Source organism: Amycolatopsis xylanica (assembly GCF_900107045.1).
Lineage (GTDB): Bacteria > Actinomycetota > Actinomycetes > Mycobacteriales > Pseudonocardiaceae > Amycolatopsis > Amycolatopsis xylanica.
Genome location: NZ_FNON01000010.1, coordinates 112839 through 167991, shown reverse-complemented (window position 1 = coordinate 167991; position 55153 = coordinate 112839). Strand labels below are relative to the sequence as shown.

59 protein-coding genes (2 of these 59 only partly in view) are annotated in these 55153 nt (G+C 69.2%); 16 read left to right on the top strand and 43 right to left on the bottom strand.

Going from position 1 to position 55153, the window contains the following annotated elements; genetic code table 11:
* The 12 genes from BLV57_RS35910 to BLV57_RS35855 form a co-directional block, all read right to left on the bottom strand.
* On the bottom strand, positions 1-412 hold the start of the coding sequence (locus BLV57_RS35910) for a TolB-like translocation protein (protein WP_091297233.1). Its footprint begins 551 nt before the window's first position; 412 of the gene's 963 nt are visible here — the first part of the coding sequence; the start codon lies at positions 410-412; its stop codon lies off the left edge, out of view.
* A complete protein-coding gene (locus BLV57_RS35905) occupies positions 409-1623 on the bottom strand; it encodes an MFS transporter (protein WP_091297231.1) in 1215 nt (404 codons plus the stop codon). Before BLV57_RS35905 ends, BLV57_RS35910 begins: the two co-directional genes overlap by 4 nt.
* 2 nt (positions 1624-1625) lie before the next feature.
* Positions 1626-3164 carry a discoidin domain-containing protein gene (locus BLV57_RS35900; protein WP_091297229.1) on the bottom strand — a complete coding sequence of 513 codons (1539 nt, stop codon included), beginning with the start codon at positions 3162-3164 and terminating at the stop codon, positions 1626-1628.
* 271 nt (positions 3165-3435) lie between these two features.
* Positions 3436-4338 carry an SMP-30/gluconolactonase/LRE family protein gene (locus BLV57_RS35895; RefSeq protein ID WP_176968956.1) on the bottom strand — a complete coding sequence of 301 codons (903 nt, stop codon included), beginning with the start codon at positions 4336-4338 and terminating at the stop codon, positions 3436-3438.
* Positions 4339-4460: 122 nt separating this feature from the next.
* Positions 4461-5519 (bottom strand): NAD(P)-binding domain-containing protein, encoded by a 1059-nt coding sequence (locus tag BLV57_RS35890; RefSeq protein WP_091297224.1) that lies wholly within the window; start codon positions 5517-5519, stop codon positions 4461-4463.
* A gap of 51 nt (positions 5520-5570) precedes the next feature.
* Positions 5571-6200, bottom strand: a complete 630-nt coding sequence (locus BLV57_RS35885; protein WP_091297220.1) for an SRPBCC family protein — start codon at positions 6198-6200, stop codon at positions 5571-5573.
* A gap of 19 nt (positions 6201-6219) precedes the next feature.
* Entirely contained in the window at positions 6220-7074 is an 855-nt protein-coding gene (locus BLV57_RS35880) for an FAD binding domain-containing protein (RefSeq protein WP_091297217.1), read from the bottom strand.
* Entirely contained in the window at positions 7071-9509 is a 2439-nt protein-coding gene (locus BLV57_RS35875) for a xanthine dehydrogenase family protein molybdopterin-binding subunit (RefSeq protein WP_091297215.1), read from the bottom strand. The genes BLV57_RS35880 and BLV57_RS35875 overlap by 4 nt, the downstream gene beginning before the upstream one ends.
* The gene (locus tag BLV57_RS35870) at positions 9509-10042 is read right to left on the bottom strand and encodes a (2Fe-2S)-binding protein (protein ID WP_091297212.1); all 534 of its coding nucleotides are present in this window, start codon (positions 10040-10042) and stop codon (positions 9509-9511) included. Before BLV57_RS35870 ends, BLV57_RS35875 begins: the two co-directional genes overlap by 1 nt.
* Positions 10043-10225: 183 nt before the next feature.
* Positions 10226-10858: a TNT domain-containing protein gene (locus tag BLV57_RS35865; RefSeq protein WP_091297210.1), complete on the bottom strand. Its 633-nt coding sequence runs from the start codon at positions 10856-10858 to the stop codon at positions 10226-10228.
* A gap of 108 nt (positions 10859-10966) precedes the next feature.
* Positions 10967-12079: an XdhC family protein gene (locus BLV57_RS35860; RefSeq protein ID WP_091297207.1), complete on the bottom strand. Its 1113-nt coding sequence runs from the start codon at positions 12077-12079 to the stop codon at positions 10967-10969.
* Positions 12072-13169 (bottom strand): vWA domain-containing protein, encoded by a 1098-nt coding sequence (locus BLV57_RS35855; protein ID WP_091297206.1) that lies wholly within the window; start codon positions 13167-13169, stop codon positions 12072-12074. The genes BLV57_RS35860 and BLV57_RS35855 overlap by 8 nt, the downstream gene beginning before the upstream one ends.
* Before the next feature lie 260 nt (positions 13170-13429).
* On the opposite strand from BLV57_RS35855, the gene BLV57_RS35850 reads away from it, so the two are divergent.
* Positions 13430-14500, top strand: coding sequence for a nucleoside hydrolase (locus BLV57_RS35850; protein WP_245757652.1), 1071 nt, complete (start codon positions 13430-13432; stop codon positions 14498-14500).
* Between the two features lie 269 nt (positions 14501-14769).
* Here the strand turns inward: BLV57_RS35850 and BLV57_RS35845 are convergent, their stop codons facing one another.
* The 12 genes from BLV57_RS35845 to BLV57_RS35790 form a co-directional block, all read right to left on the bottom strand.
* Positions 14770-15630: an AAA family ATPase gene (locus tag BLV57_RS35845; protein WP_091297203.1), complete on the bottom strand. Its 861-nt coding sequence runs from the start codon at positions 15628-15630 to the stop codon at positions 14770-14772.
* Complete coding sequence (locus BLV57_RS35840) at positions 15627-16202, bottom strand: nucleotidyltransferase family protein (protein ID WP_091297202.1); 576 nt, start codon at positions 16200-16202, stop codon at positions 15627-15629. The genes BLV57_RS35845 and BLV57_RS35840 overlap by 4 nt, the downstream gene beginning before the upstream one ends.
* Entirely contained in the window at positions 16195-16992 is a 798-nt protein-coding gene (locus BLV57_RS35835) for an IclR family transcriptional regulator domain-containing protein (protein ID WP_091297200.1), read from the bottom strand. The genes BLV57_RS35840 and BLV57_RS35835 overlap by 8 nt, the downstream gene beginning before the upstream one ends.
* A 9-nt stretch (positions 16993-17001) precedes the next feature.
* Complete coding sequence (pcaC, locus tag BLV57_RS35830) at positions 17002-17391, bottom strand: 4-carboxymuconolactone decarboxylase (protein ID WP_091297198.1); 390 nt, start codon at positions 17389-17391, stop codon at positions 17002-17004.
* Positions 17384-18142, bottom strand: coding sequence for a 3-oxoadipate enol-lactonase (pcaD, locus tag BLV57_RS35825; protein WP_091297197.1), 759 nt, complete (start codon positions 18140-18142; stop codon positions 17384-17386). Before pcaD ends, pcaC begins: the two co-directional genes overlap by 8 nt.
* Positions 18139-19467, bottom strand: a complete 1329-nt coding sequence (locus BLV57_RS35820; RefSeq protein ID WP_091297195.1) for a lyase family protein — start codon at positions 19465-19467, stop codon at positions 18139-18141. Before BLV57_RS35820 ends, pcaD begins: the two co-directional genes overlap by 4 nt.
* A complete protein-coding gene (pcaG, locus tag BLV57_RS35815) occupies positions 19460-20002 on the bottom strand; it encodes a protocatechuate 3,4-dioxygenase subunit alpha (protein WP_091297194.1) in 543 nt (180 codons plus the stop codon). The genes BLV57_RS35820 and pcaG overlap by 8 nt, the downstream gene beginning before the upstream one ends.
* Positions 19999-20727, bottom strand: coding sequence for a protocatechuate 3,4-dioxygenase subunit beta (pcaH, locus tag BLV57_RS35810; RefSeq protein WP_091297192.1), 729 nt, complete (start codon positions 20725-20727; stop codon positions 19999-20001). Before pcaH ends, pcaG begins: the two co-directional genes overlap by 4 nt.
* 11 nt (positions 20728-20738) lie before the next feature.
* Entirely contained in the window at positions 20739-21908 is a 1170-nt protein-coding gene (locus BLV57_RS35805; protein ID WP_091297190.1) for a thiolase family protein, read from the bottom strand.
* The gene (locus BLV57_RS35800) at positions 21905-22654 is read right to left on the bottom strand and encodes a CoA-transferase subunit beta (protein WP_245757651.1); all 750 of its coding nucleotides are present in this window, start codon (positions 22652-22654) and stop codon (positions 21905-21907) included. The genes BLV57_RS35805 and BLV57_RS35800 overlap by 4 nt, the downstream gene beginning before the upstream one ends.
* A complete protein-coding gene (locus tag BLV57_RS35795; protein WP_091297185.1) occupies positions 22651-23451 on the bottom strand; it encodes a CoA transferase subunit A in 801 nt (266 codons plus the stop codon). The genes BLV57_RS35800 and BLV57_RS35795 overlap by 4 nt, the downstream gene beginning before the upstream one ends.
* 97 nt (positions 23452-23548) lie before the next feature.
* Positions 23549-24055, bottom strand: coding sequence for a hypothetical protein (locus BLV57_RS35790; RefSeq protein ID WP_091297182.1), 507 nt, complete (start codon positions 24053-24055; stop codon positions 23549-23551).
* 120 nt (positions 24056-24175) lie between these two features.
* Between BLV57_RS35790 and BLV57_RS35785 the strand changes: the two genes are divergently transcribed.
* Together BLV57_RS35785 and BLV57_RS35780 are read left to right on the top strand one after the other, a co-directional pair.
* Positions 24176-25132, top strand: a complete 957-nt coding sequence (locus BLV57_RS35785) for a 2-hydroxyacid dehydrogenase (RefSeq protein ID WP_091297180.1) — start codon at positions 24176-24178, stop codon at positions 25130-25132.
* Positions 25129-26238 (top strand): glycerate kinase, encoded by a 1110-nt coding sequence (locus tag BLV57_RS35780; protein WP_091297177.1) that lies wholly within the window; start codon positions 25129-25131, stop codon positions 26236-26238. Before BLV57_RS35785 ends, BLV57_RS35780 begins: the two co-directional genes overlap by 4 nt.
* A gap of 380 nt (positions 26239-26618) precedes the next feature.
* On the opposite strand, the gene BLV57_RS35775 is transcribed toward BLV57_RS35780, so the two are convergent.
* On the bottom strand, positions 26619-26924 hold the full coding sequence (locus tag BLV57_RS35775) for an iron-sulfur cluster biosynthesis protein (RefSeq protein ID WP_091297174.1): 306 nt from the start codon (positions 26922-26924) through the stop codon (positions 26619-26621).
* Positions 26925-27022: 98 nt separating this feature from the next.
* On the opposite strand from BLV57_RS35775, the gene BLV57_RS44070 reads away from it, so the two are divergent.
* A complete protein-coding gene (locus BLV57_RS44070) occupies positions 27023-27763 on the top strand; it encodes an ANTAR domain-containing protein (RefSeq protein WP_176968955.1) in 741 nt (246 codons plus the stop codon).
* Here BLV57_RS44070 and BLV57_RS35765 read toward each other — a convergent pair.
* On the bottom strand, positions 27755-28126 hold the full coding sequence (locus BLV57_RS35765) for a hypothetical protein (protein ID WP_245757650.1): 372 nt from the start codon (positions 28124-28126) through the stop codon (positions 27755-27757). The two genes, BLV57_RS44070 and BLV57_RS35765, sit on opposite strands and share 9 nt — an antisense overlap.
* Positions 28127-28274: 148 nt before the next feature.
* Here BLV57_RS35765 and BLV57_RS35760 point away from each other — a divergent pair, with 148 nt between their 5' ends.
* The 6 genes from BLV57_RS35760 to BLV57_RS35735 all read left to right on the top strand — a co-directional run bounded on the left by BLV57_RS35760 (position 28275) and on the right by BLV57_RS35735 (position 32070).
* Complete coding sequence (locus BLV57_RS35760) at positions 28275-28703, top strand: GtrA family protein (protein WP_091297168.1); 429 nt, start codon at positions 28275-28277, stop codon at positions 28701-28703.
* A 17-nt stretch (positions 28704-28720) separates the two neighbouring features.
* Positions 28721-29053: a YidH family protein gene (locus tag BLV57_RS35755; protein WP_245757649.1), complete on the top strand. Its 333-nt coding sequence runs from the start codon at positions 28721-28723 to the stop codon at positions 29051-29053.
* Positions 29050-29331, top strand: a complete 282-nt coding sequence (locus tag BLV57_RS35750; protein ID WP_091297165.1) for a DUF202 domain-containing protein — start codon at positions 29050-29052, stop codon at positions 29329-29331. Before BLV57_RS35755 ends, BLV57_RS35750 begins: the two co-directional genes overlap by 4 nt.
* Positions 29331-30536, top strand: a complete 1206-nt coding sequence (locus tag BLV57_RS35745; protein WP_218134948.1) for an amidohydrolase family protein — start codon at positions 29331-29333, stop codon at positions 30534-30536. Before BLV57_RS35750 ends, BLV57_RS35745 begins: the two co-directional genes overlap by 1 nt.
* Positions 30537-30739: 203 nt before the next feature.
* A complete protein-coding gene (gene shbA, locus BLV57_RS35740) occupies positions 30740-31408 on the top strand; it encodes an RNA polymerase sigma factor ShbA (protein ID WP_091297163.1) in 669 nt (222 codons plus the stop codon).
* 182 nt (positions 31409-31590) lie between these two features.
* Positions 31591-32070 carry an ANTAR domain-containing protein gene (locus tag BLV57_RS35735; protein WP_091297160.1) on the top strand — a complete coding sequence of 160 codons (480 nt, stop codon included), beginning with the start codon at positions 31591-31593 and terminating at the stop codon, positions 32068-32070.
* Here BLV57_RS35735 and BLV57_RS35730 read toward each other — a convergent pair.
* The 3 genes from BLV57_RS35730 to BLV57_RS35720 are packed head-to-tail and all read right to left on the bottom strand — an operon-like array spanning position 32052 to position 34170.
* Positions 32052-32885, bottom strand: coding sequence for an amidohydrolase family protein (locus BLV57_RS35730; protein ID WP_091297159.1), 834 nt, complete (start codon positions 32883-32885; stop codon positions 32052-32054). The two genes, BLV57_RS35735 and BLV57_RS35730, sit on opposite strands and share 19 nt — an antisense overlap.
* Positions 32882-33847 carry an aldo/keto reductase gene (locus BLV57_RS35725; protein WP_245757660.1) on the bottom strand — a complete coding sequence of 322 codons (966 nt, stop codon included), beginning with the start codon at positions 33845-33847 and terminating at the stop codon, positions 32882-32884. Before BLV57_RS35725 ends, BLV57_RS35730 begins: the two co-directional genes overlap by 4 nt.
* Positions 33848-33855: 8 nt before the next feature.
* On the bottom strand, positions 33856-34170 hold the full coding sequence (locus tag BLV57_RS35720; protein ID WP_091297156.1) for an L-rhamnose mutarotase: 315 nt from the start codon (positions 34168-34170) through the stop codon (positions 33856-33858).
* An 81-nt stretch (positions 34171-34251) separates the two neighbouring features.
* Between BLV57_RS35720 and BLV57_RS35715 the strand changes: the two genes are divergently transcribed.
* Positions 34252-34950, top strand: coding sequence for a FadR/GntR family transcriptional regulator (locus BLV57_RS35715; protein WP_091297154.1), 699 nt, complete (start codon positions 34252-34254; stop codon positions 34948-34950).
* 18 nt (positions 34951-34968) lie between these two features.
* Here the strand turns inward: BLV57_RS35715 and BLV57_RS35710 are convergent, their stop codons facing one another.
* The 6 genes from BLV57_RS35710 to BLV57_RS35685 are packed head-to-tail and all read right to left on the bottom strand — an operon-like array spanning position 34969 to position 41484.
* Complete coding sequence (locus tag BLV57_RS35710) at positions 34969-35922, bottom strand: ABC transporter permease (RefSeq protein WP_425426070.1); 954 nt, start codon at positions 35920-35922, stop codon at positions 34969-34971.
* A 52-nt stretch (positions 35923-35974) separates the two neighbouring features.
* Positions 35975-37501 carry a sugar ABC transporter ATP-binding protein gene (locus tag BLV57_RS35705; protein WP_091297149.1) on the bottom strand — a complete coding sequence of 509 codons (1527 nt, stop codon included), beginning with the start codon at positions 37499-37501 and terminating at the stop codon, positions 35975-35977.
* Complete coding sequence (locus BLV57_RS35700; protein WP_091297557.1) at positions 37498-38526, bottom strand: sugar ABC transporter substrate-binding protein; 1029 nt, start codon at positions 38524-38526, stop codon at positions 37498-37500. Before BLV57_RS35700 ends, BLV57_RS35705 begins: the two co-directional genes overlap by 4 nt.
* A gap of 44 nt (positions 38527-38570) precedes the next feature.
* Complete coding sequence (locus BLV57_RS35695) at positions 38571-39323, bottom strand: SDR family NAD(P)-dependent oxidoreductase (protein WP_091297146.1); 753 nt, start codon at positions 39321-39323, stop codon at positions 38571-38573.
* A 6-nt stretch (positions 39324-39329) separates the two neighbouring features.
* Positions 39330-40625 (bottom strand): enolase C-terminal domain-like protein, encoded by a 1296-nt coding sequence (locus tag BLV57_RS35690; RefSeq protein ID WP_091297143.1) that lies wholly within the window; start codon positions 40623-40625, stop codon positions 39330-39332.
* A gap of 1 nt (position 40626) precedes the next feature.
* Positions 40627-41484 carry a fumarylacetoacetate hydrolase family protein gene (locus BLV57_RS35685; protein ID WP_091297555.1) on the bottom strand — a complete coding sequence of 286 codons (858 nt, stop codon included), beginning with the start codon at positions 41482-41484 and terminating at the stop codon, positions 40627-40629.
* 210 nt (positions 41485-41694) lie between these two features.
* Between BLV57_RS35685 and BLV57_RS35680 the strand changes: the two genes are divergently transcribed.
* A complete protein-coding gene (locus BLV57_RS35680; protein WP_091297142.1) occupies positions 41695-42939 on the top strand; it encodes a Bcr/CflA family multidrug efflux MFS transporter in 1245 nt (414 codons plus the stop codon).
* 72 nt (positions 42940-43011) lie between these two features.
* Here BLV57_RS35680 and BLV57_RS35675 read toward each other — a convergent pair whose 3' ends face one another.
* The gene (locus BLV57_RS35675) at positions 43012-44235 is read right to left on the bottom strand and encodes an NAD(P)/FAD-dependent oxidoreductase (RefSeq protein ID WP_091297140.1); all 1224 of its coding nucleotides are present in this window, start codon (positions 44233-44235) and stop codon (positions 43012-43014) included.
* Positions 44236-44416: 181 nt separating this feature from the next.
* Here BLV57_RS35675 and BLV57_RS35670 point away from each other — a divergent pair, with 181 nt between their 5' ends.
* Together BLV57_RS35670 and BLV57_RS35665 are read left to right on the top strand one after the other, a co-directional pair.
* On the top strand, positions 44417-44620 hold the full coding sequence (locus BLV57_RS35670; protein ID WP_091297137.1) for a hypothetical protein: 204 nt from the start codon (positions 44417-44419) through the stop codon (positions 44618-44620).
* A 37-nt stretch (positions 44621-44657) separates the two neighbouring features.
* Positions 44658-46616, top strand: a complete 1959-nt coding sequence (locus BLV57_RS35665) for an SDR family oxidoreductase (protein WP_091297135.1) — start codon at positions 44658-44660, stop codon at positions 46614-46616.
* Positions 46617-46683: 67 nt separating this feature from the next.
* Here the strand turns inward: BLV57_RS35665 and BLV57_RS35660 are convergent, their stop codons facing one another.
* From BLV57_RS35660 to BLV57_RS35640, 5 genes are read right to left on the bottom strand one after another with little or no spacing between them, the layout of a single operon-like run.
* Positions 46684-47865: an acyl-CoA dehydrogenase family protein gene (locus tag BLV57_RS35660; protein WP_091297133.1), complete on the bottom strand. Its 1182-nt coding sequence runs from the start codon at positions 47863-47865 to the stop codon at positions 46684-46686.
* Positions 47862-48740: an SDR family oxidoreductase gene (locus BLV57_RS35655; RefSeq protein WP_091297131.1), complete on the bottom strand. Its 879-nt coding sequence runs from the start codon at positions 48738-48740 to the stop codon at positions 47862-47864. Before BLV57_RS35655 ends, BLV57_RS35660 begins: the two co-directional genes overlap by 4 nt.
* Complete coding sequence (locus BLV57_RS35650; RefSeq protein WP_091297129.1) at positions 48741-49583, bottom strand: MaoC/PaaZ C-terminal domain-containing protein; 843 nt, start codon at positions 49581-49583, stop codon at positions 48741-48743.
* Positions 49580-50011: a type II toxin-antitoxin system Rv0910 family toxin gene (locus BLV57_RS35645; RefSeq protein WP_091297126.1), complete on the bottom strand. Its 432-nt coding sequence runs from the start codon at positions 50009-50011 to the stop codon at positions 49580-49582. The genes BLV57_RS35650 and BLV57_RS35645 overlap by 4 nt, the downstream gene beginning before the upstream one ends.
* A 9-nt stretch (positions 50012-50020) precedes the next feature.
* Positions 50021-51214, bottom strand: a complete 1194-nt coding sequence (locus tag BLV57_RS35640; protein WP_091297125.1) for a lipid-transfer protein — start codon at positions 51212-51214, stop codon at positions 50021-50023.
* Positions 51215-51292: 78 nt separating this feature from the next.
* Here BLV57_RS35640 and BLV57_RS35635 point away from each other — a divergent pair, with 78 nt between their 5' ends.
* A complete protein-coding gene (locus BLV57_RS35635) occupies positions 51293-52096 on the top strand; it encodes an ABC transporter ATP-binding protein (protein WP_091297122.1) in 804 nt (267 codons plus the stop codon).
* 1 nt (position 52097) lies between these two features.
* On the opposite strand, the gene BLV57_RS35630 is transcribed toward BLV57_RS35635, so the two are convergent.
* Positions 52098-53324 carry an NAD(P)/FAD-dependent oxidoreductase gene (locus BLV57_RS35630; protein ID WP_091297119.1) on the bottom strand — a complete coding sequence of 409 codons (1227 nt, stop codon included), beginning with the start codon at positions 53322-53324 and terminating at the stop codon, positions 52098-52100.
* Positions 53321-54652, bottom strand: a complete 1332-nt coding sequence (locus BLV57_RS35625; RefSeq protein WP_091297116.1) for an MFS transporter — start codon at positions 54650-54652, stop codon at positions 53321-53323. Before BLV57_RS35625 ends, BLV57_RS35630 begins: the two co-directional genes overlap by 4 nt.
* 92 nt (positions 54653-54744) lie before the next feature.
* Between BLV57_RS35625 and BLV57_RS35620 the strand changes: the two genes are divergently transcribed.
* Positions 54745-55153: the start of a CdaR family transcriptional regulator gene (locus tag BLV57_RS35620; protein ID WP_218134947.1), read on the top strand. The gene runs 689 nt beyond the window's last position; only the first 409 of its 1098 coding nucleotides appear in the window; it begins with the start codon at positions 54745-54747; its stop codon lies beyond the right edge, outside the window.

Genomic DNA, 55153 nt, shown 5'->3' with positions numbered 1-55153 from the left:
CCGGCGACACCCGCGCCCGGCTGGGCGTTCCCGGCAGCGTCTCCTTGTGGTGGACGCGCAGGTGCTCGTCGACGATCAGGACGTCGGTTTCGGGCGGCAGCGTACCGGGCTGGACGGCGAGGCACAGCCCGGTACGTTTCGAGAACGCGAACCGGTCGCAGGTCAGGCCGGACAGCTGCCGGGGACCACCGGCCGCGGTCACCGGAACAGCGCCCACCTTGCCGAAACCGGGGCCTTCCGCGGTGTTGCGGAACAGCAGGTTCTCCTGCCCCAGCATCACCTCGCCCTCGGCGACGGGCACCGTGTTCTCGGTGACGCCGCCACTGCCCGTGCGCGCGTAGGCGACATAGCCGACGGCCACCCCGGCCAGCACGAGCACCGCGGCGAGCAGCACGAACAGCTTCTTCTTCACGCACTGACCTCCAGCGGTTTGACGACGGCGGCGACCGCGACCACCGCCACCAGCGCGGCGACCACCACGAGCAGCGCCACGCGCATGTCCCACATCGTCCACAGCAGGCCGAACAGGACCGAGGACGCCATCCTGGCGATCGCCTGGCCGGTCTGGACGAGCGCGAGCCCGCCAGCCCGGATGTTAGCGGGCAGGAGCGGCCCCGCGGCGGCCATCAGGACCCCGTCGGTGGCCGCGTAGAACATCCCGTGCAGCACCAGCGCGAGCACGCCGAGCCACCAGGCCGTCGGTCCACACAGGACGATCAGCGCCACGGCGAGCGCGACATGCCCGCCGAGGAACACCTTCCACCGCCCTGCCCGGTCGGCGAGCCTGCCGAACGGGATCGCCAGCAGCAGGAACACGCCGGCGGTTCCCAGTGGCAGCAACGGGAAGTACACCGAGCCGACGTCCCAGCGCCGCTGGAGCACCAGGTAGACGAACGAGTCGCCGATGGTCACGAGACCCAGGAGTGCCGCCCAGCCACAGACTCGCCGGACCGAGGCCTGGCGCAGGACCGCGAGTGTCTCACGGAGGGATACCCTTTCTCTCTCGACGGGTTTACGGTCACGCACGAACAAACCCAGCAGCAGCACCCCGATGATCGCGATGCAGAAGCTGGCGAAGAAGACCGACGTGTAACTGCCGAGGCTGATCCACAGGACGCCCATCGCGACGAGCGGGCCGAGGAACGCGCCGACCGTGTCCATCGCCCGGTGCACGCCGAACGCGCGGCCGAGCGACGCCGGTTCGCTGCTGAGCGAGATCAGCGCGTCACGCGGGGCCGTGCGCAGTCCCTTGCCGGTGCGATCGGCGGCCAATACCGCGCCGATCGCGCCGACCGAGGACCCGGCCGCCATCAGCCCGAGCTTGCAGACGGCGGAGAGCCCGTACCCGAAGCCCGCCACCGCCTTGAGCCGGTGCCAGCGGTCCGCCGCGTGCCCGCCCAGCAGGCGGACGATCGCGGTGACGCCCGCGTACATGCCGTCGAGCAGCCCGAACTGCAAGGGGTTCAGCCCGAGCCCGACGACCAGGTACAGCGGGAGCACGGCGGTGACCATCTCCGAGGAGATGTCCGTGACCAGGCTGACCATGCCGAGTGCGAGGACGTTGCCCGCCACCCGCCCGGCCACGGGGGTGTCCGTGGCCGGGCGGTCAGTCGTGATGTACATGATCAGTGGCAGGTGTAGGTCGGGCTGCTGTCGAGCACCTTGTTGTCCAGCCCGATCAGCTGGCTGGTGAAGGTGGTGTCCGTCATGCTCAGCTTGAGCACACCGAACGTGCTGAGCAGCTTGGCCGTCGTGGAGTGCGCGGCGTGCAGCGGGTACAGCTTGGCGCCGCCCATGCCGCCGAGGATCTGCACCGGGCCCGCCGCGTTCGCCTTACCGTCGATGCCCTGCGGGATGAACCGCTCGTAGTGGTGGTCGTGCCCGTTGAGCACCAGGTCGACCTTGGCGTTGACCAGGACGTCCCACAGCGCCGCCGCGCCTTCGTTGTCACCGTGGTCGCCGGAGCTGTACCGCGGGTGGTGGTAGTACGCGGCGATGCAGCCCTTGGTGTTGTTCGCCAGGTCGTTCTTGAGCCAGGCCACCTGGGGCGGGTCGGCGGCCGCGTTCAGGCTCTCGGTGACGAAGTCGTTCGAGTCCAGCGAGATGAAGTGCCAGTTGCCCATGTTCCAGCTGTAGTACCGCTTGCCGTCCGGCTTGCCGAGCGTGCCCCAGTACTTGTCGTACCCGGCGAACGCGGGGCTGTCGTAGGTGTCGTGGTTGCCGACCGAGGGGTGGGTGATGCTCTTGAACTTGCCCCAGGTCTTGTCGTAGTAGCTGGTGTAGTCCGAGTAGTGCGCGTCGTCGTACTGGTTGTCACCCATGGTGATCACGGCGGCGGGGTTCATGCCCTGCACGAGAGCCGCGGTCTTGGGGTGGATACAGGACGAGGAGCTGGCGGTGCACTGCTCGGCGATGTCACCGGCCGCGGCGAGCACGAAGCCGCCGCCGCCACCGCCCGCCGGGGTCGTCACCGCGAGCGCGGAGCTGACTCCCGAGAGGTTGCCCGCGCCGTCACGGGCGCGGACCGTGTACGAGTACGCGGTCTCCGGGGCGACCGTGGTGTCGGTGTACGACGGGGTGGCCGAGCTGCCGATCACCGTGCCGCCGCGCAGGATGTCGTAGCCGTCGACGGCCACGTTGTCGGTGGAGGCCGTCCAGCTCAGCGCCACGCTGGAGGCGGCGACCGTGTCCGCCTTCAGCCCGGTCGGCGTGCTCGGCGGCTGCGTGTCACCGGTGGTGTCGGTGACGCCGTACACCTGGAGCTCCCAGAGGGAGTAGCCATAGCTCGTGCCGCGGGCGGTGCCGACGACGCGGACGTACCGGCCTCGGCCGTTCAGCCCAGTACGATCGTCGATTCCGCCGTCACCCGTGTCGTTCTGGTCCACTGTGGTCCAGGTGGTGCCGTCGGCCGACAGCTCGATGCGGTACTTCTTGGCGTAGGCGACTTCCCAGTTCAGCTTCACCCGGTGCACGGTGGCGGACTGGCCGAGGTCGACCCTGATCCACTGCGGGTCGGAGCCTTCCGCGCTGGCCCAGCGGGTGCTGGTGCTGCCATCCACGGCGTATTTCCCCGCGTACGAGGAACTTTCCTGGCTGGAGGTGGCGGTGATCTTGCCTTGGGACAGCAGGATGTCGGCGGCGGCCGAGGTCGCTGTCATGGTCATGGGCAGTAGCACTGCCGCTGGTATGAGCACGGCTAAGGCTCTTTTGATGGTCACTTCGGGAGCTCCTCTTGGCCGGACGGCTGGCAGGGAGAGAAGTACGGTGTACAACAGGTAAACAGTAAAGAAAGTTTCTTAACTAACAAGTCCCGCGACTGTAGCCCGTCCCTTTTTGGCCTAGCAAGACCATCCCCTGGATGTCGTAACCCAGTAGTTATGCGAAAGCCCCCTCCGCTGCGCGGCACGCAACAGAGGGGGCTTCACTTGCGCCGATCTATGTCAGCGACGCGGGCACGACGTGCACCGTCCCGTGCAACGTATCCGGTACCAGCAAAGAGTTTGCTCGCTCATCGAGCAGGAAATCGGCGGTCGTGCTACGGCCTACGCCCGACAGCAGCACTTGGACGTTCTCGCCGTCGCGATCCATCTTCCAGACCATGCCGTTGTCGAAGCTCGACACATAAATCGAGCCGTCGCGGGCCTGCGCGACACCGTCCGCGCCGCGGAATCCGGTGGCGATGATCTTTTTGCGGTCGTTTTCAAGATCGCTTTCGACAACGTTGCCATAGAACATGTCGACCATGAGCAGCCGTCCCGGCTTCCGGCTCGCCGTGACCCCGTTCAGGACGAGCGTCTTGCGAGAGGGCTTGACCACCTCGGTGATCTTGCCTTCCAACGGGATCCGGTAGATCCGCGCGAACGACGGGATGGCCGCGCCCTCCGGGCTGTCGACCGGCCAGAGGTAGCCGTTCGGATCGCGCATGAAACCGCGGCCGCCCATTTCACTGACGTACACCGCGCCGCCGCCCGCCTCCGCGGACACATCATTGAGGAACTCGATGGCCTTCGGGAAAGACGCGGGAGTGGCGAGCACCTTTTTCACGCCGTTTTTGTCGATCGTCCACACGGTCGTGGTATCGGCGACGACAAGATACTTCCCGGTGAACGCGATACCGCGCGGATTGTCGAGTCCGGTGGCGAAGGGCGCGACGGCTCCGGTCTTCGGATCGAGCGTGCGCACCTCGCCGTCGTTCTTGCCTAGCTCGGGCGCGCCCTGGATGGTCACGAAAACCTTGCCGTCAAAGCCTTTCGTGACGCTCTCGGGCCGGGTCCCGACGGTGAAGGTGACCTCGGACGGCGCGGCGACGGCCGGAGTGGTGACCGTCAGCGCCGCCACGGAGGCGAGCAGGACGGCACGAGAAAACCAGGGATGTGCGGGCATGGCAGCAGGTTCGCACGCCGGATATCCGGCCCGCCAGAAGGAAAGGCGAAGTTCGGCGTTTCAGCCCATAAAATGTGTCAATGACCGAGAAGCTCATTGATTTCGCGCACCGCTGAACGGCCCGCGCGATTCGCGCCGACCGTGCTCGCCGAAGGCCCGTAGCCGACCAAATGCAGCCGGGGCTCGGCGACGACGCGGGTGCCGTCCATCTTGATCCCGCCACCCGGTTCGCGGATCCGCAGCGGCGCGAGGTGGTCGATCGCGGCGCGGAACCCGGTCGCCCACAGGATGATGTCGGCCGCCTGCTCGGTGCCGTCCGGCCAGACGATGCCGCGCGGGGTGATCCGCTCGAACATCGGCTTGCGATCGAGGATGCCGTCGGCCTGCGCCTGGCGGACCTCGGGGGTGAGCGCCAAGTCGGTCACGCTGACCACGCTGGCGGGCGGCTTGCCCGCGCGCACCGCGCGTTCCACCTTCGCGACGGCCTCGCGGCCCCAGTCCTCGGAGAACGGGGTGGACCGGAAGACCGGCGGCCGCCGGGTCACCCAGGTCGTGCCGCGGGCGACGGTCGCGATCTCCATCAGCAGCTGGATCGCCGAGGTCCCGCCGCCGACGACCACCACGCGCTTGCCGCGGAACTCCCCCACGCCGGTGTAGTCGGCGGTGTGCAGCTGCCGCCCGGCGAAGGTCTCCTGCCCCGGATAGTGCGGCCAGAACGGGCGGTCCCAGGTGCCGGTCGCGCTGATCACCGCGCGCGCCGACCAGGACTCGGCGGCACTGGTGACCACGAGCCGGTCGTCCGCGCGGCTCACCGAGAGCACGTCGACCGGCCGTTGCACCGGCAGGTCGTAGGTGTGCTCGAAGCGGTCGAAGTACTCCGAAACGACTTCGGACGCGGGCCTGCTCTGATCCGGCGTGCCCAGCGCCATCCCCGGCAGGTCGTAGAGCCCGTGCACCTTGCCGAGCACGAGCGAGGGCCAGCGGTACTGCCACGCGCCGCCCGCGCGTTTGCCGTGGTCGAGCACGACGAAACCGCTGCCGTTCCGGAACCCGGTCCGGCGCAGGTGATAGGCGGCCGAAAGCCCCGCCTGTCCGGCTCCGATCACGACTACGTCGGTCTCGTGGTCCGCGCTCATATCGGGTTCAACGGGAGCGCCCACCGGATATTTCGCGGTTTTGGTCACACGCTAGCGGCGAAGCAGCTTCCTGATCAGCAGGAAGGCCACGAGCGCCGCGGCCGCGGCGAGCAGCGGACGCGCCCGTTTGGCCATCGAGTCGCCCGCCAGCTCGACGAGGTCGATCGCCTCGGTCTCGGGAATCGGCGGCACGCTGCGCAGCTGCGGGCGTTCGGGCTCGGGCTCCTCCTCGGCTTCCGGCGTGCCCAGCTTCTCGGCCAGCTTCACGGCGAACTGGTCCAGTATCTTGCCGCCGACCTCGCTGATCAGGCCGCGCCCGAACTGCGCGGGCTTGCCGGTGACGGAAAGCTCGGTCGCGACCGCGCCGTGGGTGCCGCCGTCGCGCTCGGTGAGCGTGAGGGTGACCGTGGCCGACGCCGTGCCCGCGCCGCGCGCGTCCTTGCCCGATGCCTTGATGACGACCTTCTTCGCGGCCGCGTCCTTCTCGAGGAATTCGCCGGCGCCCTTGTAGAGCAGGGAGATCGGCCCGAGCTTGACCTTCACCGTGCCGCTGAACGTGTCGCCCTCGACCTTGGTGACCGTGGCGCCAGGCATGCAGGGCGCCACGTACTCGGGGTCGATCACGGCCTTCCAGACATCCTCGATGCCTGCGGGGACGGTGAATTCGTGGTCGAGCCGCACGGGCCGACCTCCCTTCTGCTTACGTGCCGATCGCCGAGGCCAGTGCCCGGCCGGTGAGGACGCGAGCGAGCTGCTGCCGGTATTCGGCGTCGGCGTTGCCGTCGACGGGCGGGCTGGTGCCCTCGGCCGCGTGCGCGGCGGCCGCCGTGATCGCTTCGGCCGTGGCGGGCTGCCCCACCAGGGCCTGTTCGACCCCGGTGGCGCGCACCGGCGTCGAACCCATGTTCGTCAGCGCGACACTGGCCTCGGTGATCGTGGCCCCGTCGGTGCGCACCGCGGCCGCGACGGCGACCATCGACCAGGCCTGCGCGACGCGGTTGAACTTCTCGTAGTGCGCGTACCACCCGGTGTGCTTCGGCACCCGCACCTCGACCAGTATCTCGTTCTCCGCAAGCGCGGTGGTGAACAAGTCCTGGAAGAACTCCGCGGCCGGCACGCTCCGGCGCCCGTCCGGACCGGCGATGACCAGCTCACAGTCCAGTGCGAGCACCGGCGCCGGCAGGTCGCCAGCCGGGTCGGCGTGCGCGAGCGAGCCGCCGAAGGTGCCGCGGTGGCGGACCTGCGGATCGGCCACGGTGTCGGTGGCGCGGGCCAGCAGCGCGGCGTGCTCGGCGATCAGGTGATCGCGTTGCACGTCGTAGTGCGTGGTCATGGCGCCGATGACGAGCGCGTCGCCGTCCTCTCGGACGCCGCGCAGGTCGGCGATCTTGCCGAGGTCGACCAGCACGGTCGGCGTGGCGAGCCGCATGCGGAGCACGGGCAGCAGGCTCTGCCCGCCAGCGATCACCTTGGCGTCCTCGCCCGCCTCGGTGAGCGCGCGGACCGCTTCGTCCACTGTGGAGGGTGCGACGTAGTCGAAACTCGCGGGGATCACTTCGCACCTCCGGATGCGTCGATCGAGCCGAGCCCGCCACCGGCTTCGGAGCCGATGTCACCGGCGTCCTTCGTCCCGTGCTGGATGGCGTGCCACACGCGCATCGGTGTCATCGGCATCTCGATGTCGGTGACACCGAGGTGGCGTACCGCGTCGACGACCGCGTTGACCACGGCGGGTGTGGACGCGATCGTGCCCGCCTCGCCGACTCCCTTGGCGCCCAAGGGGTTCGTGGTCGACGGGGTCTCCGTGCGGTCGGTGGTGAACGAGGGCAGATCGGCCGCGGACGGCAGCAGGTAGTCCGCGAACGTGCCCGTGGTCAGCGTGCCGCTCTCGTCGAACACCGCCTCCTCGAACAGGGCCTGCGCGATGCCCTGCGCGAGCCCGCCGTGCACCTGGCCCTCGACGATCAGCGGGTTGACGGCCACGCCGACGTCGTCGACGCAGACGTAGCTGCGCAAGGTGATCCGGCCCGTCTCGGTGTCCACTTCGGCCGCGCAGAGGTGCGTGCCGTGCGGGAACGAGAAGTTCTCCGGGTCGAAGGTGGCCTCGGAGTCCAAACTGGGCTCGAAGCCGTCGGGCAGGTTGTGCGAGCTGAACACCGCGAACGCGATGTCCTGAATGGACGTCGCCTTGTCGGTGCCCTTGACCCCGAAGCTGCCGCCGCTGAATTCCAGGTCGTCCTCCGCGCACTCCATCAGGTGCGCGGCGACCGTCTTCGCCTTGGCGATCACCTTCTCGGCGGCCTTGATCACGGCGATCCCGCCGACGACCAGCGAGCGCGAGCCGTAGGTGTCCATGCCCTTGTGCGAGGACTGCGTGTCGCCGTGCAGGATCTCGACGTCCTCGAACGGCACGCCCAGCTGGTCGGCGACGATCTGGCTCCACGCCGTCTCGTGCCCCTGGCCGTGCGCGGAGGCGCCGGTGACGACCTCGACCTTGCCGGTCGGCAGTATCCGGATCGCCGCGTGCTCCCAGCCGCCCGCGCCGTAGTCCAGCGAGCCGAGCACGCGGGACGGGGCGAGGCCGCACATCTCGGTGAACGTCGAGATCCCGATGCCGAGCTGGATCGGGTCGCCGCTCGCGCGCCGCTCCGCCTGCTCGCGGCGCAGGCCGTCGTAGTCGAAGAGCTGCTTGGCCTTCTCGGTCGCGGCCTCGTAGTTGCCGGAGTCGTAGGTCAGCCCGCACACCGTGGTGAACGGGAACTCCTCGTGCTTGATCCAGTTCTTCTCGCGCAGTTCCAGCGGGTCCATGCCGAGTTCGGCAGCCAGCTCGTCCATGATCCGCTCGACGGCGAACGTCGCCTCCGGGCGGCCGGCGCCGCGGTAGGCGTCGGTGAGCGTGGTGTTGGTGAACACGTTGGTGCAGGCGAAGTGATACGCCGGGAACTTGTAGATCGCGTTGAACATGAACGCGCCGAGGATCGGCACCCCCGGCCCGACGAGGCCGAGGTAGGCGCCCATGTCGGCCTTGAGGTCGGCCTTCAGCCCGAGCACCGTGCCGTCGCGCTTGGCGGTGATGGTGATGTCCTGGATCTGGTCGCGGCCGTGGTGCGCGGTGAGCAGGCTCTCCGAGCGCGTTTCGTTCCACTTCACCGGTTTGCCGAGCTTCTGCGCGACGACCAGCGCCATCGTCTCCTCGGGCAGGACGGCGATCTTGCCGCCGAACCCGCCGCCGACGTCGGGGGCGATCACCCGGAGCTTGTGCTCGGGGATGCCGAGGGTCAGCGCGGCCATGGTCTTGAGGATGTGCGGGATCTGCGTCGCCGACCACATGGTGATCTGCGTGCCGGTCGGGTCGACCACGCAGGCGCGCGGCTCCATGAACGCGGGCACCAGCCGCTGCTGGCGGAAGCGCCGGGTCACCGTGACTTCGGCGTCGCCCGCGGTCTCGGCGAAACTCGCGCCGGTGCCCGCCTCGCCGGAGTCGAACACCCACACCGCGCTGGTGTTGGTGCCGAGTTCCTCGTGCACCAGCGTCGCGTCCTCGGCGAGCGCGGTCTCCAGGCCGAGCACGACGGGCAGTTCCTCGTACTCGACGTCGATGTACTCGAGCGCGTCATGGGCCTCGGCCGCGGTGCGCGCGGCGACGACCGCGACGCCTTCGCCGGCGAAGTTCACCTGGGTGGCGGCGAGCATCGGGCGGCGCGGCGACTTCATGTCCGGCGTGATCGGCCACGCGCACGGCATGCCGACCTCGCTCGCGGGGTCCAGATCGGTGGCCGTGTAGACGGCTACGACACCGGCGGCCTGTTTCGCCGCGGAGGTGTCGATGCTGACGATCTTGGCGTGCGCGTACGGGCTGCGCAGCACGGCGAGGTGCAGCATGCCGGGCAACGTCATGTTGTCCGTCCACCGGGTCCTGCCGGTGATGAGCCGCTCGTCTTCCTTGCGGCGCCGGGACTTTCCTACCTCCGGCTCGACGGTGGCGGTCATCATTCGCCCCCGATGCCCACGTGCGAGGCGCTTTCCTGCGAGGACATCCGCTCGGCCTCCGGCCCGGCGCCGGGGCGCATGTGATGCGCGGCGTCGCGGACCGCGCGCACGATGTTCTGGTAGCCCGTGCAGCGGCAGAGGTTGCCTTCCAAGCCTTCCCTGACGGCCTTTTCGTCCGGATCGGGGTTGTCGGCCAGCAAATCGATCGACTGCATGATCATGCCCGGCGTGCAGAAACCGCACTGCAACGCGTGATTGTCGTGGAACGCCTGCTGCACCGGATGCAGTTTGCCGTCACGGGCGAGGCCCTCGATGGTGGTGATCTCACAGCCGTCGGCCTGGACCGCGAGCACCGAGCAGGATTTGACGCTGTGCCCGTCCAGGTGGACGGTGCAGGCGCCGCAGTTGCTGGTGTCGCAGCCCACCACGGTGCCTACCTTGCCGAGCCGTTCACGCAGATGGTGCACGAGTAGCGTGCGCGGTTCGACCTCGTCGCTGTACTTGGTTCCGTCCACGGTGACGGTGATGCGCATTGCGGTCTCCAGTGGTGGGAGCAGGTGTGATCGGACTCACTTTCGAGCGTGCTACTTCCCGTTCCGCGGTACAACCCCCAGCCTCCGCGAGTGCCTCGGTCGATCCGCACCTGCGGGCCAGAGAGCTATTCCATTCCGGATTTGCGGAATTCCGCTGTACTCCATTCAGCGGAGCGGCAAAATTTACTTCACCCGGTTGAGAAATCCGTTGGTGATCAACCATCCGACATTGATCGGGGTCGGTGCGCCCGGCACCAGTGCGGCGTCGAGTTGATATTGCGTGCCACCACCCGGTTGTGCGAACCACGGCGCGATCGGGCCCGAATGGACCTTGAACTCCTTGATCACCTTGTACACGTGGTAGTTGCACGAAGCGGCCGGAACACTGGTCAGGCTTTGCGGCGGGATCGACCTCGACGAATACGGCGCGCCCTTCGGTGCCAGGAAAGAGCCGTATTCGCTGCCGAAACGATCAATGGCCAAGCCGGGGTTGAGCGTGATGGTGAATTGGATCGGCGTGCCGTCGGGGTAAAGCACATAGCCGTCCTTGGGCGGATAACGCCAGGACGAAGCCGTGGAATCGTAGAAGGCTTCGAGGAATCTTTGCTCGGTCAGGTACCCCGTCCGCTGGTATCCACGCAGCTCGCGGCCGACCTCACCCGCCACGGGCAGTTTTTCCGGGCCGAGGCGCTTGTCACCGTGGTAGAAGGTGTCCGAGCATTCGGTGAGCCTGCCGGTCTCCTGCGCGTACGCGGTGGTCGGGGCGAGCAGCAGTGCGAGAGCCGCGAAAACCGTTGCTGTGCGTCTGAAGGGCATTACCCGACCTCACCGCGAAACCCTTGCGGTGTCGAGAGTCTGAACGGGTTACCCACCGGGATAAAGCGGGCTTTACTCCGCGGAGTAAAGCCCGCTTTATCCCGGGGCTCAGCCGTGGATGCGGCCGCTCAGTTCGGCGAGCCGCTTGCCCCCTCCGCCCCAGCGCAGCGCGATGATCTCCGCCGCGATGGACACGGCCGTCTCCTCGGGGGTGCGTGCGCCGAGGTCGAGCCCGATTGGCGAGGAGAGTTTTTCCAGCTCGTGCTCGGTCAGCCCGGCGTCGCGCAGGCGGGAGAACCGGTCGTCGTGCGTCTTGCGTGAGCCCATCGCGCCGACGTAGCCGACGTCGAGGCGCAGCGCGACCTCCAGCAGCGGCACGTCGAACTTCGGGTCGTGGGTGAGCACGGCGATCGCGGTGCGGCGGTCGATCTTGCCCGCGTCGGCCTGCGCCTTGAGGTAGCGGTGCGGCCAGTCGACGACGACCTCGTGCGCGTCGGGGAACCGGCTGGCGGTGGCGAACACCGGCCGCGCGTCGCAGACGGTGACCTCGTAGCCCAGGTAGGCGCCCATCTTGGCCATCGCGGCCGCGAAGTCGATCGCGCCGAAGACGAGCAGGCGCGGCGGCGGCTCGAACGAGTTCACGAACACCGTCATGCCCTCGCCGCGGCGCTGGCCGTCCGGGCCGTAGTGCAGGACGTCGGTGCGCCCGGTGGCGAGCAACCCGCGCGCGTCGTCGGCGACGGCGTCGTTCATCCGGGAGGAGCCCAGCGTGCCGGTGACCCGGTCCGGCCAGACGATCAGGTGACGGCCGACGAGCCCGGTCAGCTCGTGCTCGATCACGGTCACGATCGCGACCGGCTCGCCGTCGCGCACGGAGGCGACGACCTCGCCCAGCTCCGGCAGTGATTCCCGGTCGACCTGCTCGACGTAGATGTCGATGATCCCGCCGCAGGTCAGCCCGACGGCGAACGCGTCGTCGTCGGTGACGCCGTAGCGCTGCAGCACGGGCGCGCGGTCCTCGACCACCTGCTGTGCCAGCTCGTAGACGGCGCCCTCGACGCAGCCGCCGGAGACACTTCCGGTGACCTCGCCGTCCGGCCCGACCAGCATCGCCGCGCCGGGTTCCCTCGGCGCCGACGAGAAGGTCGCCACCACGGTGCCGACGCCCACGGTCTCGCCTGCCGACCAGCGGCGGTGCAACTCGTCCAACACATCACGCATTGCGGATCTCCACGAGCAGTCGTTCCAGGGTCGCCAGGCTGTGCCCGGCGAGCAGCGCGTCCAGATGCGGCAGCGCGGCGGCGATCCCGGACTGCACCGGCGCGTAACCGTCCCGCCCCGCATGGGGATTAACCCAGAGTACGGCGTGCGCGAGCCTGCGCGCCCGTGCGAGCTGCTCGGCGAGCAGGCCCGGGTCGCCCCGCTCCCACCCGTCGGAGAACACCACTACCACCGCCTGCCTGGCCAAACCCCGTTGTCCCCACCGGTCGAGGAAGACTCTGAGCGTCTCGCCAAGCCGAGTCCCGCCCGCGAAATCCGGCACGGCCTCCCCGGCCGCGAGCATGGCGCGCTCCGGATCGCGTTGCCGCAGCTGGCGGGACACCCTGGTCAGCCGGGTGCCGAGGGTGAAGGCCTCCGTGCTGGACGGCGCGCTCCTGACCACGACATGCGCGAACCGGAGCAGCGCGTCGGCGTACGGGCTCATCGAACCCGAGACGTCGATGAGCAGGACGACGCGCCGGGGACGTCGCGCGCGATCGCGGTACGCGAGCTGGGTGAGTTCGCCGCCGCCGGCAAGCATCCCGCGCAGCGTCCTGGCCGGGTCGAGACGGCCTCGCTTCGACGGCCGCCGGCGCAGTGATGATCTTTTCGGCGGCGCTGGGCGGAGTACGGCGAAAAGTTCGCGGAGATGTTCGCGCTCGGCGATCGAAAGTTCGCCGAGATCGCGATGCCGCAGGATCTCGGTGTCGCTCGCGGCCGCGTTGAGCTGCTCGGGCGCTTGCGAAGACTCGCCGTTCTGCCGTCCCCCGGTGAGCGTGGCCATTTTCGACTTGCGCTCGCGGGTGACGGGTTTGGACACGCGACGCGGCGGCTCGTCGCCGAACCACCGCGCGAAAGCGTCTTCGTAGCGGGGCAGGTCGTCGGGATCCGCGCAGAGGGTCAGCCTGCCCGCCCAGTACAGCTGGGCAGGCTCGGCGAGGTCGAGCCGTTCGACGGCGTCGAGGTACGCCTGCACGCGATGCGCGTCGCAGGGCAGCCCGGCTTCACGCAGCGCGGTCGTGAAACCGACGAAACCCGGGAGCGGATCCATGGGTCCATTGTGCGCTCATCGGGAGGTAGAAGTGCGGTCTGGCGGCCGATCCTCCCCAGGCCGGGCGCCAGACCGCGCTCTTCGCAGCGACCATGGCCTGGTAGCGAGTAGGCCGGGCGCGAAGAGATCGGGGAAAGCTGAAGTGAACAACGAAACCGGGGCGTGGACGATCACGCTTCGGGACCGTGACGCAGTCCGCTGTGTAGCTCGGTTCGCACGATCCCTCCCCTCCGGTCGTCGTCTCTGTGATGTGCACAAGAATGACCGACCAGATCACTGTGGTCAAAGGATTTAAGCACCGCTACGGTGTGCGCATGATCTTGCGCCGCTTGGCCTTCGCGGCGATGGCCGCACTCACCGTGACCACCGCGCTCACCGCCGGAGCCCAGGCGTCGGCGCCGACACCGGTCGTGTTCGACACCGACATGGATTTCGACGACGCGGCCACGCTCGCTTATCTCTGCCAAGCACACAAACGGCACCGCATCGAACTGCGCGCGGTCACCGTGGTCAACAACGGCTCCGGGACGCCGGGCCGCGCGCTCACGCATACCCGCACGATTCTCGAAAAGTGCGGCCTGGGCGGCATTCCGGTGGCCGACGGCTCGGACAAGGGCGTCAACGCGCCGACTCCGGACGCGCGTGCCTGGACCGAGAAGGTGCTTTCGGGCGCGCTCGGGGACGGAAACCGGCCGGATCGGCCGTCGGTGCTTCCGGCTTCGCTGCTGTTCGCGGCGAGTGTCCTCACCGCGCGCACGCCGGTCGTGGTGGTCGCGACGGGTCCGCTCACGAACGTCGCGAAGGCGACGCGGTTGCCGGGTGTCGCCGGGAAGATCAGCCGGATTTCGGTGATGGGCGGGGCTTTCGGGGTGCCGGGGAATGTCGAAGCGCCTCACGCGGATGGCTCACAGGAGACCAACATCTGGCTGGATCCCGTTTCAGCGCGCGAGGTGTTCCAGCGGTCGCGAGTGGACATCGTGCCGCTCGACGCGACCAACGATGTACCGATCACGCCCACGTTCGTGCAGCGCCTCGACACGTCCAAGACTCCGGAAAGCCTTATGGTGCACGGAATCCTGACGCAGCCGGACATCTGGCCGTTCATCGAGCAGGGTGTGGGCTACTGGTGGGACACGCTCGCCGCGTCCGCCGCCTTCGACACGGTGAACCCGGTCGAGTTCCGCGAAGACCGCGTCGACGTCATCGTGACCGGCGATGCGGCGGGCCGCACGGTGATCAGCGCCGGAGGCACGCCGCAACGCGTTGGCCGCCATGGGAATCTCGCCGCTTACGAAGCGGGCTACTTCGCGATGCTCAACGGGAGTTATTGAGGGGAAGGGCAAATGTGGCGTGCCCGATGCGGCTGGGTGAGGGCCTTCCTCACCCGGTTGCAGGTGGTCAGGGCCTCCCTCACCCGACATTTCGGGTGAGGGAGGCCCTGACTCGGTGGGTTCGGGTGAGGGAGGCCCTGACCCAAGCCCACCGACTGCGAGGCGGGTCCCTCGGGGGTCGTGAGTGTTTAGGCCGGTTAGAACCGGCCGTACCACTCACGACCCCCGAGCCCAAGCCGACAGTCACGCCACCTTTGCGTTCCCCCTCATTAAGCGAGCAGGGTGTCGAGTTTGGCGCGGACCCGGTCGAGGTCTTCGCTGTACTTGAGCACCGCGCCGAGGGTGCGGGCGGCGGACTCGGCGTCGAGTTCGTCGCGGCCCAGCGCGAGCAGCGCCTGTGTCCAGTCGAGGGATTCGGCGACGCCGGGCGGTTTGAGGAGTTCGAGCTCGCGCAGGCGGCGGACGGCGACCGCGACCTGGGTGGCGAGCCGTTCGCCGACGCCGGGCAGGCGCCCGCGCAGGATGGCGACCTCGCGGGCCAGGTCGGGGTGATCCAGCCAGTGGTAGAGGCAGCGGCGCTTGAGCGCGTCGTGCACCTCGCGGGTGCGGTTCGAGGTGAGCACCACGATCGGCTTCCGCTGGGCGCGGATCTCGCCGAGTTCGGGGATGGTCACCGCGTTCTCGTCGAGCAGCTGCAGCAGGAACGCCTCGAACTCGTCGTCGGCGCGGTCGATCTCGTCGATCAGCAGCACGCACGGCGCTTCGCGCAGCGCCCGCAGCAAGGGCCTGGCCAGCAGGAACCGCTCGGTGTAGAGCGACTGCTCCGCGGTTTCGACGTCGAGCGCGCCGTTGGCGGCTTCGAGTGCGCGCAGGTGCAGGAGCTGGCGCGGGAAGTCCCATTCGTACAGTGCCTGCGCCGCGTCGATGCCCTCGTGGCATTGCAGGCGGATGAGCGGGATGTCGAACGCCTGCGCAAGCGCGACCGCGAGCGAGGTCTTGCCGGTGCCGGGTTCGCCTTCGCAGAACAGCGGGCGGCCCATGCTCAGCGTGAGGAAGGCGGCGGTGGCGACGCCGTCGTCGGCGAGATAGCCAACGGCGCCGAGTTTGTCGGCCATCTCCTCGGGTGTCATGGATTCGAGCGTAAGTCACCTGGGCGGTCGACGTCGCGTCCAACGCCGAGGTCGGCGCATTCGACCAGCTGAAGGTCGGTTCTCGTGGCGAGCCAGTCGCGGGCGCCGCGATCACCGCGCGCGGTGTCGGCGATCTCCGGCCACCAGCGCCTGCCGAGCAGGACGGGGTGCCCTGGGACGCCGTCGTAGCTCGCGCGCGCCGCAGCTTCCGGGCCCGCGGTGGCGCGGACCCTGGCGATGATGTCCGGTCCGACCCAAGGCAGGTCGACGAGGTGCACCAGCACCGAGTCGGCCTCGGTCTCGGTGAAGGCATCGAGCCCGGCGCGCAGGGAGGCGCCCATGCCGGTCGCCCAGTCTGCGGCCTCGACGGCGATCGACGGGTCGGGCAGCAGCGCGCGGACGTCGTCGGCCTGGGCGCCGAGCACGACCCGGATGGGCCCGCAGCCGCCTTCGGTCAGTGTGCGCAACGCGCGCAGCAGCAACGGTTCGCCGTCGAGCTCGGCCAGTGCCTTCGGGCCGCCGAAGCGGCGTCCCGCACCGGCCGCGAGGAGCAGGCCGCCCGCTTCAGCCACGCCTGGCCCTGGCGGGCGCGGTGACGGCGAGATCGGCTTCGATGCGCTTCGCCGTGTTCAGCAGCGGCGGCAGGAGGTCTTCGCGCATGGACTCCGGGGTCGTGCGGCTGGCGTGGGTGGAGAGGTTGACGGCCGCGATGACGCGGCCCTGCCGGTTCCGGATCGGCGCGGCGAGCGAGCGCAGGCCCTCCTCGAGCTCCTGGTCGACCATCGCCCAGCCCTGCGCGCGGACCTGCGCGACCTCGGCACGCAGCGCGTCGTCCGAGGTCAGGGTGTGCGCGGTGAGCGGGTCGAGCTTCGCGACCATCAAGTACGCCTCGAACTCGGCGACGCTCAGCCCGGACAGCAGGACGTGGCCCATCGAGGTGGCGTACGCGGGGAACCGGGTGCCGACGTTGATGCTGACCGTCATGATCCGGGAGACGGCCACCCGCGCGACGTAGACGACGTCGGTGCCCTCGAGCACGGAGACCGAACTGGACTCGCGCACCTCCGAGGAGAGCGACTCCAGGTGCGGCTGCGCGACCTCGGGCAGCGACATGCTCGACAGGTAGGAGTAGCCGAGTTCGAGCACCTTCGCGGTGAGCGAGAAGTACTTGCCGTCGGTGCGGACGTAGCCGAGGTCGGCGAGGGTGAGCAGGAACCGGCGGGCGGCGGCCCTGGTCAGCCCGGTCGAGCGGGCCACGTCGCTGAGGGTGAGCTCGGCCGCGTCGGAATGGAACGCCTTGATCACCGCCAGGCCCCGTTCCAGCGACTGCACGTGGTGCGCGCCGCGCTCTGCCTCTTCCATCCGCCCAGCTTAGCCCGCGGTGACCTCCCCCAGCTCGGTCAGGACACGTTGCGCGATGGCGAAAGCCGCGTTCGCGGCGGGCGCGCCGACGTACACGGCGGTGTGGAGGATGGTTTCGCTGATCTCGTCCGCCGTGAGTCCATTGTGGATGGCCACCCGGACGTGCATGGCCAGTTCTTCGTGCGCTTGCAACGAAGTGAGCACGCCGAGGGTGATGAAGCTGCGGATGCGCCGGTCGATGCCGTCACGCGACCACACCGAACCCCAGGCCGAGCGGGTGATGTAGTCCTGGAACGGCTGGGAGAACGGCGTGGCCGCGGCGCTCGCCCTGTCGACGTGCGCGTCGCCGAGCACCTCGCGGCGCACCTTCATGCCCGTTTCGTAAAGGTCGTCAGTCATCGCTCCCCTTGAGGTGGTCCAGGATGAGCTGGGTGAACGCCTCGGGCTGCTCGACGTTGCCGAGATGCGCGGCGCCTTCGACGATCTCCAGCCGGGCGCCGGGGATCCCGTCCACGATGCGCCGGGCGTGCTCGACCGGGGTCGCCACGTCCTCGCTGCCCGCGATGACCAGGGTCGGCGCGGTGATCTTCGGCAGGTCGCCGGCGAGGTCCATCCGTTCGAGTGCCTGGCAAGACGCGATGTAGCCGTCCTGGGGCGTGCTGACCAGCATGTCGCGCAAGGACTGGCGATCACCGGTGAACGACGGGGTGACCCAGCGCGCGAGGCCGCCGTCCGCGATCGCTTCGAGCCCACCCGCGCGGACCGTGTTGGCCCGGTCGACCCACATGCTGGGCGGCCCGAGTTCAGCCGACGTGCAGCACAAGGTCAGCGAGCGGATCCTCTCGGGCGCGTGCGCGCCGAGCCACATCCCGGTCATGCCGCCGAGTGAGAGGCCGACCAGGTGCGCGCGCTCGATGCCGAGCTTGTCCAGCAGCGCGAGGACGTCCTCCCCGAAGTCGGGGATGGCGTACGGCCCAGGCGGCACGGGCGACGCGCCGTGGCCGCGGTGGTCGTAGGCGATGGTGCGGTACCCCGACGCCGCGACCGTGCGGACCTGGTCATCCCACATGCGCAGGCTGCTGCCCACGGAACCGCTGAACACCACGGGGATGCCGTCACCGAAGGTCTCGTAGTGCACAGCGACGCTCATGCGTGTCCTTTTCGCTTGTGGTGGGCCGAAAGCGCGCGCTCGACGAAGGCCTGGGCGCTTCCGAGGTACCCCGATGGGTCCAGTAACCCCACAATAGCGGCGCGGTCGAGATGCTTGCCCACCAACGGATGCGCGGCCAGCAGGTCTGCCAGCGCACCCTCGCCCTCGGCCGCGCGGCGGCTGCACTCGGCGACCGCGTCGTGCGCGGCGAGCCGTCCGGCTTTGTCCACCAAGACCCCGGTGACCCGCTCGGTCATCAGCTCATCGCGGACGTTCTCCCGCATCGCGTGTTCGTCGACGCGCAGCCGCTCGAGACTCGTGCGCAGCCAATGCACGGCCGAGCCGGTGCTCCGCAGCAGTTCCTGAATCGGCCGCCACTCGGCGTGCCAGGCACCCGCCGCGCGCTGATGTTCTTGTTCCATCGCGGCGAAGACACTCGCGACCAGCCCCGGCGCCGGGCGGGCGCAGGCCAGCACCGCGACCGCCGCGACCGGATTCCGCTTGTGCGGCAAGGTGGACGAGCCGCCGGAGCCTGCCGGTCCCTGCTCGAAGACCTCGCCGATCTCGGTCTGCGCCAGCAGCGTGACGCTGCGCGCGATCCGCGCGGCGGCCCCATCGACCTCACCCAGCAGTCCGGCGAGTGCGGCGACGCGGGTGCGCTCGGTGTGCCAAGGCAGCTGGGGTTCGTCGAGCTGGAGCCGCTCACTGAAGGCCTTGAGCACGGCCGGGCCGTGCTCGCCGTAGGAGGCGAGCGTGCCCGCCGCCCCGCCGAGCTGCGCGGCCGGGCGATACGCGCCGAGTCCGCCGATGACCGTGTCCAACCCGGACAGCCAGCTCGCCGCCACGCATCCGAACGTCGTCGGCAGAGCCTGCTGGAGAAGGGTGCGTCCGGCCTGGACGGTGCGGGCGTGCCGCTCGGCGAGCTCGGCCGCGCGGTCAGCGCAGGCTTCGAGGTCTTCGAGCAACGGGACGAGCGCGCGGGCGACCACCAGCATGAGCGCGCTGTCGAGCACGTCCTGGCTGGTCGCGCCGAAGTGGACATACCCGGCGGCGTCCCCGTGCACCTGCGCGGTCAGCGCCCGCACGAGCGGGCCCGCCGGATTGCCAATGCCGACGGCCTGCGCACCCAGTTCCACGACGTCGTAGTACTCCGCGCGGCACGCCTCGGCGATGGCACTGGCATGCGCGGGTTGGAGCAGCCCAGCGTCGGCGAGGGCGCCCGCGAGCGCGGCCTCGACATCGAGCATGGCCTGCAGCCAGGCTTGATCGCCGAGCTCCGGTTGCACCGGGCCCGCTGCCAGAAGTGGATCGAAGAGGTCAGACATCGAAGAACACTGTCTCGCCCTCTCCTTGAAGGCGCACGTCGAAGCGGTAGCCGTCCTCGGTCTTCGTCGCGATCAAGGTGTGGCGGCGGTCCTCCGGGACGAGGGCGAGCACCTGGTCGGCGCTGTTGTCCTTGTCCTCGAAGTAGATCCGGGTGACCACCCGGTGGAGCAGCCCGCGGGCGAGCACGGAGACGTCGATGTGCGGCGCCTGCGGCAGGCCGCCCGCGCCCGGGACGGCACCGGGAACGACCGTCCGGATCTGGTACTGGCCGCCGGAGTCGGTCGGGCAGCGCCCGAAGCCGCGGAAGCCGTTCCCGGCCGCGCCACGCGGGTCGTCGGGATGATCGAAACGGCCGTCGGCGTCGGCCTGCCAGGTCTCGACCAGCGCGTCCGGGACGGGCTGACCGGCGCCGTCGGACACCGTGCCCCGGATCCAGACCGCGCCAGGGGTGCCCGCGGGAACGACCTCGGGCCCGTCCTCCCAGGGCAGCCCGATGGACAGGAACGGCCCGACCGTCTGCGAAGGCGTGCTCATTCGTCTTCCTCCTCTTCGTCTTCGAAGACCGAGGCGTCGCGGCCGCGCAGGACGATGTCGAACTGGTAGGCCAAGGCCCAGTTGGCCTCGGTGCGGTCGAGGTCGAAGCGGGAGATCATCCGCTGCCGGGCCTTCTCGTCCGGGATGGAGTTGAAGATCGGGTCCTGGCCGAACAGCGGATCGTCCGGGAAGTACATCTGGGTGACCAGCCGCTGGGTGAACGCCGTGCCGAACACCGAGAAGTGGATGTGCGCGGGCCGCCAGGCGTTGTCGTGGTTCTTCCACGGGTACGCGCCCGGCTTGATGGTGGTGAAGGTGTAGCGGCCGTCGTCGTCGGTCAGCGTGCGGCCGACGCCGTCGAAGTTCGGGTCCAGCGGCGAGGGCCACCGGTCCCCGGTGTGCTTGTAGCGTCCGCCCGCGTTGGCCTGCCAGATCTCGACGAGCGAGTTCCGGACCGGCCTGGCGTCACCGTCGAGCAGCCTGCCGGTGACGATGATCCGCTGGCCCTGCGGCTCTCCCGCGTGCTGGCGGGTGAGGTCGTTGTCGAGCTCGCCGAGCCTGCCGGGGCCGAGCAGCGGGCCCGTGACCTCGGTGAGCTGCTGCGGCAGCAGCACCAGCGGCTGCTTCGGGTGGCGCAGCTTGGTCGAGCCGTATCCGGCGTAGTCTAGCGGCGGATGCGTGCCGTCCGGATCACGCGCGTACCGCGGCAACCGCAGGTCTCCCATGGGTTTCCCTCCTAGGCCTCGATGACGACGGCCAGGCCCTGGCCGACTCCGATGCAGATGGCGGCCAGTCCCCAGCCACCACCGCGACGGCGCAGCTCGTAGGCCAGTGAGGCGAGGATCCGCCCGCCGGACGCGCCGAGCGGATGACCGATCGCGATGGCGCCGCCGTTGACGTTGACGAGTGCCGGGTCGAGCTTCGGCCAGTCGGCCAGGCACGCGAGCGACTGCGCGGCGAACGCCTCGTTCAGCTCGACCGCCGTGAGGTCCGCCCAGCCGATCCCGGCACGCTCCAGCGCGATCTCGGCCGCCTTGACCGGCCCGATCCCGAACACGTCCGGGTCGACACCCGCCGCGCCCCGCCCGGCGATCCTGGCCAGCGGCCGCTTGCCAAGCCGGTCCGCCGCGGCCGCGTCACCGAGCAGCAACGCGGACGCGCCGTCGTTGAGCGGGGACGAGTTGCCGGCCGTGACCGTCCCTTGTGGACGGAAGGCGGGCTTGAGCCTGGCCAGCTTGTCCACGCTCGAATCCGGCCTGATGCCCTCGTCCCGGTCGAGACCCCCGACGGGGATGACATGCGTGTCGTAGAAGCCGCCATCCCAGGCTTTCGCCGCGTTGACATGGCTCTTGACCGCGAACGCGTCCTGCTCGTCACGCCCGATGCCGTAGCGCTCGGCGAGCATTTCGGTGGACTCGCCGAGCGAGACCGTCCACCGCTCCGGCATCTCGGGGTTGACCATGCGCCAGCCCAGCGTGCTGGAGTGCAGCGTCTGCGGCGTGCTCGGGAACACCTTCTCCGGCTTGAGCAGGATCCACGGCGCCCGGCTCATCGACTCGACACCGCCGGCCACCACCAGCGAAGCGTCGCCGACCTGCACGGCACGGCTGGCCTGCATGACCGCGTCCAGCCCGGAGCCGCACAGCCGGTTGACCGTGCTGCCCGGCACCGACGTCGGCCAGCCGGCGAGCAGCGTGGCCATCCGCGCCACGTTCCTGTTGTCCTCGCCCGCGCCGTTGGCGTCGCCGAGTATCACCTCGTCGACCGTCGCCGGGTCGAGGTCGTTGCGCTCGCCGAGCGCCTTGACCACGGTGGCGGCGAGGTCGTCGGGACGGACGCCGGAGAGCGCGCCGCCGTACCGGCCGAACGGGGTACGGACCGCGTCGAGGATGAAGGTCTCGCTCATGCCGCTTTCAGCTCCCTCAGCACGCGGAGTTCGGCCTCGGTCGGCGCCGGGGTCTCGCCGAGTTCCGCCGAGACCTTGAGGTTCCAGCCGGTGGCGGCCCTGACCTGGTCCAGGTCGATACCGGGGTGGAGTTCGGCCAGCACCAGCTCACGGGTATCGGGATCGGGGCGCAGGATGCCGAGGTCGGTGACCACCAGTGTGGGGCCCGCGCCGGGCAGGCCCAGGCGTTCGCGGTCGCCCTTGCCGGTGCCGTGACCGAACGAAGTGATGAAGTCGACCCGCTCGACGAACGCGCGCGCGTTCTGCCGCAGCACCACGAAGACCTCGCGGCAGGAGGCGGCGATCTCGGGGGCGCCGCCCGCGCCGGGCAGCCGGACCTTCGGATCGTGGTAGTCGGAGCCGATGACCGTGGTGTTGATGTTGCCGAACTTGTCCAGCTGCGCGGCGCCGAGGAAGCCGACGTCGATCCGGCCGGGCTGGAGCCAGTAGTTGAACACCTCCGGCACGCTGATCACCGCGTCCGAGGTGTCGGCCAGCTCACCGTCCCCAATGGACAGTGGCAGCCGGGAAGGCTTGGCGCCCAGGCAGCCCGACTCGTAGACCAGGGTGAGCCCCGGGGCATGGGTGCGCCTGGCCAGGTTCGCCGCCGTGCTCGGCAGGCCGATGCCGACGAAGCACGACATGCCGTCCCCGAGCGCGCGCGAGGCTGCAACGCTCATCATCTCGTCCGAGCTGTACTCGCTCACGCCGCCACCCCCGCCAGCCATTTGGTGAACTCCGCGCGATCACGGCTGATCGCGTCCCAGGCCTGGTACGCGCCGTTGTCCCGCTCGTAGTACCCCGCCGCGTAGGACGGCGAAGCACCGCCGGGCACTTCGGCGACCGCGGTGACCACCCAGGCGGGCAGCACCACCGCGCCCGGCCTCGGTTCCAGCTCGTCGACGATCTCCTCCACGGTCACCAGTGACCGCTTGGCCGCGAGCACGGCCTCCTTCTGCACTCCGGCGATACCCCAGAGCTGGACGTTGCCCGCCCGGTCCACGCGCTGGGCGTGCACGATGGTGACGTCCGGGTTCAGCGCGGGAACGGCGGTGAGCACCTCACCGGTGAACGGGCAGGTGATCGGCTTGATCGTCTCGGTCTGGGCGGCCAGATCCGTGCCGGTGTAGCCACGCAGCACGGCGAACGGCAGCCCGGAGGCGCCCGCGACGTACCTGTTCGCCATGCCGGCGTGACTGTGTTCTTCGATCTCCAGCGGCACCGGCCAGGAGTGCTGGACGGCGTCCCGGAACCGGTGCAGCGACCCGACTCCGGGATTGCCGCCCCACGAGAAGATCAGCTTGCGCGCGCAGCCGGCGCCGATCAGCTGGTCGTAGACGATGTCCGGGGTCATCCTGACCAGCGTGAGATCCCGGCGGCCCTGCCGGATGATCTCCTGCCCGGCCGCCACCGGGATCAGATGCGTGAAGCCTTCGAGTGCGACGGTGTCGCCATCGTGGACCAGCTCGGCCACGGCATCACTCAACGACACCACCTTCGCCACGACTCTCACCTCTCCTTGAACTGTTCGGATTGCGCACACACGTTCTACATATGAACATACGCCTTTGCGTGGCGGCCGTCCAGCACCCCGGCCGCGATTAGCTCGTCCGGGTCGGCGGCAGCCACTCGACGACCTTGAAGTCGCCGCTTTCGACCGTCTCGAAAGGCGCGCTGCTCAGGCATTTCGGCACCGACTCGGTTCCGGTGGTGTCGAGCGCCCAGCTGTAGCCGACCCGGTCGCGCCTGCCGTGGTCGTAGACGGTCATGCCGCGGCGCACCCCTTGCAGCCCCGGCACGTTCGTGGCGGTGACGACGCCGGTGAGCACGGCGACCGGGCCGCCGACGAGCAGGCAGTCGACGGTCCCCTCGAACCAGCCCGACTCCCCACCGAACGCGTGGTAGACACGGAAAGTGCCGCGGGCGTCGGTGGCGAAACCGTGCGCGTCGAAGGTGAATTGGACGTCGTCTCCCGCTGGCCGGTACATCTTCGCGTGCCCGGCGAGGCTCGGTTCCGTAGGTTTCCCGGCGGTTTCGACGGCACTCGCCGTGCCGGTCGCGGCGAGCACGAGTGCGACACCGACGGCGGCGGCTTGCTTGCGGTACATCTGGTGACCCCCTTGTCCGAGCGGGAATTTCCCGCCGCGACAAGACTCCCGGCGCACGAGACCCGGCGGCTCACCCGCGGAGGGGAACGTGCTCCCCCATCGGTGCCTTAGGCTGTCGGCGTGCGACCGAAGATCGCCGTCACGAGGCGGATTCCAGACGAAGCGATGCAGGTACTGGCCGAAGCGGGCGAGGTGGTCGTCTCCACGGAGGACCGGCCGCTGACGCCCGATGAGCTGCACGACCTCATCCGGGGCGCGTCCGCCGTGGTGAGCATGGCGTTCGACCGGATCGACCCGGCCAAGATCGGCCCGGAGCTGCGCGTCGTCTCCAATGTCGCCGTCGGCTACGACAATCTCGACGTGCCCGGGTTCGCCGAGCGCGGCGTGGTCGTGACGAACACGCCTGGCGTGCTGACCGACGCGACCGCCGACCTCGCGTTCGGGCTGCTGCTCGCGGTGACGCGGCGGCTCGGCGAGGGGGAACGGCTCCTGCGCGCGAAGCAGCCGTGGTCGTTCCATCTCGGCTTCATGCTGGGCGCCGGGCTGCAGGGCAAGACGCTCGGCATCGTCGGGCTCGGCCAGATCGGCCAGGCGTTCGCCAAGCGCGCGCTCGCGTTCGGGCTGCGGATCGTCTACTCAGGACGGTCCAGGGTCGCGCCCGAGATCGAGGAAGCCTTGGGCGCCAAGTACTTGCCGTTCGACGAGCTGATCGCGACGTCGGATTTCGTTTCACTGCACTGCCCGCTGACGCCCGCGACGCGGCACCTGATCAACGCGGACGTCCTGCGTGCCATGAAGCCGAGCGCGTATCTGGTGAACACCACGCGCGGCCCGGTCGTCGACGAACCGGCGCTGGCGGACGCCTTGCTGGCGGGCGAGATCGCGGGCGCGGCGCTCGACGTGTTCGAGAAGGAGCCCGAGGTGGAACCCCGGCTTCTGGAGCTGGACAACGTGGTGGTGATGCCGCACCTGGGCTCGGCCACCGTCGAGACCAGGACCGAGATGGCGCTGCTGGCCGCGCGCAACGTCGTGTCGGTGCTGGCGGGCACCGGCCCGATCACCGAGGTGCGCCCGTGAAGGTCGTGATCGCTCCCGACAAGTTCAAAGGCAGCGCGACCGCGGTCGAGGCGGCCGACGCCATCGCGCTCGGCGTACTCGACGCGCTCCCCGATGCCTCGGTGGTGCGCTGCCCGGTCGCCGACGGCGGCGAGGGCACGCTCGACGTGCTCGCCGCGGCGGGCGCCGAGATAGTCTCCACGCGGGTGAGCGGACCACTCGGCTCGCCGGTCGACGCCACGTACGCCGTGCTCGACGGCTGCGCCTACGTCGAGTCCGCGCGGGCCTGCGGCATCGAGTTCGTCACACCGTCGCCCTCGGTTTCCTTGCAGGCCAACACTTACGGTGTCGGCGAGCTGATCGCGCACGCGCTGTCCCGCGGGGTCGAGCGGCTGGTGCTGACCGTTGGCGGCACCGCGTCGACCGACGGCGGCGCGGGCATGCTGCAGGCGCTGGGCGCCCAGGTGCTCGACGGTTCGGACGCGCCGATCGGCCTCGGCGGCGGACCGCTGCGCGAAGTGTCCGAAGTGGACTTGACGGCGGTGCTCACCCGGCTGTCGGGCATCACCATCGGTGTCGCGACGGACGTGACCAACCCCCTGCTCGGCCCGTCCGGCGCGGCCGCCGTCTTCGGCCCGCAGAAGGGCGCTTCGCCCGACGAGGTCGCGGCGCTGGAAGAGGCACTGACCGCGTGGGCGCGGGCGTTGCACGTGATCGGCGCCGACGTCGCCGACATCCCCGGCTCCGGCGCGGGCGGCGGGATCGCCGCGGCGGCGCTGGCGCTGGGCGCCTCCGTCGAGTCGGGCTTCGACCTGATCGTCGGGCTGACCGGTGTCGAGTCCGCTTTGGACGGTGCCGACCTGGTCATCACCGGCGAAGGCTCCCTCGACCAGCAAAGCCTCGCGGGCAAGGCGCCTGCCGGAATCGCCCGCCGCGCCCAGGGAATCCCCCTGCTCGCCATCGCGGGCCGGATCGCGCTGGACGACACCCAGCTCGCCGCACTCGGCGTCGTGGGAAGCCGGGCGCTGATCGACCACGCGCCCTCGCTCGAGTACGCGCTGGCCAACACCCCGGCCTTGCTGCGCGCCCAGGCCGCCGACCTGGTCCGGGCCTGGGCTAGGTCGTGAGTGTTCCGGCCGGTTATTTTGAGCGGCAACCCAAACGTGGCGTGTTCTGGGCCGGTGTGCGCTTTCGTGGCCAAGTTCGCCGAGGTGCCCTGAGCCTGGGGGGGTCGTGAGTGGTATGGCCGGTTAGAACCGGCCGGAACACTCACGACGCCTGCTGTGGTCTCGGCGGGTCGGCACGAACGGGGCTTGTGGCACGCTCAGCGGAACGACCGCGGCCAGGTGACACGGGCGGCCCTTGTCACCCAGAGCGTTGCAAGGGCGGCCCTTGTCACGTGCCAAGGGTGGGATGAGCCCGCGCGAGTGGTAACTCTGCTCCGTTGGATGCAGCAGGGTTACCACTCACACACGCATAGCCCTGACCGCGCGGGCAACACTCACGGCTAGGCGAGAGGTTGGTCGGGTTGCTGGAGTACGGCGAAGTTGAGCTGGCCTTCGTCGTCTCGCTGGACGTCGAGGACCTTGTCGTCGAGGATCTCGGCGGCTCCCTGTTCGAGGAACACCTTGGCGCCGGCGTCGGTGCCGAGAATCTGGTCGCCGCTCTGGGGTTCGGGCGCCACGGACAGCGCGAGCGCCGGTTCGGCGTTCTCGTCCTGCTGCATCGCGAACCGGACTCCGGCTGTCTCTTCGTCCAGTTGCGCGGTGAGCGCGCTGATCGCCTCGGCGGCGGCTTCGGTCATCGCAAGCATCTTCGGCCTTCCCTTCGGTCGGTTGAGCGCTCTGCCACCCACCGTAGGGGCAGCGGGATCATGCCGCCGCGTGAGCGAGGCGGACTATGCTCGGCGTCATGCCGGACGATTCAGCGAGATTCACGCTCGGCCCGGAGCTGCTGGACACCCTGCTGGAGCATCTCGCTTCCCGGGTGCGCGGGCTCGGCACCGCGCTCAGCACCGCCGAAACCCCGCCGCGCGTGGTGCGCGCGATCGGTGACGCGTCGGACTTCGAAGCACTGCAGGCGAAACTCGGCGAGGGCCCGACCAGGCAGGCGGCCGAGAGCCACGAGGCCGTCCACTCGGCGGACCTGCGCCACGACGAGCGCTGGCCGAAGCTGGCGGAAGCGTTGGCGCCCAGGGACAAAGTGGTCGCGCTGGCGGTCGCGGGCGGCTGGGACGACGACGGCCCGATCGTGCTCACCGTGTATCTCGACCGGGATCCGACGCCCGACGACATCCGCGCGATCGAGGAGACCGAGCCGGTGCTCGCGGTTTCGGCGGCGCTGGTCGACTTCTGCGCCGGCGAGATCATCAAAGCGGACCAGCTGGTCGACATGATCGAGTACCGCCGGGTGATCGAGCAGGCCAAGGGCATGATCATGGCCGCACGGCGCTGCGACGCCGCGGGCGCGTTCCGGACGCTGGTCGCGACGAGCCAGCACTACAACGTCAAGCTGCGCGAACTCGCCGTCGCCACGGTCGAACTGGTCGGCCACGCGCCCGCCGAGAGCGGCACCGACGAGCAGCTCGCGCCGCCCGCCGACGCCGCCCGCCGGGCCGCCAGTCACCTGTGGCAGTCCCTGCGCTCAGCCTGATTCGCGGATCGACTCCGCCACCGAGCCACCCGCCCGGTCGGCCTGCTCGTCCGGCGACGGGTCCGAGTGTCGCTGGTAGGTGTGTTCGTCCGGCGCCACCGGCTCGACGTCGGGCGGGATCTCGTCGATCGAGTCGTCCAGCTGGTCGGCGGGCGCGATCGCCAGTGGTGTCTCCGGCACCTCGTCCCCGCTGACGTCCGGCTCCTCCTCGCTGAGCCGCCGCTCGAGCGACTCGCCTTCGCGCGTCTCCGCCGCGGTGGTGCCGAACCGGTCGGCCGCGCTGTAGTGCTCGGGTGGCTCCACCCCGGCCTCCAGCGGGTCGACGCGCAGTTCGTCCTCGTCGAGCGCTTCGGTGGTGTTCAAGGTGTTAGGTTCTTCCGGGCCACTCAAGGCGGGCTCCTTCCGTCTGCGTCACCGACCGCATACCCGGTGAAACGCCCTGGTCAAACCAGTCATCCAGATCACACTTTCCTTACTTCACGAGTTTGTGAATCCGAGTATCGTTCGAGGTATGACCATGGCCGTGCGGGAGCCACCGGCTTCCTCCCCGGAGGACCTGGGGCGCCACGCCGCCTGGTACGTCCTCGCCGGTGTGGTCACGACAGCCGCACAGGCCGTCCTTTTCCTCGTTTTGCGCCCCGAACTGGGCTCGCAGGCCGCGAACCTCGTCGCGATCGCCATCACCACGGTCGGCAACACCGAGTTCCATCGCCGCGTCACCTTCGAAGGCCGCCGGAGCAAAGCGACAAAAAGGCATTTTCAGGACTTACTCACCTTTTGTTTCTACGCGGGCTACGGCTCGCTCGTCCTGGCTTCGCTCGATGTGCTCGTCGCGCAACCCTCCGCCTTATTGGAAACTGCCGTCTTGCTCGCCGCGAGCCTGGTCGGCGGCATCGTCCGGTTCGCTGTGCTGCGCTGGTGGGTCTTCGCTCGCGCCTAGGCGCTAAGGTCCGGGGCGTGCCAGGAAGCGACACCGAGCCGGACTATCGCTTCACCCTGGCCAACGAACGGACCTTCCTCGCCTGGATGCGCACCGCGCTCGGCCTGCTCGCCGGCGGAGTAGCGGCCCACCAGCTGGTTCCCGGACACAGCACCGCGAAAACGGCGCTGGCCACGCTCTGCGTCGTGCTCGCGGCCCTGGTCGCGGTGGCCGGATATCCACGCTGGCGCCGCGTCCAGCGTGCGATGCGCCGCGGCGAGCCGCTGCCCCGCAGCCTGATGACCCTGACCCTGACCTGCGGGATGGTCGTGATCACCGTGCTGGCCGCGATCCTGGTGCTGGCCGGATGACCACGAACGGGGCTCAAGCGCAGCGCACCGGGCTCGCCTGGCGGCGCACGGCGATCGGCGCCGTCGCGTGCGCACTGCTCCTGCTCCACGGCGAGGCGGTCTTCCCCGCCGTTCTCGCCGGTTCCACCGCGGTGCTGCTGGCCGTCGCCGGCCGTCACCGCGAGCGCCAGCTGAGCGCTGCACAGCCTTCCGCGGCAGGCGCCGTTCTGGCCGCCACCGCTTCGTTCGCCGTCGCGGCCACGGCCGTCACGACCCTCATATCCGGGTGGGACTGGTAATGGACTTACTGATCGTCGCCAAGCAGGTGCTGACCGGCCCGGCCGGTGACCGGCTGGAGCAGGGCGCGGTGCTGGTGACCGACGGCAAGATCGCCGCCGTCGGCTCCGAGGCCGAACTGTCGGCGCCCGAGGGCGTGCCGACCGTCCACTATCCCGATTCGACCGTCCTGCCCGGACTCGTCAACGCCCACGTGCACCTCGCTTTCGACAGCGGCGCCGACCCGGTCGCCACACTGCGGGCGAGCGACGACGAGACGCTCGCGGCCGGCATGGCCGAGCGGGCACGGCGTTTACTGGACTGCGGTGTCACCACCGCGCGCGATCTCGGCGACCGCGGCGGCCTCGCGCTCCGGCTGCGTGACCGCGTCGCGCGCGGCGAGGTGGCCGGTCCCCGCATTCTCACCGCGGGCGTGCCGCTCACGGTGCCGGGCGGGCACTGCTGGTTCCTCGGCGGCGAGGTCGACGGCGACGAGCAGATTCGCGCGCGCGTGCGCGAGAACGCGGCGGCGGGCGTCGACGTGATCAAGGTGATGGCGTCGGGCGGGCAGCTGACACCCGGCGGCGCCGACATGTGGGAGTCGCAGTTCGACGCCAGGCAGCTGCGGGTGATCGTGGCCGAGGCGAGCAAGGCCGGGCTGCCGGTGGCGGCGCACGCGCACGGCACCGAGGCGATCACCGCCGCGGTGATGGCGGGCGTGTCGACCATCGAGCACTGCACCTGGCTCGGGCAGGGCGGCTCGTACGACCCGAGACCGGAGATCGCCGAAGAGATGGCCGCGCGCGGCATCGCGGCCTGCTCGGCGATGAGCGGCAACTGGCGGCGGCTGCGCGAAGCGATGGGCGCCGAGCGCGCGGAACGGCTCTTCGGCAGGCTCCGCTGGCTCGACGAACTGGGTGTCCCGCTGCTGATCGGCACCGACGCCGGGCTGCCAGGCTCGGTCTTCGACGATCTGACCAGCAGCCTGGAGCTGTACGAGCACGTGGGCTTCAGCCGCGAGCGGATCATCGAACTGGCGACCACCGGTTCAGCGACGGCGCTGGGCCTGGGTGACACGACCGGACGAGTGGCGCCCGGATTCGACGCCGATCTGCTCGTCGTCGACGGCGATCCCACTACCGAATTGACTGCGCTGCGTCAAGTACGACTCGTTGTAGCGGGCGGCAGGCAGCACATCCTGCGAGACTCGAATCGCACTGTGCGCTGACTGATCTCGTTTGCATAAAGCAGGTTGCTGCTATCGGGGTATCTCTAGTTGAAATCTGGACTGTTGGTGCTGCTCGGCCTACAGTTACGCTCAGTCGCTACGACGGCAAGTAAGACGTGATCTTTTGGAGTACTTGCCGTTGAGAAGTTACTAAGCGTGGACCCCCGACGGCGACTCGTCGCAGGGTCGCCGGGGAGACGACCATGCGAGCCACTTTTCGCACGACAGAACAGGCGCCCGCGTTCGCGGCCGCGCCTGTTCAGGGTTATGTGACGCCTGAGACGCTACCGAGGCCCGGCGGCAGGCTCACCAAGGAAGACCTCGACCCCTTGGTCAAGGACGCCGGCGAGGGGAACCCGGCCGCCATCCAGTCGCTGCTGCGGCTGATCGGCCCGGTCGTGGTCCGCTACTGCCGCGCCCGCCTGGGCGGCCGCGACCTGTCCTACCTCTCGGCCGACGACGTCGCGCAGGAGGTCTGCCTCGCGGTGCTCAAGGCGCTGCCGGACTACCAGGACCGCGGCGGCTCCTTCCTCTATCTCGTGCACGCCATCGCGGCCAACAAGGTCGCCGACGCCTACCGTGCCGTCTCCCGCGACCGCTGCGACCCCGTGCCCGAGCTGCCCGAGCGCCCGCTGATCGAGAACGGCCCGGAGAACCACGCGCTGCACATCGACCTCGGCGCGCGCCTGGGCAAGCTGCTCAGCACCCTGCCCCGCGTGCAGCAGGAGATACTCGCGCTGCGCATCGCGGTCGGCCTCTCGGCCACCGAAACCGCCGAAGCGCTCGGCATTTCCGCTGGCAACGTCCGTGTCACCCAGCACCGCGCGCTGACCAGGCTCCGCGCCATGGTCGCCGCCGACGAAGATTTCTAGGCCCCTTTCCAAGCCTTAACAGCGGATCTTTAAGGTTGTCCCTCTAGCGGTTGAACACCCAGCCGCAGCGCGCCGGTCTTCGGACCGGCGTTCGCGTGAAGCGAGACGCTGCCAGCTGAGGTTCCCGGCCGCCGCTGCCTCGCTCGCGCGCCCATGACGGGATCGACGAGCCAGGGAGCAAGGTGTCGCTAAAGGAGTCCGACGACTTCGAGGTCGACCAGCGGATCCAAGAGCTGCGCGATGAGCTGGACGGCCTTCGGCGCGCGCTACGGACGCGCGCGACCATCGAACAGGCCATGGGTGTGCTCATCGTCGCGCAGCGCTGTGGTCCGGACCAGGCGTTCCGGACGCTGGTGCGGTTGTCCCAGCAGCACAACATCAAGTTGCACCGGATCGCGCAGATGCTGGTCCGTCTCGCCTCGACCGTCCCGCCGGAGAAGCTGGAGCCGCTGCTACGCCAGGCCATCGCGTCCTCACCGCAGATCGAGGACGGCGACCCGCTGTGGACCCCGGACGGCGACCTGCTCGACCGGGCCCGCGCGCTGCTCGAAACGGAGTCCGTGCCCGCGCTCGCGTCGCTGTACGAGCTGCTGGTCGATCGCGGGTGGCTACCGCCGTACGAGGTGCTGGCCGGGTTGGGTAATCACGACTCCAGCGCGTAGGCGCGGCGCGCCGTGTGCTCGAAGACCTCGGCGCGCTCGAGGTCCGAAAGCGGACCCGTGAGCGAAAGGGCGGCATCCACCACGACCTCGTAGGAGGCGGCGAGTTCGCAGACCGGCCAGTCGGAGCCGAACATCACTCGCTGCGCGCCGAACGACTCGAAGACGTGCTCGGCGTGACGGCGCAGATGCCCGACGCGCCACTGGTTCCAGTCGGCTTCGGTCACCAGGCCGGAGAGCTTGCAGTACACGTTCGGCCGCTCGGCGAGCTTCGCGAACTCGTCGGCCCACGGCTGCCATGCACCGCTCGCGATCGGCGGCTTCGCCGCGTGGTCGAGCACGAAGGTCATGTCCGGCAACGCATCCACGGCCGTGCGGGCCGCCGCCAGCTGCGGGGTCTGGACGAGCAGGTCGTACGCCAGGCCCGCGCGGCCGATCGCCGCGAGCCCGCGGATCACGTCCGGCCTGGCGAGCCAGCCGGGGTCGGCCTCGTTCTCGACCTGATGCCGGATGCCCACCAGCGGACCGGAATTCGCGAGCCTGGCCAGCTGCGAGTCGATGTCGTCCGCGGTCAGGTCGACCCAGCCGACCACGCCGGCGATGATCGGCTCGTCCGCCGCGGTCTCCAGGAACTCGACCGTCTCCTCGACCGAGGACACCGTCTGCACCAGCACGGTCGACCGGACACCGGCGCGCCGGGCCACCGCGCGGAGATCGTCCACTGTGTAGGGACGCCGGATCGGGTCGAGCGCGGACGCCGACATCCACGGGTAGTCACGCCGGGACGGATCCCACAGATGGTGGTGTGCGTCGATCACGACCGTACTCCCGCCTCCACCACGGTGTCCGCGCGCAGCAGACCCGCCCCGATGAGCTCGGACCACAATGCCGCCGGCACCGGCTTGCGTGCACGCGAAACGTTGACAGTCACCTGATCGGGCGAATGTGCGCCGACGACGACCGAAGCCACGGCCGGATGCGCCGACGGCAGGGCGATCGCCGCGTCGGGCAGTTCGACGCCGTGCTTCTCGCAGACGGCCGCGATCCGTTCCGCGCGGGCCACGAGTTCCGGTGGCGCGTCGGCGTAGTCGTACTTCGCGCCCGGCGTGTGCGTCGCGAGGATGCCGCCGTTGAACACGCCGGCGGCCATCACCGCCACCTTGCGCTCCACGCACAGCGGCAGCAGCTCGTCCAGCGCCGGCTGGTTGAGCAGCGAGTACCGGCCCGCGACCATGACCGCGTCGAGATCGGCACGGCGGATGAACTCGGCGAGCATCTCCGCCTGGTTCATCCCGACGCCGATCGCCCGCACCACGCCTTGCTCCCGCAGCTCCACGAGCGCGGGGACCGCGCCGGCCATGGCCTCGGCGAAATGATCGTCCGGATCGTGGATGTAGGCGATGTCGACGCGATCCAGCCCCATCCGGGTGAGACTGTCCTCAAGGGAGCGCAGCACGCCGTCGCGGCTGAAGTCCCAGCGCCGCCGGAAGCTCGCGGGCACGTCGAAACCTTGGGTGTCACGCTGGGAAACGCCGTCGGGGTCCGGCTCCAGCACCCGGCCGACCTTCGTCGACAGCACGAATTCGTCGCGGGGGTACGCCGACAGCGCGGCGCCGAGCCGCCGCTCGGAAAGTCCCAGTCCGTAATGCGGTGCGGTGTCGAAATAACGGATGCCCGCGTCCCACGCGGTGGCCACGGTCGCGCGGGCCGTGTCGTCGGAGATGGCGTGGTACAGGTTGCCGAGCTGGGCACAGCCGAGCCCCAGCCGGGTCACGTTCAGACCAAAATTCAAGGTAGCTCCCAAACCAGCGAGATGCCGGAGTCGTTGCCGGAGTAGTCGTCTTCGACCTCCAGCAGCTCGGCCATGCGAGCCTGCCACGGAATGTTCGCCGCGTGGTCACGCAAGGCGTTACGCATCGCCCCGTAGTCCTCCACCTCCACCACGTGAAAGAGGTCGCGGCCGTCACGCCAAATACGCCAGGAGTGCACTCCCGCCTCGCGTAACGCCGTGTCGAGCTCCGGCGGGATGACCGCGTGGACCCTTTCGTACTCGGCTTCCTTCCCCGGTTTCAGCCGGGTGTGCAATGCGACACGCTGGGCCATCGCGCCTCCTTCAGGCAAGACATGGCAGTCTGGACGGCAACACCTTGAAACATCCGAGGACTTTTGGGGAGGCGGGTCGGCATGCCGGTCACCGACGTCGCGATCGACAAGATCAAAGACATGATCATCTCGGGCGAGCTGGCCCCTGGCGACCGGCTCCCGAAAGAGGCCGAGCTCGCGCAGCGGCTGGGCCTGTCCCGCAGTTCCTTGCGTGAGGCGGTCAAGGCGCTGTGCCTCATCCGCGTGCTCGACGTGCGCCAGGGCGACGGCACGTACGTCACCAGCCTCGAACCGAACCTGTTGCTGGACGCGATGACCTTCGTCGTCGACTTCCACCGCGACGACACCGTGCTCGACTTCCTGGCGGTGCGCCGGATCCTGGAGCCGGCCGCCACCGCGATGGCCGCGCTGCACATGAGCGAAGAGGACATCGCGGAGCTAGGCGAACTGCTCAACGAGCTCGCCGATTCGCCGACCGTGGAGGCGCTGGTCGCCAACGATCTGCAGTTCCACCGCAAGATCGCCGACGGCTCCGGCAACCCGGTGCTGTGCTCGCTGCTGGACAGCCTGTCCGGCCCCACCGCGCGGGCGCGGATCTGGCGAGGGCTGACCCAGGAGGGCGCCGTCGCCAGGACCCGCGAGCAGCACACGGCGATCTACGAGGCCATCGCCGCCCGCGAGCCGGAACTGGCCCGCTCGTGGGCGACCGTCCACGTGGCAGGCGTCGAGCAGTGGCTGCGCAACGCGCTGGGCTCCGCCGACGAGCCCGTGGAGCCGTGACGACACGGGTAACTCCCTTTACGTCTGGGGTTTTCCACCCGCGAACCGGGAAATGATCAGCGCCACCAGGATGATGCCACCGTAGATCGCGGTGATCCAGAAGACCGGCACCTGCGCCAGGTTGAGCAGGTTGTTCACCACGCCGAGCAGCAGCACGCCGGTGAGCGCGCCGAACATGCTGCCCTTGCCGCCGTCGAGCGAGATCCCGCCGATGACCGCGGCGGCGAAGACGGTGAAGATCATGCCGTCGCCCTGGTTGGCGTTGAGCGCGCCGACGTACCCGGTGAGCACGAGCCCGCCCAGCGCGGCGAGCACCCCGGCGACCACGAACACCAGCCAGGAGATGCGGTCCACCCGGATACCGGCGGCCCGCGCGGCCTCGCGGTTGCCACCGATCGCGTAGAGCGCGCGGCCGACGCGGTGGTAGCGCAGCACGAACCCGGCGACGGCGTACGCGACACCCGCGAGCCACACGGACATCGGCAGCCCGGCGAAGGTCGTCGTGGCCAGGTCGGTGAACGCGTCGGGCAGGTCGAACAGCGTCTTGCCGTTGGTGGAGCCGATCAGCAGGCCGCGCAGGATGGTCAGCATCGCCAGCGTCACGATGAACGCGTTGAGCTGGAGCTTGACGATCAGGAACCCGTTGACCGCGCCGACCAGCGCGCCGATGAGCAGCACGATCAAAAGGCCCGCGAAGGTCGGCAGTTCCGTGCCGAACCCGGCGGACACCGCGGGGATGACCAGCATGGCGCCCAGCGCGGGCGCGATGCCGACCGTGGATTCCAGCGAGAGGTCGAACTTCCCGGAGATCAGCACCAGCGACTCGCCGAGCACGACCAGCGCCAGCGCGGCGGACGCGCCGAGGATGCTGATCAGGTTGTCGACGCCGAGGAAGCTGTCGTTGACCAGCGCGCCGAAGATGACGACGACCACCAGCGCCGGGAGCAGCGCCAGTTCGCGCAGCCACCCGATCCGCTTCTTGGCCGGCGCGGCGGGTGCCGCGGCCTGGCTCTTCGCGAGTACTTCAGTCACCGATCTCGACTCCTTCGATTTCCGCCACCAGGTCACCGTCGGACCAGCCTGCCCGGTGTTCGGCGACCACGGCGCCCGCGCGCAGCACGAGCACCCGGTCGCCGAGGCGCAGATCGTCGAGCTCGTCGCTGACGATCAGCACCGCCTTGCCTTCGGCGCGCACCCGGTCGACGACCGCGAGCAGCGCCTCCTTGGACTTCACATCGACACCGGCGGTGGGGTTGATCAGCACCACCACGCGCGGGTCACTCGCGAGTGCGCGCGCGAGCACCACCTTCTGCTGGTTGCCGCCGGAAAGGTCGGACACCGGCTGGTCGGGGCCCGCGGCCACCACGCCGTAGTCGGCGATAGCGGCGCGTGCGTTGCCTCCGCGCGCGCTGGGAGACGCGATGCCCGCCGGGCCGAGCCGGTCGAGCACGCTCAGCGTGGCGTTGTCCGCGATGGACATGCCGAGCACCAGGCCCTGATGATGGCGATCCCTTGGCACACAGCCGATCCCGGCCTTCAGTGCGGCTGGGACGCTGCCCGGCTTGAGCGGCACGCCGTCGATCTTGATGATGCCTTCGGTCGGCTCGCGCAGGCCGTAGAGCGTCTCGGCGAGCTGGTGCTTGCCGCTGGCGTTGCTGCCCGCGAGTCCGAGCACCTCGCCCTTGCGCAGGCGGAAACTGATGCCGGAGAAGGAATCGCCCGACAGGTTGTCCACCGTGAGCGCTTCCGGCGCCCCGGCTTCGAGCGGGTCGCGTTCGGCCGCGTCGCGCACCGAAAGGCCACCCTGCTCCCCTGTCATCGCGGCGACGAGGTCTGCGCGGCCGAGATCGGCGACCGGCGCGGTCAGCACATGCCTGGCGTCGCGCAGGACCGTGACGGCCTCGCAGACCTCGTAGACTTCGTGCAGGTGATGGGAGATGAACAGGAACGTCACCCCGCTCGCCTGCAGCTCACGCATCCGGTCGAAGAGCCGCTCGATGGCCTGGCTGTCGAGCTGGGCCGTCGGCTCGTCGAGCACGATGAACCTGGCGCCATAAGACAAAGCGCGCGCGATCTCGACGAACTGGCGGTCCTCGACGGACAGTTCGCCCGCCAAGGTGTCGACGTCGACGTCGACGCCCCACGAGTCGAGCAGCTCCCGCGCCTGGCGGCGCAGGCGGTTCCAGCTGATCATGAACTTCTTGCCGGACTGCCTGTTGAGGAACAGGTTCTCCGCGACCGTGAGCTGGGGAATGACAGTCGAGTGCTGGTAGACGCACGCGACTTTCTGCCGCCAGCCGTCACGATCGGCCAGCGGCGGCGCCGGTTCGCCGCCGAACTCGACCGAGCCGGTGTCCGATTTGGACAGTCCGGTGAGGATCGAGACCAGCGTGGACTTGCCGGCGCCGTTCCGGCCGACGAGCGCGTGCGACTCGCCGGGCCGGACTGTCAGGCTGACGTCGGCCAAGGCCACGGTCGGGCCGTAGCGCTTGCCGACGCCGAAAGCACTGACCACCGGGGCGGCGGCTCCCGCAGTGGCTGGCGCTGTCATAAGTTGTTGCCCCACAAAGCCTTGTCGTCGACGTTGTCCTTGGTGACGACCGGCGCGGGCAGCTGGTCCTCGAGGATCCCGGGGTGGGTCTCGACGATGGTGCTGCCGTGGTCGGTCGGGCCTGGCTGGAACTTCTCGCCTGCCATGGCCTTCTTGATCCAGTACATGCCGTACTTGGCGTAGTCGTCGGCGGGCTGCGAGACGGTGGCGTCGAGCTCGCCGTCGCGGATCGCCTTGAGTTCCTGCGGGATGCCGTCGTTGCTCACCAGCACGATGTGCTTGGGGTCGCCGACCGGGAAGAAGAGGTTCTTGCGCTTCAACGTCTGCAGCGTCGGCGCGAGGTAGACGCCACCGGCCTGCATGTACACGGCCTTGATGTCGGGGTTCGCGGTGAGCAGCCCTTCGAGCCCGGAGGCGGCCTTGTCGGCCTTCCACTCGGCCGCGATCTCCAGCACCTGGACACCGGCGTACTTGGTCTTCATGCACTCGCGGAAGGCCTCCGACCTTTCGCGGCCGTTGACCGAGGAGAGGTCGCCCATGATCTGCACGACCTTGCCGGAGGTGACCTTGGCGCCGATGGCGTCGCAGGCCTTGACGCCGTACGCCTTGTTGTCGGCGCGCACGACCATGGCGACCTTGCCGCTCTCGGGCGCGACGTCGACGGCGACCACCGGGACGCTCTTGTTCTCGGCCTGCTTGAGCCCGGCGACGATGGCCGCGGAGTCCAGCGGGGTCACGACCAGGCCCTTGACGCCCTGGTTGAGCAGGTTGCCGATGTCGGTGATCTGCTTGGCGGAGTCGCTGTCGGCGTTGACCGTCGGCAGCGCGTCGATCCCGGACGCCTGCGCCATCTTCGGCACGTAGTTGTTGTAGGCCTGCCAGAACGGGGAGGTCAGCAGCGGGACGGTCGCGCCGACCTTGCCGCCCTGCGCCTGGCCGCCGTCACCGGCGGGTTTGTCCTTCGTGGAGCCACAAGCCGTGAGTGCGAGACTGGCTATCGCCGTGGCGGCGGCCACTTTCAGCAGAGATGCGCGCACCGGATCCTCCTTGATGCCGGGTCGGTAAAGCCTCAGTTTTTCGGCCGTAAGCGCAGGCCGTACATGCCACCGTCGACGGCCAGCGCGGTGCCGGTCGTGGAAGCCGACAGCGGGCTCGCCAGGTAGACGATCGAGTTCGCGACCTCGCCGGCGGAGACGAGGCGGCCCATGGGCTGGCGGGCTTCGAGCGCGGCGCGCTCGGCGACGGGGTCGTCGGCCTTGTCGAGCAGCCTGCCGACCCACGGGGTGTCCGCGGTGCCGGGCATGACGCAGTTGACCCGGACACCGTCCGGCACGTGGTCGGCCGCCATGGCGAGGGTGAGCGCGTGCACCGCGCCCTTGCTCGCCGAATAGAGCGCACGTGCGGGCAGGCCGGACCAAGCGGCGATCGAACAGGTGTTGACGATCGCCGCCGACGGCGACTTCTTCAGGTGGGGCAAGGCCGCGCGGGCGACCCTGACCATGCCGACGACGTTGACGTCGAGCACACGGTGCCACTCGTCGTCGTCGTTGGCGGTGACGTCGCCCTGCGCGCCGATCCCGGCGTTGTTGACGACGATGTCGAGGCGTCCGAAGCGCTCCACGACCGCGTCGATCGCGGAGGTGACCTCAGCGGCGGAGCTGACGTCACACCGGAAACCGGTCAGGCCTTCGGGCACCTCGTCGGGCTTCAGGTCGAGCACCGCCACGGTCGCGCCGCGCGCGGCGAGCAGCTCGGCGGTCGCCAAGCCGATCCCCGAAGCGCCTCCGGTGACGGCGGCCACCAGGCCTTCGAAATCAGACATCAGGTCTTAACTCTCCGTCCATTCGGGACCGTCCGGGAACAGGAAGCGCCGCAGCGTCGCGTCGTGCATACGGCTGGAGAACCCCGGCGCGGTCGGTGCCACGTACCGGCCGTCGCGGACGATGGCCGGGTCGGTGAAGTGCTCGTGCAGGTGATCGACCCACTCGATGGAGCGGTCGACGTCGCTGCCCGAAACCGAAACATAGTCGAACATCGACAGGTGACGCACCATCTCGCAGAGCCCGACCCCGCCGGCGTGCGGGCACACCGGGACGCCGAACTTGGCCGCCAGCAACAGGATCGCGACGTTCTCGTTCACGCCGCCGACGCGCGCGGCGTCGAGCTGCAGCACCGAGAGCGAGCCCGCCTGCAGCATCTGCTTGAACACCACGCGGTTCTGCACGTGCTCGCCGGTGGCGACCTTGATCGGCTGCAGCGCCTTGGCGATCGCCGCGTGGCCGAGCACGTCGTCCGGCGAGGTCGGCTCCTCGATCCAGTACGGGTCGTACGGGGCGAGCTGGTTCATCCACTGGATGGCGGTGGTGACGTCCCAGCGCTGGTTGGCGTCGACGGCGATCCGGATGGCCGGGCCGACGGTCTCGCGGGCGAGCTTCATCCGGCGGACGTCGTCCTCGACGTCGCCGCCGACCTTGAGCTTGATCATCTCGAAGCCGTCGGCGACCGCCTGCTCGGAGAGCCGGACGAGCTTGGAGTCCGAGTAGCCGAGCCAGCCGGGAGACGTGGTGTAGGCGCGATATCCGTGGCGCAGCAGTCGTTCCGTGCGTTCGGCACGGCCCGGCTGGGCGGCCTTGAGGATGTCGATCGCTTCCTGCTCGGTCAGCGCGTCCGAGAGGTAGCGGTAGTCGACGAGCCCGGCGATCTCCTCCGGGGTCATCTCGGCCAGGAATCTCCACAGTGGACGGTCTGCGTGCCGTGCGGCGAGGTCCCACGCGGCGTTGACGACCGCGCCGATCGCCATGTGCGCGACGCCCTTTTCCGGGCCCAGCCAGCGGAACTGCGAGTCGCCGATGAGGTCGGACGACAGCTTGGCGAGCTCGGCCGCGGTGCGGGGCACCCGCTTGCCGACCACATGCGACTCGAGCGCGCTGATCGCGGCGGCCTGCACGTCGTTGCCGCGGCCGATGGTGAACGCGAGCCCGTAGCCGTCCGGCCCGGTGTCGGCCTTGAGCACGACATAGGCGGCCGAGTAGTCGGGGTCCTGGTTCATGGCGTCGGACCCGTCCAGCTCCCGCGAAGTCGGGAAGCGGACGTCCATGACCTCCATGCCGATGATGTGCGCCATGTCAGGCCTGCCCCACGGACTGCTTCTGGCGGCCGAGGCCGTCGATCTCCAGCTCGATGACGTCCCCTTCACGCAGGTACGGCTTGGGGTCCGGCTGGCCGAGCGCGACGCCTTCCGGCGTGCCCGTGTTGATCAGGTCGCCGGGGCGCAGCACCATGAACTGACTCAGGTAGTGCACGATCTCCGCCACCGTGAACACCATGTCCTTGGTGGACGAGTCCTGCCACTTGTGGCCGTTGACCCACAGCCGCAGGCCGAGCGCCTGCGGGTCGGGCACCTGGCTCGCCGGGGTCAGCCACGGGCCGAGCGGGTTGAAGTTCTCGCACGACTTGCCCTTGTCCCACTGACCGCCGCGGAAGAGCTGGAACTCGCGCTCGGAGACGTCGTTGGAGACGACGTAGCCCGCGACGTGGTCGAGAGCGTCCTCGACGCTCTCGATGTACCTGGCGGTCTTGCCGATGACGACGCCGAGCTCCACCTCCCAGTCGGTGCTGGTGGACTTGCGCGGGACGAGCACCTGGTCGTTCGGCCCGACGACGACGTCGGCCGCCTTCATGAAGACGACCGGCTCCTTCGGGATCTCCGCGTTGGTCTCCTCGGCGTGGCGCCGGTAGTTGAGGCCGATGCAGACGACCTTGCCCGGCTGCGCGATCGGCGAGCCCACCCGCAGGTCCTGCGCGTTCTCGACGGCCGGGAGCTCGCCCCGGCCCAGCGCGGCGGCGGCGCGGGCTATCCCGTCGGCGGCCAGGAATCCGCCGTCTATGTCGGCGGTCAGCGAGGACAGGTCGTGGATCGTGCCGTCCTCGGCACGCACGAAGGGGCGCTCACTTCCCGGTTCACCGAGACGCAACAGCTGCACGGACGTTCCCTTCCGCATCGACTACCCAGACATCCGATGTATATCGCATCCTCCGGGGTCGGATCTAGGGTTCGAACGGATTAATGCCGAAAATTGATCGGATCAGTCGCCGCCCACTGTCCGCCCACTGGAAAGCTTCCAGGCGTATGGGAATATTTACCCACGCTAAGCAAGTTTCGCACTTCGGGAGAACTACTGGGTGGGAGTCAGATGAGCACAACCTTGGCGGAGCCGACCGCGTCCGTGCAGGTCAGGACGCACAGCAGGCTGCGATACGCGCTGGTACTGGGCGGCCTGTCGGCGTTCGGGCCGCTGTCGATCGACATGTATCTGCCCGCGTTCCCGTCGATGACCGCGGACTTCCGCAGCACGCCGTCGACGCTGCAGCTCACCCTCTCGGCGTTCATCATCGGCCTCGCACTCGGCCAGGTGGTCATCGGACCGCTGTCCGACGCGCTCGGCCGTCGCAGGCCGCTGCTCGCCGGGCTGGCGCTCTACGTGATCGGTTCCGCACTCTGCGCGTTCGCCCCTACGGCCGAACTGCTCATCGCGGCGCGCGTGGTGCAGGCGATCGGCGCGGCCGCTGGCATCGTGATCGCGCGGGCGACCGTGCGCGACCTCTTCTCCGGCATCGCGATGACCAAGTTCTTCTCGATGCTGATGCTGGTGAACGGGCTCGCCCCGATCCTGGCGCCGATCATCGGCGGCCAGGTGCTCCGGGTGACCTCGTGGCGCGGCGTCTTCGTCGTGCTGGTCGTGTTCGGCGCGCTGCTGCTGACCGTGGTCGCGCTCGCGCTGCCGGAGCCACTGCCCGAGGACCGCCGTGTCCCCGCGCGGCCGCGCGCGATCCTGCGCACGTACTTCCGGCTGCTGCGCGACCGGACGTTCATGGGCTACACGCTCGCGTCCGGCCTGATGTTCGCCGGTCTCTTCGCCTACATCTCCGGCTCGTCGTTCGTGCTCCAGGACGTCTACGGCCTGAGCCCGCAGGCCTACGCGCTCGCGTTCGGCATCAACGGCATCGGCATCGTGGCGGTCGGCCAGCTGAACGGCGCCATCGTCGGCCGCTTCCCCGAGCGCGTGCTGCTGCGCTTCGGCCTGTTCTCCTCGGTCGTCGGCGGCCTGCTCGTGCTGCTGGCCGTGGTACTGCACTGGGGCCTGATCGGCCTGCTGGCCGGGCTGTTCGTGGTCGTGTCGAGCATCGGCATGGTCGCCCCGAACGCCAGCTCACTCGGCCTGGCCGAGCAGGCGGGCAACGCGGGCGCGGCCTCGGCGCTGATGGGCGTGCTCCAGTTCCTGGTCGGCGGCCTGGCCACCCCCCTGGTCGGCCTGGGCGGCTCTGGCACCGCGCTCCCCATGGTCATCGTGATCGCGGCCTTCACCGCCCTGGCCCTGCTGGCCTACCTCACCCTGACCAGGGAAAAAAATCCCAATGTGGCTTTCGTCAGTTCTTAGCTGACGAAAGCCACATTGGCGGCCCGAAATCTGACCAATGCCACATTGGGATTTTTTTCCTGGTCCCGGGGGTTAGGCGAGGGAGGCCAGGTCGGCGGTGCGGAGCTGGTCGGGGGTGACCGTGGTGCGACCGTCCACAAGGGAATTGAGGGCGGCGCCGTCGTCCCACATGTTCACGTTCATCGCGGCCGTGACCCGGCCTTGGTTGAGCCAGAACGCGGTGAACTCGCGGGCGGCCAGGTCGCCGCGCACGACCAGCTCGTCCGTGTCGATGTCGGCGAGACCGCGATATTCGCAGCCCAGGTCGTATTGGTCGGTGAAGAAGTACGGCGAGTTCAGGTACGGCTCGTTCTCGCCGATGAGGTTGCCCGCCACGTGCGTGCCCTGGTTCTTCGCGTTCGCCCAGTGCTCGACGCGGACGCGTTTGCCGTAGCGCGGGTGGAAGTGGGCCGCGATGTCACCTGCGGCGTAGACGTCGGGGGCCGCCGTGCGCAGGCCCGCGTCGGCGCAGACGCCGCCGTCGTCGGAGATCTCGAGCCCGGCCGCGTGTGCGAGTTCGACGCGCGGTGCGACGCCGACGGCCACCAGCACCAGATCGGCGGCCAGCTCGGAGCCGTCGCTCAGCCGGACGCCGCGCACCCCGCCGGCGTCGCCGGTGAACTCCGCGACACCCGCGCCGAGCCGCCAGGTCACCCCATGCGCGCTGTGCAGGTCGCGGAAGACCGCGGAGATCTCGGACCCGAGCACCGGCTCCAGCGGGCCGGACACCATGTCGACCACCGTCACTTCGCAGTCGTGCTTACGTGCGGCCGCCGCGACCTCCGTGCCGATCCAGCCCGCGCCGACGATGATCACCCGCTCGGCCTTGGCGAGATCCTCACGCAAGCCCAGCGAGTCGTCGAGCGTGCGCAGCGTCCGCAAGCCAGGCAAGTCCGCGCCGGGCACCGGCAGCGAACGCGGGCGCGAGCCGGTCGCGAGCAGCAGCCGGTCGAAACGGTGCTCTCCCCCGTGGCTGTCGAGCACGAGACGGGCGCCGAGTTCAATGCGGGTCGCCGCGACACCGCTGCGGAGGTCGATGTCGTGCTCGGTATAGAAGTTCTCGTCGCGCACCCAGTCCGGCTCGTCCTTGTCGCCGAGCAGCACGCCCTTCGACAGCGGCGGTAACTCGTACGGGCGATGTTTCTCTTCGCCGAGAACGAGAACTTCACCCGAATAGCCGCGCTCTCGCAGACCGGCCGCGGCGGACGCACCCGCCAGCCCGGCTCCGACGATGACGATGCGTTTGGGCTCCGACATGGGTTTTCCTCCCGAGACGGCGCGAGTATCAGTCGCACGCTACCGCTGTTATCCGTTTTCGGCATGCCCGCGAAACTCGTCGGTAGATTTTTCCGGATTCCCGCGTCACGTGCGTCACACCCGGTCGTCCCAGGAGGGCACGCACCAAAGATTCGCCAGTTCAAATCGGAGGGCAGCAGCCGTGGTACCGCGAGACGAATGGTCGATCAACTGCCGGGATCTGGCCGGCAGGCGCCGCGACGTCACCGTTTTCGTCAGCAGCGACAAGGTGGTTCTCGTGGCTCCGCCCGGCGAAGCCGCCGTGCTCGGGCCACTGGACGTCGGAAGACTGCGCGCGGCGTTGCGCGACGCGGTCGTCGCCGTGGCCAACCCGGACGGCGACTGACCTACCGTTCTTACTGACGAGTAGGTAAGCTCGGCCCATGACGGGCTACTTTGTCACAGGAGCGACCGGTTTCCTCGGAAAACGCCTGGTCACCAGGTTGTTGGCGCGAGAGGCGACGGAGACCGTGCACGTCTTGGTGCGTGAGACGTCACGGAACAAGTTCGCCGCGCTGCCGTGGGCGGCCGACGACAGAGTGGTGCCCGTGGTCGGTGATCTGACCGAGCCCCTGCTCGGCATCGACCCCGCGCCGTTCGCCGGGATCACCCATGTCGTGCACCTGGGCGCGATCTACGACCTCACCGCGTCCGACGAGGCGAACCGCGTCGCGAACGTCGAGGGCACCCGCAACGTCCTCGCGTTCGCCGCGGCCGCGAAAGCCCAATGGCTGCACCATGTTTCGTCGATCGCCGTCGCGGGTGACCACGCGGGCAAGTTCACCGAGTCCGACTTCGACCTGGGCCAAGCGTTCTCCTCGCCGTATCACGCGACGAAGTTCGAAGCCGAAAAACTCGTGCGCGCACAGGACTCCGTGCCCTTCAAGATCTACCGGCCGTCCGCGGTCGTCGGCGACTCGCGCACCGGCGAGATGGACAAGATCGACGGGCCGTACTACTTCCTCCCCGCCATCTCCCGCCTCGCCGCGCTGCCGAAGCGGCTGCCGCTGGCCGGGCCGGATCTGGGCGGCACCAACCTGGTCCCGGTCGACTACGTGGTCGCCGCGATGGACCGCCTGATGCACGCCGACGCGCCTTCCGGCAGCACGTATCACCTCGCGTCCCCGCGCCCGCAGTCACTGCACGAGGTCTACAACGCCTTCGCGCGCGTGGCGGGCGGCCCGCGCATCGTCCGCACGCTCCCCTCCGGGGTGCGCACGGCGGGCACGCGCCTCGCGTCACTGGCCGCGCGCGGCGTCGACAAGATCCCCGGCGGCAGGCAGGCCCGCGCGAGCGTGCTGAGCGAACTCGGGATCCCGCTGGAAGTCCTGCCGCACATGAGCATGGCCGTCGACTTCGACACCACCGCGACCCGCGCGGCGCTGCCCGGCCTGAAACTGCCGGAACTGCGGGAGTACGCCGGGCCGCTCTACCGCTACTGGCGCGAGCATCTCGACACCGATCGCGCGCGCCATCGCGGCCTGACCGGCAAGACCGTGCTCATCACCGGCGCTTCGTCGGGCATCGGCCGGGCGTCCGCGCTCGCCGTCGCCCGCCGCGGCGCGACGGTGCTCCTGGTCGCGCGCCGCGCCGACCAGCTGGAGGAGGTCCGGCGCGAGATCGTCGCCGAGGGCGGCAAGGCGTTCGCGTACCCGTGCGATCTCACCGACGGCGACGCGATCGACGCGCTGGTCAAGGACGTCCTCACCGAGCACCCGGTCGACATGCTGGTCAACAACGCGGGCCGCTCGATCCGGCGTTCTGTCCACTTGTCGACAGAGCGTTTCCACGACTACGAGCGCACCATGGCGGTCAACTACTTCGGCCCGGTGCGGCTCACGCTCGGCCTGCTGCCTTCGATGGCCGCGCAACGCTTCGGGCATGTCGTGAACGTGACGACCCAAGGACTGCAGACGGACACGCCGCGCTTTTCCGCTTACCTGGCCTCGAAAGCGGCCCTCGAGGAGTTCGGGCTGACCGCCGGACGCGAGACGCTGTCCGACGGCATCACGTTCACGTCGGTGCGGATGCCGTTGGTGCGCACGGACATGATCACCCCGACGGGCGCGTCCTACCGGGTCATCCCGTCGAGCAGCCCGGAGCGCGCGGCGGCCTTGGTGGTCAAGGCTTTGGAGGAGCGCCCGGTCGTGCTCAGCCTGCCGGAGGGCCGCGCCGCCGAACTCGCGACGCTGATCGGCCCGAGGTTCATGCGCTTCGCCGCGCACCTGGCCTACCGGGCGATGCCGGAATCCGCGCCCGAAGCCCGCCACTTGCCACGCAAGGCTCCTCTGGCTTCGGTGGCGGGCGCGGTGACCAGGCTCGCCTGGCGTCGCCGGGGGTAAGAACGGGATAAAGCGGGCTTTATCCCGGGGAAAAGCGTCCCGATATAAAGCCCGCTTTATCCCGGGCCTAGTCCTTGAGCAGGGCCTTGGCGATGTGCGTGACCTGGATTTCGTTGCTGCCCGCGTAGATCATCAACGACTTCGCGTCGCGCGCCAGCTGCTCGACGCGGTATTCGGCCATGTAGCCGTTGCCGCCGAAGAGCTGCACGGCCTCCATCGCGACCTCGGTCGCCGCCTCGGACGAGTAGAGCTTCATCGCCGACGCCTCCGCCAGCGTCGGCAGCTTGCCCGCGCGCAGGCGCTCGATCGTCTGGAAGACCATGTTCCGCACGTTGATCCTGGCGATCTCCATCTTCGCCAGCTTCAACTGGACCAGCTGGAACCGCCCGATCTCCTGACCCCACAGCTTCCGGCTCTTCGCGTACTCGACGCTGAGCCGGTGGCATTCGTTGATGATTCCGAGCGCCAGCGCCGCGACGCCCATCCGCTCGTACGAGAAGCTCTCGCGCGCGCTGGCCTCGCCGCCGGAGCCGAGCAGCCGGTCCTGCCCGAGCCGGACGTCGTCGAAGAACAGCTCGCCGGTCGGCGACGAGTTCATCCCCATCTTCTTGAACGGCTTGCCCTGCGTGAGCCCGGGCATTCCCTTGTCCAGCACGAAAGTCAGCACCTGACGGTCCCGTGCGGGCGACCCGTCGTCGAGCTTGGCGTAGACGACGATCGTGTCCGCGTACGGCCCGTTCGTGATGAACGTCTTCTGTCCATTGAGGACGTAGTCGTCGCCATCGCGCCGGACGTGGGTCTTCATGCCACCGAACGCGTCGGAGCCGGAGTCCGGCTCGGTGATCGCCCACGCGCCGATCTTCTCGAACGTCGCGAGCCCCGGCAGCCAGCGTTCCTTCTGCTCCTGCGTGCCGCGCGCGAGGATCGTCGCCGCGGTCAGTCCGATGCTGACGCCCATCGACGCGACGATGCCCAGGCTCACCCCGGCCAGCTCGCTGACCGCGATGAGCGCCATGCCTTCCTGGCCGCCCAGCTTCTGGCCTGATCCCGAAGATTTCTTACCTAGCAAGGACTTCACGGCCTGTGCCGCCATCACATCGATGCCGAAGGCGGCGAACAGCTTCCGGATGATGTCGTACGGCGGCAGTTCACCGCTTTCGAGCGCGTCGGTGTGCGGGCGGATCTCCTTGGCGATGAACTCCCGCAACGCGTCCCTGATCATCAGGTCGGTCTCTGACCATTCGATCATGCCCAAGCACCCAGCCGGTCGCCCACGTCGCCGATGGTCCACGGGCCGTCGGTCTCGGTCGTCTTGACCGCGTGCCAGCCTTCCAGCAACGAGATCGCGCCACCCTGCACGGCGAACAACTTGCCGGTGTGCGGGCATTTCTCGGTCGACAGGTACGCGACCAGCGGCGAGATATTGGCCGGGCTGAACGCGTCGAACTCGCCTTCCTCGACCTCCTGGGCGAAGATCGCGCCCATGCCGGGTGTCGCGAGGGTGAGCCGGGTGCGGGCGATCGGCGCGATCGCGTTGGCGCGCACGCCGTAGCGTTCGAGTTCCTGCGCGGCGACCAGTGTCATCGCGGCGATGCCCGCCTTGGCGGCGCCGTAGTTGACCTGTCCCGCGTTCGGCATGAACGTGCCCGAGGCCGAGGCGGTGTTCACGATCGCCGCGGTGACCGTCTTGCCCGACTTGGCCTGGTCCTTCCAGTACGCGGCCGCGTGGCGCATGGTCGCCATGTGTCCCTTGAGGTGCACGGCGATCACATCGTCCCATTGGGACTCGTCCAGGTTCGCGATGAAGCCGTCACGCAGGATGCCGGCGTTGTTGATCAGCAGGTCGAGCCCGCCGAACGCGTCGACCGCCTGATCGACGAGCGCCGCGGCGCCCTTCCAGTCGGCCACGTTGTCGGTGTTGGCGACCGCTTTGCCGCCCGCTGCCACGATTTCGTCCGCGACCTGCTGGGCGGGACCGGCGTCGGAGCCGCTGCCGTCGTTGCCGCCGCCGAGGTCGTTGACGACCACGCTCGCGCCTTCACGCGCGAAGAGCAGCGCGTGCTCGCGGCCGATGCCGCGCCCGGCGCCGGTGATGATGGCGACGCGTCCGTCCAATACTCCCATTTACCGCTCCTCCGCGATGACGGCGAGGCCGTCCTTCACCACGACGTCGTCGCCGACTTTGGTTTCGTACGCATAGGTTTCCGGCCCGGCTCGCCAGATCTGCGTGGAAATGTCCTGCCCTGGCAGTACCGGCTTCGAAAACCGCACGGCGAGCCGTTTGAGGCGTTCGGTGCGCGAGTCGGCGACCTCGGTGAGCACCGCCCACGACGTGAACGCCAGCGTGCACAGGCCGTGCGCGATGATCCCCGGCAGGCCGGCCATCTTCGCGATCTCTTCGTCGAGGTGGATCGGCATCGGGTCGCCGGACGCGGGTGAATACCGGAACGTTTGGTCCTCGTCGACGTGCTGGACGACCTTGGCGACCGGCGCGTCACCACGCAGCGCCTCGTCGAATTTATGGCCCGGCGCAAGGGTTCCGCGCGTCTCGCCCGCGTTGAACTTGCGGACGAAGGTGGTCACGTACTGCTCGTTGACCAGGTCGCCGCCCTCGGTGCGGCACTCGATGTAGGTGGCCGAGCGGGTGCCGTTCTCGAGGCCCTCCCAGCCGATCATCTTGGCGCGCGACACGAGCTTGTCGCCTGGCCGGATCGGGCGGTGGAACACGAAGTCCTGCTCGCCGTGCACGACGCGCGGGATCAGCTCGACCGGCATGACCTCGACGGCCGGTTCGAGCAGCGAGTCGAAGACGGGCACGATCGCGAACACCGGCGGCGCGATGTCACCGGCGCGGTGTTCCTCGATCGGGTCGTTGGTGGCCTCGGCGTAGGCGATGATCCGCTCGCGGGTGACCTCGAACCGGTTCTCGTCGGTCCACCGGTCAAGGCCTTCGGGGTCGAAGTTCATCCGACCAGCTCGGCGAACTTGGCCAGCGAGGCGTCCAAGTTCTTCTTGCCGTCCTTCTCGACGGCCTTGCCGAGCGCGCCGACGATCATCTGTCCGGTGAACTCGGCGTCGATACTGGCTTTCGAGCCGCCAGGAGCGTCCACAACGGACAGATCGAACTTGACCTTGACGCCCGCCATGCCGGTGCCGGAGATCGAGAGCTTGTTCGGCGCCTCGAACTCGTCGACCGTCCATTCGATGGTGTTCGGCATGCCGAGCATGGTGACCACTTCGGACACCTTGGCGCCCTTGGCGAACTCCGTCGGCACGTCACCCTTCCACTTGGTGTGGATGGTCAGCCATTTCTCGAAGTTGTTCGGGTTCGAGAACTCGGCCCACACCTTGTCGGGAGCGGCCGGGAGGTCGACGGAAGCACTGATCTGGCCCATGGTTCTCCTTTAGCGGTTCGCGTGCTGGTAGGCGGTGACGACGGCGGCGCCGCCGAGCCCGATGTTGTGCTGCAAGGCGGCGGTGACGCCCTCGACCTGGCGTTTGCCTGCGGTGCCGCGCAGCTGCCAGGTGAGTTCGGCGCACTGCGCGAGCCCGGTGGCGCCGAGCGGATGCCCCTTGGAGATGAGCCCGCCGGAGGGGTTGACCACCCAGCGGCCGCCGTAGGTGGTGTCATTGGCGTCGACGAGCTTGCCGCCCTCACCTTCGGCACACAGGCCGAGCGCCTCGTAGGTGAGCAGTTCGTTGGCGGAGAAGCAATCGTGCAGCTCGATGACCTGAACGTCTTCGGGGCCGAGCCCGGACTGGTCGTAGACCTTGAGCGCCGCTTGCTTGCTCATGTCGGCGCCGACGAGCGCGGCGGCCGACTTCGAGTCGAAGGTGCTGCGGAAGTCGGTGGTCATGGCCTGGCCGACGATCTCGACGGCCTGGTCCGCGAGGCCGTGTTTGTCCACAAAGGACTCACTGGCGATAATCGCCGCACCCGAACCGTCCGAAGTGGGCGAACACTGGAGCTTGGTGAGCGGTTCGTAAACCATGCGGGAGTCCAGGATGTCCTGCAGCGAGTACTCGTCCTGGAACTGGGCATACGGGTTGTTGACCGAGTGGCGGTGGTTCTTCTCGCCGATCTTGGCGAACTGCTCGGCCGTGGTGCCGTACTTCTCCATGTGCTCACGCCCCGCGGCGCCGAACATCCAGGGCGCGGGCGGCATCGCGAACTCGTACAGCTCACCGAGCGCGAGCATGTGGTTGAGCATCGGCTGGACGCGGTCGTCGTAGGTCGACCCGAGCGAGCCCGGCTTCATCTTCTCGAAGCCGAGCGCGAGCGCGCAGTCGACCGTGCCGCTGCGAACCGCTTGCGCGGCAAGGAAAAGCGCGGTGGACCCGGTCGAGCAGTTGTTGTTGACGTTGACGATCGGGATGCCGGTGATGCCGAGCTCGTAGACGGCGCGCTGGCCTGCCGTCGACTCGCCGTAGACGTACCCGACGTACGCCTGCTGAACCTGTTCGTACGCGATCCCGGCGTCTTCGAGCGCCTTGGTGCCCGCTTCGCGCGCCATGTCCGGGTAGTCCCAGTTCTCGCGACGGCCGGGCTTCTCGAACTTGGTCATCCCGACGCCGACCACATAAGTCCTGTTCGCCATGGCGTGAACATACCAACAAGACTGTATGTTTATCAATGGTTACGAAGCTCGCGGGCGGAGTAGGTTAGCCTTGCCTACGTGGTCGCTACTGAAACCCGCCTGCACGGGGACGCGCTGACGCTCGCTTACGACGGGCGCACGGTCGCCGAGGAGCTCGCGGTGTCCATCCCGGACCGCTCGTTCACCGTGATCGTCGGGCCGAACGCCTGCGGCAAGACCACGCTGCTGCGCGCGCTCGCCCGGATGCTGAAGCCCCGCAAGGGTTCGGTGTTCCTGGACGGCCAGGTCATCACGGCCTACCCGGCCAAGGAGGTCGCGCGCCGCCTCGGCCTGCTGCCGCAGAGTTCGATCGCGCCGGACGGCATCACCGTGTCCGACCTGGTCTCCCGGGGCCGCTACCCGCACCAGAAGCTGCTGCGGCAGGCGTCGGCCGAGGACGGCGCGGTCGTCGCCCGCTCGATGGCCGCGACCGGCGTCGACGACCTGGCCGATCGCCTGGTCGACGAGCTGTCCGGCGGCCAGCGCCAGCGCGTCTGGATGGCGATGGCGCTCGCGCAGGAAACGGACCTGCTGCTGCTCGACGAGCCGACGACCTATCTGGACATCGCGCACCAGATCGACATCCTCGACCTGTGCGCGGACCTGCACGCCCAGCAGGGCCGGACCCTGGTCGCGGTGCTGCACGACCTCAACCACGCGGCCCGCTACGCCACCCACATGATCGCCATGCGCGGCGGCCAGATCATCGCCACCGGCACGCCCGAGGACGTGGTCACCGAGACCAACGTCGAGAAGATCTTCGAACTCCCCTGCCGCGTGATGCCCTGCCCCGAGACCGGCACCCCCCTCGTCATCCCCAAGGCAGGCCGCCGCACCCCGTGAACTATCGCGCGCGGCGGGAAAGCCGTGCCGGGTCGAGCGCTTGAATCAGCGCCGGATCCGGTGTGCCGTGCACGAAGGCGTTGACCAGCCTGCCGGTCGCGGGGCCGAGCATCAGGCCGAGCATGTTGTGCCCGGACGCCAGCAGCACCCGCGGATTTCCCGGCAGCGGGCCGATCGCGGGCAGCCCGTCCGGCGTCATCACCCGCGCGCCGACCCACTCGTCGCGCCGGGCCGTCCACTCCGCGGACCGCAGGTAGCCACCGGCCGCCGCGACGATCGCGGCGACCCGCCGGGGATGGAAAGCGTCCACATCGCTGTCGAACTCCATGGTCCCCGCCACCCGCAGTCGCTTGCCCATCGGCGTCAGCACCACCCGCGCGTCACCGAGATGCACGACCCGCCTCGGCAGCGGATCCGCGTCGACCGAGAAGCTGTATCCCTTGCCGGGGAACAAATCCACGGCAATACCCAGCGACCGGCACAGCTCGCGCGACCAGATCCCCGCCGCGATCACGACGTGCTCCGCGTCGAAGTCACCGGCCGAGGTCTTGACTCGCGCGCCCTGGATCGCGGTGGCCCGGGCTCCTTCGACGATTTCTACGCCGTCGGCGCGGAGCACGGCCGCGAGCCGGTCGACGAAGAGCGACGGATCCACCGACCATTGGTCCTTCACCAGATACCCCGCCCGCGCGGCCTGCCCGAGCGCCGGCTCCAGGTCGTGCAGCTCGCCACCGCCCAGCACCTGACCGGCCAGTGGCGCGCCGATCTCCCGCTGCGCCAGCCACGACCGCCGTGCCGACTCGGGTGAGTTGAACGCGAACAGGAACCCGTCCTTGATCGCGTCACCGTCCACACCGGACGATTCCAGCTCGCGGAACAGGCCGAACGAGCCGCGTGCGAGCCCGGCCAGCGCGTGAACCCCGTTGTCGTACTTGTGTTTCGTGGTGTTGAGACCGAACCGCACCAAGAATCGCGCCAGCGCGACGTCGGGCCGCGGCCGCACGTACAGCGCGCTGTCCGAGCGCGGCAGGCCTCGCAGGGCGGGGCCGATCACCCCCGGCGCGGGCAGTGGCGCGACGAGGTCGGGGCAGATCTCCCCCGCGTTGCCCCGCGACGCCCCGCCGCCGACGCGCCCGCGTTCGAGCACGGTCACCCGCGCGCCCGCCTGCCGCAGGTAGTACGCCGCGCACAGCCCGATCACCCCGCCACCGACGACCGTGACGCTCATCGAATCGCCGCCAGGTCCTCGGCCGAGCTGGATTCGGCCAGCGTCATCCCGTTCGTCTCCGGCGCCAGGAAATACGACGTGACCAGCCCGGCGACCGCGATGAGCCCACCGACCAGCATCGCCAGCCGCGTGCTCTGCGCGAGCAGCAGCGGCGCGCCGTACGTGCCGATGGCCGCGCCGACCCGGCTCACCCCGGTCGCGAACCCGTTGGCGGTGGCGCGCACCCCGGTCGGGAACAGCTCGGACGGATAGATCGCCTGCAGGCACTGGCTCGAGAACGACGCGACACCGAACACCGCGAACAGCAGGATCACCAGCCACGCCGACGGGCTGACCAGCGCCGCGAGCAGGAACAACGGCACCGCCGCGATCGCGAAACTCCACAGCAGCAGCTTCCGCCTGCCCTTGTTCACCACCAGCGCGCCCGACAGCGAACCGAGCACGAAGAAGATCTGGATGATCACCGCGCCGAGATAGGACGCGTTGCCCTCGGCGAGCCCGAGCGAGTGCAGGATCGTCGGCTGATACGTCGTGATCGCGTAGATCGGCAGCAGCTGGCACGCCCAGAACACGCAGACGAACAGCGTCCGTTTCCGGTACCTGCCCCGGAAAATGTCGCCGTAGCGGGTGCGCGAATCGGTGTCGGCCTCCAGATCGGAGAAGTCGGCGCCCGGCCCGAGCATCTTCGTCAGTACCTCGCGGGCCTCTTCGGTGCGTCCCTTGCTCAGCAGCCAGCGCGGCGACTCCGGCGTGCCGATCCGCAGCATCAGGATCAGGGCCGCCGGGATCGCGCTGCTGGCCAGCATCCACTTCCAGGCGTCGTCACCGAGCGAGAGCATCGCCCAGCCCGCGACGTACGCCGTCGCCGCGCCGACCGACCACATGGTCACGAGCACGACCAGCAGCGGGCCCCTCGACCGCTGCGGCGCGAACTCGGACGCGATGGTCGCGGCGATCGCGAAGTCGGCGCCGATCGCGATACCCATCAGGAAACGCAGCACGGTCAGCTGCCACGGATCGGTCGCGAAGAACTGCAGCAGCGACAGGATGATGAAGGCGGCGATGTCCGCCAGGTACACCTTCTGCCTGCCGATCCGGTCGGTCACATAGCCGAACACGAGGCCGCCGAAGAACATGCCGACGAGCGAGGCCGAGCCGATGACGCCCGCCATCGCCCCGCTCAGCTGGAAAGCGCCGGTGATCAACGGCAGCGCGACACCGATGATGCTCAGGATGTAGCCGTCGCAGAACTCGCCGCCACCGGCGTACATCGTGATGAGCCAGTGCGTCTTCGACGGTTTGCTGTTCTCGAGGGTTCGCTGGGTCATGAGGTGACGCTAGACACACGATTCCGGGACGTCATCGTACGAAGCATCCATCAATCGCGGCATTGTGACCAGCTGAAATGTACGATTCATCCATGCAGCTGACGCCGGAGCTCGCCCAGGAGATCGCCAGCGACACGACTTCGATCATCGGGCTCAACGTGCTCATCACCGATCGCGAGGCCGTGGTCATCGGCAGTGGCGATCTCTCGCGGGTCGGCAGCGTCCACGAGGCCTCGGTGCGTGTGCTGGAGACACTCGAACCGGCCACGCACACGGCCGACCAGGCGCGGCTGCTGCGCGGTGTGAAACCCGGCATCACCCTGCCGATCGTCCTCGACGGCACCGCCGTCGGCACGGTCGGCCTGACCGGGACACCGCGCCGCGTGGAGCGGTTCGGCCAGGTCGTGCGGCGGCAGACCGAGATACTGCTGCGCGAGTCGGTGCTGGTCCGCTCGCGGCTGCTGCGCGAACGCGCGCTCGAAGATCTGTTGCGGGACATAG

Bases quoted from the DNA above. Each gene is read 5' to 3' on its own strand.
- BLV57_RS35760 (WP_091297168.1), top strand. From the start codon at position 28,275: ATGACCATGGCCGTGCGGGAGCCACCGGCTTCCTCCCCGGAGGACCTG.
- BLV57_RS35905 (WP_091297231.1), bottom strand. From the start codon at position 1,623: ATGTACATCACGACTGACCGCCCGGCCACGGACACCCCCGTGGCCGGG.
- BLV57_RS35835 (WP_091297200.1), bottom strand. From the start codon at position 16,992: ATGGAAGAGGCAGAGCGCGGCGCGCACCACGTGCAGTCGCTGGAACGG.
- BLV57_RS35665 (WP_091297135.1), top strand. From the start codon at position 44,658: ATGACGGGCTACTTTGTCACAGGAGCGACCGGTTTCCTCGGAAAACGC.
- BLV57_RS35705 (WP_091297149.1), bottom strand. From the start codon at position 37,501: ATGACAGCGCCAGCCACTGCGGGAGCCGCCGCCCCGGTGGTCAGTGCT.
- BLV57_RS35660 (WP_091297133.1), bottom strand. From the start codon at position 47,865: ATGATCGAATGGTCAGAGACCGACCTGATGATCAGGGACGCGTTGCGG.
- BLV57_RS35650 (WP_091297129.1), bottom strand. From the start codon at position 49,583: ATGAACTTCGACCCCGAAGGCCTTGACCGGTGGACCGACGAGAACCGG.
- pcaD (WP_091297197.1), bottom strand. From the start codon at position 18,142: ATGAGCGTCGCTGTGCACTACGAGACCTTCGGTGACGGCATCCCCGTG.
- shbA (WP_091297163.1), top strand. From the start codon at position 30,740: ATGCGAGCCACTTTTCGCACGACAGAACAGGCGCCCGCGTTCGCGGCC.
- BLV57_RS35750 (WP_091297165.1), top strand. From the start codon at position 29,050: ATGACCACGAACGGGGCTCAAGCGCAGCGCACCGGGCTCGCCTGGCGG.
- BLV57_RS35720 (WP_091297156.1), bottom strand. From the start codon at position 34,170: ATGGCCCAGCGTGTCGCATTGCACACCCGGCTGAAACCGGGGAAGGAA.
- BLV57_RS35845 (WP_091297203.1), bottom strand. From the start codon at position 15,630: ATGACACCCGAGGAGATGGCCGACAAACTCGGCGCCGTTGGCTATCTC.
- BLV57_RS35695 (WP_091297146.1), bottom strand. From the start codon at position 39,323: ATGTCTGATTTCGAAGGCCTGGTGGCCGCCGTCACCGGAGGCGCTTCG.
- BLV57_RS35820 (WP_091297195.1), bottom strand. From the start codon at position 19,467: ATGTCTGACCTCTTCGATCCACTTCTGGCAGCGGGCCCGGTGCAACCG.
- BLV57_RS35640 (WP_091297125.1), bottom strand. From the start codon at position 51,214: ATGGCGAACAGGACTTATGTGGTCGGCGTCGGGATGACCAAGTTCGAG.
- BLV57_RS35805 (WP_091297190.1), bottom strand. From the start codon at position 21,908: ATGAGCGAGACCTTCATCCTCGACGCGGTCCGTACCCCGTTCGGCCGG.
- pcaC (WP_091297198.1), bottom strand. From the start codon at position 17,391: ATGACTGACGACCTTTACGAAACGGGCATGAAGGTGCGCCGCGAGGTG.
- BLV57_RS35860 (WP_091297207.1), bottom strand. From the start codon at position 12,079: ATGCGTGATGTGTTGGACGAGTTGCACCGCCGCTGGTCGGCAGGCGAG.
- pcaH (WP_091297192.1), bottom strand. From the start codon at position 20,727: ATGGGAGACCTGCGGTTGCCGCGGTACGCGCGTGATCCGGACGGCACG.
- BLV57_RS35630 (WP_091297119.1), bottom strand. From the start codon at position 53,324: ATGAGCGTCACGGTCGTCGGTGGCGGGGTGATCGGGCTGTGCGCGGCG.
- BLV57_RS35775 (WP_091297174.1), bottom strand. From the start codon at position 26,924: ATGCTTGCGATGACCGAAGCCGCCGCCGAGGCGATCAGCGCGCTCACC.
- BLV57_RS35890 (WP_091297224.1), bottom strand. From the start codon at position 5,519: ATGAGCGCGGACCACGAGACCGACGTAGTCGTGATCGGAGCCGGACAG.
- BLV57_RS35745 (WP_218134948.1), top strand. From the start codon at position 29,331: ATGGACTTACTGATCGTCGCCAAGCAGGTGCTGACCGGCCCGGCCGGT.
- BLV57_RS35715 (WP_091297154.1), top strand. From the start codon at position 34,252: ATGCCGGTCACCGACGTCGCGATCGACAAGATCAAAGACATGATCATC.
- BLV57_RS35645 (WP_091297126.1), bottom strand. From the start codon at position 50,011: ATGGGCCAGATCAGTGCTTCCGTCGACCTCCCGGCCGCTCCCGACAAG.
- BLV57_RS35855 (WP_091297206.1), bottom strand. From the start codon at position 13,169: ATGGATCCGCTCCCGGGTTTCGTCGGTTTCACGACCGCGCTGCGTGAA.
- BLV57_RS35850 (WP_245757652.1), top strand. From the start codon at position 13,430: ATGACCGACCAGATCACTGTGGTCAAAGGATTTAAGCACCGCTACGGT.
- pcaG (WP_091297194.1), bottom strand. From the start codon at position 20,002: ATGAGCACGCCTTCGCAGACGGTCGGGCCGTTCCTGTCCATCGGGCTG.
- BLV57_RS35865 (WP_091297210.1), bottom strand. From the start codon at position 10,858: ATGCCCTTCAGACGCACAGCAACGGTTTTCGCGGCTCTCGCACTGCTG.
- BLV57_RS35675 (WP_091297140.1), bottom strand. From the start codon at position 44,235: ATGTCGGAGCCCAAACGCATCGTCATCGTCGGAGCCGGGCTGGCGGGT.
- BLV57_RS44070 (WP_176968955.1), top strand. From the start codon at position 27,023: ATGCCGGACGATTCAGCGAGATTCACGCTCGGCCCGGAGCTGCTGGAC.
- BLV57_RS35625 (WP_091297116.1), bottom strand. From the start codon at position 54,652: ATGACCCAGCGAACCCTCGAGAACAGCAAACCGTCGAAGACGCACTGG.
- BLV57_RS35875 (WP_091297215.1), bottom strand. From the start codon at position 9,509: ATGACCGCCACCGTCGAGCCGGAGGTAGGAAAGTCCCGGCGCCGCAAG.
- BLV57_RS35680 (WP_091297142.1), top strand. From the start codon at position 41,695: ATGAGCACAACCTTGGCGGAGCCGACCGCGTCCGTGCAGGTCAGGACG.
- BLV57_RS35900 (WP_091297229.1), bottom strand. From the start codon at position 3,164: ATGACCATGACAGCGACCTCGGCCGCCGCCGACATCCTGCTGTCCCAA.
- BLV57_RS35790 (WP_091297182.1), bottom strand. From the start codon at position 24,055: ATGTACCGCAAGCAAGCCGCCGCCGTCGGTGTCGCACTCGTGCTCGCC.
- BLV57_RS35655 (WP_091297131.1), bottom strand. From the start codon at position 48,740: ATGGGAGTATTGGACGGACGCGTCGCCATCATCACCGGCGCCGGGCGC.
- BLV57_RS35690 (WP_091297143.1), bottom strand. From the start codon at position 40,625: ATGGCGCACATCATCGGCATGGAGGTCATGGACGTCCGCTTCCCGACT.
- BLV57_RS35870 (WP_091297212.1), bottom strand. From the start codon at position 10,042: ATGCGCATCACCGTCACCGTGGACGGAACCAAGTACAGCGACGAGGTC.